A 57,671-nucleotide genomic window follows, 5' to 3' on the forward strand; every position below is an offset into this window, starting at 1 on the left:
GCGGCAATGCAGTTACCAATCCGCTGCCGGAGACCTTCCGTGCCGGCTATCCGCAGTACCTCAGGTCGGCCAAGCTCGCCGAGGTCGCAGGGCTTGCGCTTCCCGGGCTAGCAGGCATAGTTGCCCTTACAGCTGTCGGGGGGCTGCTGGGATACCGCCAGGCGAAAGCCGGCCATGCGGTTCGCGCGGCGGGAACAGCGCGCTTCCTGCAGTGAGTGTTGAGGTAGTCGGGGAGGGGGCGACATGGCGGCAGGCCGACGCGTGACCAAAGCGGTCAACGACGTGTTGGAACTCGCACCGCGACGCGGGGAGGTCTCGTTGGCGCGGCTCGTCACGGCCGTCAGCGCCAGCCGGGGGCGGCCGATCGAGATCGAACTCGCCGACCTCCCGATGGGGGTGTGCGGCCAATGGCGCCAATACGCCGAACACGATGTGTTCCTGATCCAGCACGGGCTGCCCACCTGGCAGCGGACCCTCGCCCATGAGCTCGGTCATCTGGTGCTCGGGCACCAGGGCATGCCGGTGGTGGAGGCGGCTCGGCAGGTCACCGAGGTCGCCAGCGATGACCTGATCGGGTACATGCTCAACCAGCGCACGGGCTGTATGGGACCCAGCGGTGAAGACGCCGAGCAGGAAGCCGAAGATTTCGCCGCGCTGCTCATCTACCGGCTGGGACGGAGGCCGTCGGATCGGTCGTCGATAGTCCAGGTCCGGCTCGGAGAGGCGTTTGGTTGACAGTCTGGGTGATCGCCGGTCTCCTCGCGTTGGCGACCGGCGTACGCATCGGGTGGGCGTTGGTCAACAAGCAGTCTCTGGTCAGTACGGCGATGATCGTCGCGCTCGGCAGCCTGTCGCTGGTGGCCGCGCTCAACTGGGAGCCGCTGGCGCTGCTGGTCGACAGCCTGCTGCACTGGCCGAACATCTCCGTGGGTTTGAGCCAGGTCGCGCTGATCGCTTGTGCCGCAGGAAGTTGCGTGATGATCACCACCGCCGCCTCGGGCCGTCGGCCGAAGGTGGTCAGGCGGATCGCGATGATCCAGTACGGGGTGGCGGCGGTGACCGCGGTGGTTTCCCTCGCGCTGTTCCTGGCCGCCGGCCAGCAGCCGGAGATGTCGCCGCAGGAGTACCTGGTGCGCAACCTGGGCACACCGCACCTGTCGACGACTTGGCTGCTGCCGCTGTTGTACGTCCTGTTGGCGCTGACGTTGGTGTCCTGGGCGGGGCTGCGGCATTCCAGCCGCAGCCGGCGCGGCCGCGCGCTGTTCGTCTTCACCGTCGGGATCGTGCTGCTGCTGCTGGCCAGCGCGTTCTTCCTGATGCAGGCGTTCGGTACCACCCACCTGGTGGGCATCGGCACCGCGGTGACGTTGCTCGGTACGGCGATGGCCGTGGTGGCGGCGGGTTCCCTGCTGCCCACTGTGGAGGACTGGTTCACCGGTCGGCGCGAACTACGGATGGTGGAACCGCTGCTGGCCGAACTCGAGCGCCGCCAACCCGATATCGGCATCGGCGTCCGTCCGCGCGGGCCCCTGGTGTTCCGGGTCGCCGAGCGGTTGTCGTTGATCTCGGACGCGCTGTTCCTGGAGGCGACGGCGGCGCAGACAGGTCACCACCGCCCAGGCGCGGCCACCGCGCCGCTCCAGTTGGATGGCCCCAAAGAGCAGGCACGCGCGGTCGCCGAGTGGATCCACGCCGGTACCGACGCCCGTGAGAAGTTCCCGGGTTTGGGCATGCTGCGTCAGCCGGAGAACTACTCCGACCGTGAATGGATCATCGAAATCGCGCGCCAGTACCGCGATCTGACGCGTAGCGGTCGAAACGCCTAGTCGTCCAGGTGCTCTTTGCGCCGCAGTTCCTCGGCCTTGAGCACGAGATCCTGCTGGGCCTCGGGGGACAGACCGACGGTGCGAGCGGCGATCCGGCGGACCCCCTCGTCACGCATGTTGGCCAGCCACGTCAGTTCCTTGTCGAGCTTCTCGTAGTACTCATCGTCGGTGAAATACGCCGGCTTGATGCGGAAGAAGTTCGCAAGAGCCGCCATCGTTGCGGCGGACGGGTTGGTGCGGTTGCCGGAGCGCAGCTGAGACAGGTAGGGCGCCGACATGGTGACCCCCTCCGCCTTGAGCGCGCCGATCACTTCCGCAGACGTATGCGGGCCGCGACCCGGCGGGTAGACCGTGTCGAAAAGGCGGTTCAATCGCGCAGCGAACGTCGTGCTCATTGTAAAGACCTCCACAGGTGGACATCGCTTCATATCCGTGGCCGTATTTGCTAGTCATCGTAGCGAGAGTTGTGGCAACAACCAAGTGCAAACGCCTGGCAAATTGACGCCCATACTCTCAGGTTTCTCGGCCCGCGCCGCCGCCGAGGCCCTGATCAGGGCATCCTGGTCTATTGCAAGCGCAGGACAATAGTGCATCGGACCGAAAAAGCCGGGTCCGCTGGCGTACCGCCGAAACGCTGCCATCCGGGGGTGGCAGCCGAAACGCGAGCGTTACCCGGCAACCGTTCCTGAGCGTCTCCTGTGCTCAGCCTATATTTGCTGCCGCAAAATCCGCCTACGCGATCCGAATCATCATGACAGCCGCGGCGGGGCTCGGGGGGTCTACCGACGCGGCTACCGGCGCAGATGGTGCCGTCCCCGCCCATCGGAATCCGTCACGGGTCCACGACCGCGCCGGAGGCGGTGCTGGTCAGAGCCGTGCGGGCGCGTCAGGGGTTGCGATGAATTCAGGCGGTGATTGCCACAGCTCTCGTGGCGACCGGATCAGGGTGTTTGTGATGGTCAACACACGAACGCGGTAGGGCGTGTCCTGTCCTGAGAACGAAAAAACGAACAGCCGCGTTTCCTGAGAAACACCTAGGGGCCCGGGCGTTCAGGCCGCCAGGAGCATCGCCAGGATCGCAGTGTCCGGATGGCTGATCGGGTCGACACCGACGCGGCTCACCATCGACGTCACCGTGCCGTCGGATTCCGCTTCCACCCATGCGGCCCGATGTTCGAGACCCAGGTGCGGCAGCCCGGGCAGCAGTACGCAGCCCGAGGCCGCGCCGCTGCACTCGGGCAGCGACGGGGTGGTCTCCGACGGCGGATGCAACATCATCAGCGCCGGCGGGTTCTGATCGGCGAAATGGCCTGGCGCAATGGCGGCGTCGCCCACGACGGTGCCTTCAGCGAGCACCAGTCCGACGGTGCCGGGCGCGGGAGTCTCCGGCAGTTCCTCGCGCACGCCGAAAATGGTTGTCGTGGAAAGCAACCCCGGCCACGAGGCAACGCGGACGGCGACCATGAGCAGTTGCGCCCACTCCTTGGTGGAATCAGGCCAGCGGCCGGACACCACGAAACCCTTGAGGGCGCCCCCGGAATGAAACGGAGCGAGTTCGATTGCCCGCCCTGACCCTGACTCCATCTGCCCTCCGCGACTACTCGGTTCGGACTCGTTGCAAACGACACAGCTGCGGGTCGGTTCAGACAGGATGAGCTACAACCCCATTGGCACGCAAGAGCATCCGAGTGCTAACGCGCAGGTGAACAGGCTCCGACGAAGTCGGGGCGCCACGCGTGTGCGCGACGCCCCGGCGGGTGGCTCATGTCAGGTGAGCATCAGGCAGGCGGGTACACGCCCATCTGCTTGCCCTTGTCGGTCTGCCAGAAGATGTCGGAGATCTCGTCGATGGTGGCGAGCAGCTTCTCGGCGACCGCGGCGTCGAGCGACTTCTTCACGTCACCGGCACCGTGGACACCTTCCCAGAAGAGCTGGTGCAGGTTCGGGAACTGCTCGAAGTGGTCCTTGGTGAAGAAGTCGGCCCACAGCACCATCAGGTGATGCTTGACCTCTTCGGCCTGACGCTCCTTGATGATGATGGCGCGTGCCTTGAAGTGCTCGTCATCGGTGTCGTGGTACTTCTGGATGGTCTTCAGGCAGGAAAGCGCCTCGATCTTGGCCTGCGCGGGGTCGTAGACGCCGCAGTACAGGTCGCAGTGCGCGTGGGCGGGAGTGGCGTTGGCAAAAAGTCGATGCAGCATGGCCTTAACCTACCCTTAGCGGCGCGACGCGAAAACCTACACTCCCCTTGTGATCCGGCGGAAATCTCGGCTGCACTGGCCGCTGCGGCGGTTCCTCGTCGTCGAGGACTCGATGCTGCCCACACTGGCCCCCGGCGACGGTGTCCTCGCAGTGCGAGGGGGAGCGGTGCGCGGCGATCAATTGCGGGTGTTCCCGGATCCGCGGTTGCCGTCGCGTTGGTTGATCAAGCGTGTCGGAGCGGTACAGGGCTCTGGACGTGAGGCGACCTTCGAAGCGCGTTCGGACAATGCCGCCGCACCCGGGGTGGTCGATTCCCGACGGTTCGGGGTGGTGCCGGCGGCGGGTTCGTATCGCGTCGTGTGGACGGTCCGGGGCAGCCGGAGCCGCTAGGTCAAGACGATCAGAACCAGAACCGCGAGCAGAATGAGTGCGATGACGCCCGCGCGCAACGCGGCCAGCAGATACGAGCGGTTGTACACCGACGACGGCGAGTACCAGTGCGGCGGTTGGCCGGCAGACTGCGGTCCGATCGGATGTGCCGCCATCACAGACACCTGACCTGCACCGTCATGATCGTCCCCCCAGTGAGATGAATCACAGCAAAAGACCTGTGAGCGCGATCATAACCCCGTTTCGTACCACGACAAAAATCGAGCCGACCGGCCCTTTCCGGCGGGCGTTCGCCAAGGCTGTTGATCACGGCCAGATCACGATCACTTCTATCCACAATCGCCGCCGCTACCGGAGTCGTATCCCGTGCACACACCCTGTGCGCCTCCTGAAGGGGCTGTGGATAAAGCTGTGGAAACTGTGGATAGCGTGCGATAGCTGCCCTGCACTGACGATCGGGGATGGCTGAGCGCGGCCCCGGCGTGACAGGATTGTCGGTATGGACGACTCGGCGATCCCCCAGGCAGACGTCCCCGGGCTTCCCACCGAATTCGGGGCGGACGCGGTTCTGCTCGATGTACGCGAAGACGACGAATGGCAGCGTGGGCACGCCCCCGGCGCCCAACACATCCCGATGGGTGACGTCCCGGCACGGATCCACGAGATCGACGTCGACAAGACGCTGTATGTGATCTGCCACGCCGGCGGCCGGTCGCAACGGGTGGCGCAATACCTGCAGCGCAACGGCTACGAGCCGATCAACGTCGACGGAGGCATGCTGGCGTGGAACGGTGCGGGCCGCCCAGTCGTCACCGACGACGGCAGCCCCGGCACCGTTTGACCCCGAACCCCGACACCGAACCCCCCGTTAGGCTGGTCCGGTGATCCAGGTGTGTTCGGTGTGCGGCACCCGCTGGAACGTGCGCGACAAACAACGCCAGTGGTGCCCGCGCTGCCAAGGTGCGCTGCTGCCGCCCTCGGCGCCCGCGCAGGCCGGCGCCCATCCGTCACCGGCCGACCCGGGCTGGCACCGGCCGCCCGGCGATGCACCGGGTCCGCACCGGCTGCCCACCGGCTACCGGTGGATCGCGGTTCGACCCGGTGCCGCACCGTCACCGCACCGGCAGCGTCGACCGCTCGGCCCGACGCCGCGCTACGCGGCGATCCCGCGATGGGGATTGTTCGATCAGATCGCCCCGTCGACGACGACGACCGAACCGGAGCGTCGGGGACTGTCCGCCACCGCGGTCCGGCTGACGCTCTACACGGCCGGGGGTGTGATGCTCGCGGCCGCGCTGATCCACGCCATCCGCTACCTGCTGCTGGTGATCAACCGCACCACCCTGCTGCCACCCGTGGTGGCATGGACGGCGGTGTGGCTGGGCGTGCTGCTCAGTGTCGCGGTGCTGTTCGCCGTCATCGGCGCCGCGGTGGTGATGACGGGGTGGCTGATCCGGCGGCGTGCGGCCGTCTACGCCCACCGGGGCCACGAGGACCCACGATCCTCCAGAGCGTTGTGGGCAGGCTGCCTGATACCGCTGGTGAACTTGGTGTGGGCGCCGGTGTTCGTGATCGAGACGGCCACGGCCGAGGACTCCTACACCCGGATGCGGAAACCGATCCTGGTGTGGTGGGTGCTGTGGGTGCTGTGCACCGGGGTGTCGATCTTCGCGATCGCCACCAGTTTCACCACCGACGCCCAGGGCATCGCCGACAACACCGTCACCGTGACATTCGCCTACCTGTTGGGGGCGGCCACGGTCGCCGCGCTGGCGCGGGTGTACTTCGGGTTCGAGCGCAAACCGGTGGAACGTCCGGCGCATCGCTGGGTGATGGTCGCCGCTGAACCCGCTGACCTGGGGCGTCGCAAGAAATCCGAGGCTGCGGTTGAGCCGAACGGCCAGGAGCCTGCAGCATAGCCCTATGAGGTCGGGCGACGAGGCGTACCCGGAAGTCCACGGGGAAGTGCAGGATCGCCACCCCTTCGTCGTCGCACATCGAGGCGCGTCCGCAGACCGGCCCGAGCACACGCTGGCGGCTTACGACCTGGCACTGCAAGAAGGTGCCGACGGGGTGGAATGCGATGTCCGGCTGACTCAGGACGGGCACCTGGTCTGTGTGCACGACCGGCGGATCGACCGGACCTCCAGCGGCACCGGCCTGGTCAGCGAGATGACCCTGGCGCAGCTGCGCAAGCTCGAATACGGGTCGTGGCACGGGAGTTGGCGCCCTGACGGCAGCCTGGGCGACACCGGGCTGCTGACTCTCGAGGACCTGGTCAGCCTGGTGCTGGACTGGAACCGCCCGGTGAAGCTGTTCATCGAGACCAAGCACCCGGTGCGCTACGGCGCGCTGGTGGAGAGCAAGGTGCTGGCGCTGCTGCACCGATACGGCATCGCGGCCCCGGCATCGGCGGACCGGTCCCGTGCGGTGGTGATGTCGTTCTCGGCGGCGGCGGTCTGGCGGATCCGGCGCGCGGCACCGCTGCTGCCCACCGTGCTGCTGGGCGAGACATCTCGGTACCTGGGCGGGAGTGCGGCCACGACGGTCGGCGCCACCGCGGTAGGACCGTCCATCACCACCTTGCGGGAGCATCCCGAACTGGTGGACCGGGCGGCGGCGCAGGGTCGCGCGTTGTACTGCTGGACCGTCGACCACTACGAGGACGTCGGTTTCTGCCGCGACGTCGGCGTGGCCTGGATCGCGACCAACCACCCCGGTCGCACCAAGTCCTGGTTGCAGGACGGGCTGACCGGGGCGGGCCGGGACTAGCTACAGGGTGCCGCCGGCGGCAGCGGGCGCGGTGGCGTCGGCGCCGCCGTGGGTCATCTCACGGGCGACGAAATCCTCGAGGTGGAACAGGTTGTCGCCGGCGCGGTCGGCGATGCGCAGCAGGGTGGTCATCGAGGCGACCTCTTCGACCTGCTCCTTGAGGAACCACTGCATGAACTGCTCGCCCAGGTAGTCGCCTTCGTCGCGGGCCACCGCGGCCAGCGTGGTGATCTGCTCGGTGACGGTCCGTTCCTGGTCCAGAGCCAGCTCCAGCGCGGCACGCGGTGAGGTGAACTCGTTGCGCACGGCGTCGACGCCGGGGATCTCGGCATGAATGCCGCGGTCCAGCAGGTAGCGCACCAGCATCATGGCGTGATTGCGTTCCTCGACCGCCTGCCGGTAGAAGTGCTTGGCCAGTTGAGGCAGGTCGGCGTCATCGAAGTACACCGCGACCGCGATGTATTGCTGCGAAGCGGTGAACTCGTTACGGATCTGGTCGGAGAGCAGGCCGTTGAATTTCGTGTGCTGCGCGTCGGTACGAGTCATGCCCGTGAAGATATCGCAGGTCAGAGACATTTTCATCCAAGGTGGACCTTACCGATGAAAGGCTTTCCTAAGTTATCCGGACCTAAGTCGGTGATCTGCTTCACACTCTCGGGTGTGTTTGCCAGCGGCCGCGTGTCACGGCTGGGCGTCCAGAGCCGACTGTGGTACCGGCGCATCCGTGGCCAGCGCGTCGAACAGTTCCGTCGCCGCCGTCTCATCCCAGATCACCACGTCACCGGAGCCGTTGGAGGTGTACTCACCGATCGGGACGGTCAGTGTGGTGGTGTCACCGCGCAGCGCCCAGCCGAGCCGGGCCAGGCTCCAGAGGTTGTCCTCCTCGCCGACGGTCAGGGCATCGACCGCTGCATGCGGCACGCTGTACCACCGCCACGGGTTCAGCCAGACCGCCGGACTGGCGGCGCGTTGCAGCAACGCAGACATGAACTGGCGCTGGTTGGCCATCCGGTCCAGGTCCGCGCGGGCGGTGGCGCGACTGCGGACGAAGCCCAGCGCCTGCGCGCCGCCGAGCTGCTGGCAGCCCGCGGGCAGCTCGATACCGGCCAGCGGATCGCTGATCGGTTCGGTGGGGCAGACCGTCACCTCACCGAGGGCGTCGACCACCGCGGCGAACCCGTCGAATCCGACTTCGGCGTAGTGGTCCAGATGCAGTCCGGTGGCCTGCTCCACGGTCTGCGCCAGCAGCTGCGGCCCGCCGAGTGAGAACGCCGCGTTGATCTTGTCGCTGCCGTAACCCGGTATCGGCACGTAGGAGTCGCGGGGTAGCGAGACCATGGTGGTCGGTGCGCTGGAGCCCAGCCCCGGCACGTGCACCACCATGATGGTGTCCGTTCGGCCGTTGCCCAGGTCGCCCCCGGTGGCCAGCTCGGCCTGCTGTTCGGGGGACAGATCGGCCCGGCTGTCCGAGCCCACCAGCAGCCAGTTGGTGCCCCGTGCCGCGTCGGGCCGGTCGGCGTAGTCGGTCAGCGCCGGGATCCGGTGCAGCGACGTGTCGACCCAGAATCCGATGCCGATGACCGTGATGACGGCCACCAGCACCAGCGCCAGGAGCAGCCGCAGGATCGGCACCCGCCGGCGCCGGGTGGGTTTGGGCGCGGGGGCCGGTGGTCGAGGGGGAGCCGGCGGCGCCTGTCGCGGGGGAGCCGGGGGCCGCGGCCGCGGAGGTGGCGGCGGGCGCCGCTGCGGGGGCATCTGAGGCGGTGGCGGCGGAGGCATCTGGGGTGGTGGCCGGTAGGTGGGATCGCGGCGGATCACCTGGGACGGCTCGCGTGGCGGCGTCGGGAGCTGCTGGGGATGCGGCCGACGCGGCATCCGCGGGTCGGCGTTCGGCTGAGGCGCGGGCCTTCGCCGGTCGTCGTTCACCAGGTCAATTTACGCGGTCCGGTTGCAGCCACCCCAGATGCTGGGCCAGCAGCGCATACCCGACGAATGCGACGGTGTCGATCACCCCGTGGGCGATGATCAGCGGCCACAGCCGGCCCCAGCGCCGGTAGGCGTAGCCGAACACCAGGCCCATCACGAAGTTGCCCGCGCCGGCGCCGAAGCCTTGGTAGAGGTGGTAGGCGCCGCGCAACACGCTGGACCACACCACCGCCTTGACCGGGTTGATGCCGAGCTGGTCGAAACGGGTCAGCAGATAGCCCACCACGATCACTTCTTCGGCCCAGCCGTTGGCGAAGGCCGCGGCCACCAGCACCGGGACGCGCCACCAGGTGTCGCTGAGTTCGGTGGGCACCACCTCGGCGCTGACGCCGATGGCCCGCGCGATCAGGTACAGCCCCAGGCCCGGTATCCCGATCAAGGCGGCCAGGCCCAGCCCGCCCAGCAGGTCGGGACGCAGCCGGAAGCGGCCGATTCCGATGCGCGGCAAGCTGAAACCGTTGCGCCACAACAGGTATACGGCCAGTGCGCCCCAGGCGACCAGCTGGGCCACCCCCGCGAGATTGAGCGCGAGGTCGATCAGGTCGAAGTACGAGCGGCGCGGGTTGAGCGCGACGGACTGATCGGCCAGGCCGCGCAGGACGAAGTCGGTCAGCCGCAGGGTGGCGGTGACGGCGCTGAGCCCGAATGTCACCGCCAACACGACGGCGATCTCGATCTTGAGCGCCCGGCGCTCGGGCGGCGTCAGCGGTGTGGCGCCGGCGGCCGTCAGCTCATCGGGTTCGGTCACTCCGCAACGGTAACCGCGGTGGCTCAGGGCTGGCGCGCGCGCAATCCGTTGACGAACGGGCAGCCCATCAGCACGCGGATCGCCTGGCTCAGACCGTTGACGTCGTCGACCGGTTTGGGAAACGGCAGGCGCACGTCGTGGTCACCGTCGTCGCCCTCGACGCGCAGCCGGACCCCGTACCGATCCAGCCCCAGTGGGCGCACCCGGCCGCGCCGCAGCGTGCCGGGAAGTCTGGAGGCCAGCCGCGCGACCACGTCCCGGTGGTCGTTGTCGATGTGACGCAGCCAGCATGTCTCCATCACGCAGAACGGGTCCGGGTCGGCCTCGAGCAGGGCTCCGACACCCACGGACTCGGCGCCGGTGGAGTCGGCCACCACCACCGACTCGACCTCGAGGCGTAGCAGGGTGAACTCCGAACCGACCTGCAGCAGAACGGGATTCGGGTCCTCGGCGGCGATCAGATCCAGGGTCTCGCGAACGGCGGATTCCGGTACGCGCCGCAGGCGGCCGCGGATCCACACCAGCGAACGGACCGGTTCGCGCAACGGCAGCGGCGCGTAGTCCGTCAACTCGAGTACCGCCTGCACACCGGTCATCCCCGCGTGCAGCACAGTGGCTGCGGCGGCGCTGTGGATGGGCACGATGGTGGCGAAGGAGCCGTCGGCCAGTAGGTGGTGCACCGGGGTGGACTCCGGTTCGACGCCTTCGAGTGCCAGTAGCGCGCTGCCTGCGCGCACGCAGGCGCTCCTGATGCGTTCGGCGGTCGATGGGCCGGTGGACCCGGGAATCGAAGCCACTGTCATCGGATAACCTTCCGCAAGCCGCTGAGAATCAAACTGAGGTAAGCCTAACTTAACTAGCGTTGCGGAGGTCGCGCAAGAGCTACCCGATAGGGTCTGGGTGTGACCGGCATCGCGTATCTGGGTCCGCGCGGGACCTTTTCGCAAGCGGCGTTGCACCAGATGACGGAGGCCGGCCTGGTCCCGGGCCACCCTGCGGTGGAGGCGTTGCCCACCGACAGCACCCCGGCCGCGCTGGAAGCGGTGCGCCGCGGGGACGCGGTCTACGCGTGTGTGCCCATCGAGAACTCCATCGAGGGCTCGGTGCTGCCTACCCTGGATTCCCTGGCCATCGGCTCACCGCTTCAGGTCTACGCCGAACTCACCCTCGACGTCGCGTTCAGCATCGTCGTGGCACCGGGTACCGCAGCGGCCGGGGTGAGCACTGTCGCCGCGTTCCCCGTCGCGGCCGCGCAGGTGCGGCGCTGGCTGTCCGAGAACCTGCCACAGGCCACCGTCGTACCCGCGATCTCCAACGCCGGTGCCGCCGAGGACGTCGTGGCAGGCCGCGCCCAGGCGGGCGTCAGCACGGCGCTGGCCGCGCAGTTGTACGAGTTGCCCACCCTGGCCGACGGGGTGGTCGACGAGCCGAACGCGCGCACCCGTTTTGTTCTGGTGGGCCGGCCCGGCCGCCCGCCCGCACGCACCGGCGCCGACCGCACCTCGGTGGTACTTCGCCTCGAGAACGTGCCAGGGGCGCTGGTCAGCGCGCTGATGGAGTTCGGTATCCGCGACATCGATCTGACCCGGATCGAGTCCCGGCCCACCCGCGTCGAACTCGGCACGTACGTGTTCTTCCTCGATTGTGTCGGACACATCGAAGATTCCGCGGTCGCCGAGGCACTCACCGCGCTGCACCGACGTTGTGCCGATGTGCGATATCTCGGATCTTGGCCGACGGACTCGGCCGCAGGTGCGCTGCCCCCTGAACTCGATGAGGCGACTCACTGGCTCGAACAGCTCCGGCAGGGGCAGCGGTCATGAGTGGACGACTGATACTGCTTCGGCACGGACAGACCTACGGCAACGTCGAAAAACGCCTCGACACCCGGCCGCCGGGAGCCGAGCTCACGCCCCTGGGCCGTGATCAGGCGAGGGCGTTCGCCCGGGGCCGCCAGCGCAAGCCGGGACTGCTCGCCCATTCGATCGCCACCCGGGCCCGGCAGACCGCCGGTGAAGCGGGGGAATTGCTGCGCGTGGCACCACACGAGTTCGAAGGTCTGCACGAGGTCCAGGTCGGTGACCTGGAGAACCGCAACGACGACGCCGCCATCGAAGAGTTCGGCCGGGTGTACCAGCAGTGGCACGAAGGTGACCTCGACGCCGCCATGCCCGGCGGCGAGAGCGCCAACGATGTACTGGCCAGATACGTGCCGGTGTTGACCGACCTACGGATGCGGTATCTGGACGATCACGAGTGGACCGATGACATCGTCGTCGTCAGCCATGGCGCCGCCATCCGATTGGTGGGCGCGGTACTGGCCGGAGTGGACGGCACATTCGCCCTCGACCATCACCTGGCCAACACGGAATCGGTGGTGCTGGCGCCGATCACCGATGGCCGGTGGAGCTGCCTGCAGTGGGGTGCGCTGACGCCGCCGTTCTATCCCGAGCCGGAGGCCGACGCCGTCGAGGAAGCGAAGACGTCCGCCGACCCCATGGGCTGAGCGCACTCGCAGCCCACGGTGTCGCAGTCGATCACGAACCCGTGGGTGATCAATTCCGGGGCCGTGCAACCGTCCTCGGTGCATTCCGTGCGCCACAACGCGTGCCGGATGAGCGTGCCGTGGCAGTGCTCATGATCTGCCCGGCAGTCCCGACATGCTTCGTTCATGTGTTCGTTCCTACCACCATCGTCCGACAAACCGGTCGTCCCACGCCTTGCGGTGGGTGTCAGGCCCAGCCGAGCTCGTGCAGACGCTCGTCGTCGATGCCGAAATGGTGCGCGACCTCGTGGATCACCGTGATCGCCACCTCGTCGACCACCTGCTCCTCGGAGTCGCACATCTGCAGCAGCGCGCCCCGGTAGATGGTGATCGTGTCCGGCAGGGAGCCGGCGTAGAACGTGTCGCGGTCGGTCAGTGCGATGCCTTCGTAGAGCCCGAGCAGATCCGGTTCCTCGAGATTGCGGTCCTCGACCAGCACCACCACGTTGTCCAGGGCTGCGGACAGCTGCGGCGGAATCAGATCGAGGGCATCGGAGACCAACTCGTCGAACCGTTGTCGGCTCATCCGTACGCTCATGCGGCTCAGGCGGGGGGTGGCGGCAACGGCTCCACGGGACCCGGCACCGGACCCACCGCCGGCGCGGCCGGAACCGGTTCGACCGGTGGCGGAACCGGGGCGGGTGGCGGCGGCAGCGGCGCAGGTGGCGGCGGCAACGGAGCCGGTGGCGGCACCACATCGGCCGGGGGCGGGACCGGCGCCTCGGGCGGCGGGGGGTTGAACGTGTTGCCGTCGGCGGGCGTCGGGGCAGGGGTCTCGGTGGACTGCCCGGGCAGGTGCTGGTTGGGGTCGCTGCGTTCGGTCGACGAATCCGACTGCGAGCCCGAGTACGAACCCGACGAGGAACCCGAGGACGACTCGTCCGGGTAGTACTCCTGGGTGGGTTCGGCGTACTCGATCGGCGGCAGGTTCAGCCGCTCGGCCGGGATGTCCGGCGGCGGCACCGGCGGCTGGCCGTTGATCAGCAGCGGACCCTTGGCGCTGTTGAGCAAGGTGGCCCAGCCACCGTTACCCAGTGTCGCGCCCACACTGCACGACACCTGGTGGCTGCCCGCGGTCCAGCTCGGCAACGAGATGGTGCTGTAGATGAGTGTCAGGGTGGTGGTGCGCAGTTCGATCGGAGCCAGGTAGGAGTCGGTCATCCGGGTGCAGGCGTCCTTGATGAAGGCGTCCTGATCGTCCTCGGACGGCAGGCCCGGGCCGGGGAACTTCTCGGCCAGGTTCAGCGAGCCGGTGACCTCCATGGCGTGGGGCGTGGCGCAGTCCACGGGGATGTCGGTGGGCTGGTTGCTGGCCGGATCGATACCCAGGCAGGTCCCCACGGGCCACACCTTGGACTGATCGATCTCGGCGACCTTGCCCTTGAACGGCAACTGCTGGTTGTCGGGCCCGGGCAGTTGCAGGCCGCACAGCATGCGGCGTTCACCGGCCTGGCGCCAGGCCTTGTCGCCGGACCACAGCATGCCGATGGTGAAGCGGCTGTTCGGGTCGAAGCGCGGACCCAGGTACCGGCGCACCGCGACCTGGCACTGTTCCTGGCTGATCTGCTGGATCCGCGCCGGTGACGGCGGGGCGGCGTCCGGTCCGTACTCCGTGCCCGGGAAGGTGCTCATGTCCACCGACTCGGCCACCTCGAAGCGGTGCTCCTCGGCGCAGTCGACCACTTCGGCGTCGTCCGGCGTGGCATTCGGCCAGTTCAGGCAGTTGCCCGGGGTGGCCTCGTTGAAGGTCTGGGTCCCGCGCGATCCCGCTATCGGGATGATGTCGGATTCCAGGTAGCCGACGAGGCCGTTGTTCGAACCGGTCAGCGGCAGCACCGTGATGATGCCGGCGATCAGGAGCCCACCGAGCGCGGTCAGCAGCAGAGCGCGACGGGTGGCGGTGGCCTGCAGTGTGCGCCGCCAGTCGAACCGCCGGGATTTGGGCTGGTCAGACGTCGCTTCCTGCGAGTCGGATAATTCGGGCATCGGATCCATTGTGACAGGCGTGTCGGGTGCTGTGACAAGTGATACGAATGTAAAGTTATGTGGTTGTGTCGCAGTGCCGGCGCGGCTACCGCCCCCTCGGCGAAGACCCCCTGGCATGGCAAAAGTAGGGTTGGCGGGCGTGATCGACCTGAAGCTGCTGCGCGACGACCCCGAGCTCGTCCGCCGTTCCCAGGCCAGTCGCGGGGAAGACCCGTCGCTGGTCGATGCGTTGCTCGACGCCGACGCGGCCCGTCGGGCCGCCATTTCCTCCGCCGACAACCTGCGCGCCGAGCAGAAGGCCGTGAGCAAGCAGGTGGGCGCCGCCTCCCCGGAGGACCGGCCCGCGGTGCTGGCCCAGGCCAAGGAGCTCGCGGCCCAGGTCAAAGCCGCCGAGGCCCAGCAGTCCGAGGCCGAGCGCGCCTTCACCGCCGCGCACATGGCGATCTCCAACGTCGTCATCGACGGTGTCCCCGCCGGCGGTGAGGACGATTTTGTCGTGCTCGACACGGTGGGCACGCCGCCGGCCATCGACAACCCCAAGGATCACCTCGAACTCGGGGAATCACTCGGCCTGCTCGACATGGAGCGCGGCGCCAAGGTGTCCGGCTCCCGCTTCTACTTCCTGACCGGCCGCGGCGCGCTGCTCCAGCTGGGCCTGTTGCAGTTGGCCGTGCGGCTGGCCACGGAAGCCGGTTTCACCCTGATGATCCCGCCGGTGCTGGTGCGCCCGGAGATCATGCGCGGCACGGGGTTTTTGGGCGCACACGCCGACGAGATCTACCGCGTGGAGGCCGACGACCTCTACCTCGTCGGTACCTCCGAGGTGCCGCTGGCGGGATATCACTCCGACGAGATCCTCGATCTGTCCGGCGGGCCCCTGCGCTACGCCGGTTGGTCGTCGTGCTTTCGCCGGGAGGCGGGCAGCTACGGCAAGGACACCCGCGGCATCATCCGGGTGCACCAGTTCGACAAGGTGGAAGCCTTCGTCTACTGCGAGCCGGGTGACGCCGAAGCCGAGCACCAGCGGCTGCTGGGCTGGCAGCGCGAGATGCTGGCCAAGATCGAGGTGCCCTACCGCGTCATCGACGTCGCCGCGGGCGATCTGGGTTCCTCGGCGGCCCGCAAGTTCGACTGCGAGGCGTGGGTGCCCACCCAGCAGACCTATCGCGAGCTGACTTCGACATCGAACTGCTCCACGTTCCAGGCCCGGCGGCTCTCGACGCGGTATCGGGACGCCAATGGCAAGCCGCAGATCGCCGCCACCCTGAACGGCACCCTGGGTACCACCCGTTGGCTGGTGGCGATCCTGGAGAACCATCAACAGCCCGACGGCAGCGTGCGTGTGCCGCCGGCCCTGGTCCCCTACGTCGGCACGGAGGTACTGGCACCATGATCGATCTCGCCTTGGACGACCTGCGCTCCTGGTTCGGTTTCGGGGTGGCGGGTAACTTCGCGGGTCATCTCGAACAGGCCGGGGAGGCGGCGGATTTCGTGAACGTTGAGCCCGGGACGGGCGAAAAAGGTGAAGCGCCGAAGGGCATCTTCCCCTGGTACGCACCCGGCACCGACAGCTTCTTGTCAGAGTTCCCGCTCTCCAACGATGCCATCGTGCTGCCGGTCAGCGACGAGCCGCTGAACCTGCAGATCGAGCCCGAGGTGGGGTTGGCCTGCCGGGTGGTCTGGGAGGGCGACACCGTGGTGACCCTGCAGCCTTTCGCCCTGGGCGCGTTCAACGATTGCTCGATCCGCCGCCCCGGCGCCCCGAAGATCAGCCACAAGAAGAACTGGGGCCCGGCATCCAAAGGTGTTGCGGCGCAGTTCTTCGACATCAGTGACTTGACTCCGGACGGGCCGACGGCCACGTTGCGCCTGGTCTGCCATCTGCGCGACGGCAACGGCGAAGAGCACGCCTACGGTGTCGACAGCCCGCTGCTGGGTTACTCGTACTACGGCGAAGTGCTGCTGGACTGGATCGTCGAGCGCCTGGCGAATCAGAAGGGCTCTCCGGAAACGCCGCTGGAAGATGTCGGCGCACTGATGGTGGCTGCCGGTCATCCCGAGAACGTGCTGATCGGTATCGGCGCCACCCGTTACACCGAATTGGGCGAATCGACGTTCCTCACACCCGGTGATCAGGCGATCGTGCGGGTCTACGACACCGAATCGGACTCGTATTCCGAACTGCGGCAGACGGTTTCGGCGGCCAGCTCCTGAAGGATATCGAGCACGGAGGCGATCGCCGGGCGCGCCGAGGCGCCTGCCCTGGTGACGGCCTCGATACGACGCGCGACGCGTACTCCGGCCAGGGGTGTGCGCGTCACCGGCCGCACCGTGGGCACATAGCGGGGTAGCAGCGCGACACCGACACCGGCGTGGACCAGCTCTTCGACCACCCGGAAGTCGTTGACCCGCTGGATGATTCGTGGAGTGACTCCGGAGATCGCGGCCAGTGAGCGCAGCACGTCGTCGACCATCAGGCCGCCTTCGACGCCGATCCAGGTCTGATCGGCCAACTGGTCCAGCGTGATCCGCTTCTCGCCGCGCAGCGGGTGCCCCGGTGGCAGCACCACGTCGAGCGGCTCCCGCAGGAGGACTCTCGCCTCGAAGCGGGGGTTCCACGGCGCGGTGTCCCGGTCGTCGCGGTGCACCACCACGACATCGTGGTCGGCCAGCTGCGCCGGGGCGTCGACGGCCGGGCGGTCGATGTCGCGGCCGGACACCTCCACCCCGATGTCGGCGGCGCGGGTGATCAGCCCGGCCAGCAGCATCGCCGCGCCGGACGGGAACATGGCGACGCGCACCAGGCCGCGCGGGGTGCTGCGGTAGGCGTCCATCTCGGCGCGCGCCCGGTCGAGTGCGGCCAGCACCTCGTCGGCGCGGTTCACCAGCACCCGGCCCGCTTCCGTGAGGCGCACCTTGCGCCCGGCCGGTTCCAGCAGTGTCACCCCCGCCTCCCGCTGCAGCGTTTTGAGCTGCTGGGACACCGCCGAGGGCGTCAGTGACATCGCCGCCGCCGCGGCGGCGACAGTGCCGCGGTCGGCGAGCTCACGCAGTAGCCGTAACCGCTCGACATCCATGTAGAAATTCTAAACATCGGCGTCAGAAACAATCGCTTGTCTGATGAATCGCCCGCTGTCCACGATGAGGCATGCCCACCCGCACCGACCTGGTCCTGCTGGCCGTCGCCGTTGTCTGGGGGTCCAGCTATCTCGCGGCCCATGAGGTTGTCGCCCCGGATGCCGTGTTCGCCTTCCTGGTACTGCGCTTCGGTGTCGCCGCGGCGGTGCTGGCCGTGGTGCTGGCGCCCCGACTCGCGCAGTTTCGCCGCGAGGAGGTGCTGCTGGGGGTGGTGTTCGGGGTGGTCCTGAGCCTGATCCTCACTCTCGAGACGCTCGGGCTGACGCTGACCTCACCGTCCAATGCGGGCCTGCTGATCTCGCTGTCCATCGTGCTGACCCCGCTGCTGAGTGGCCGGCGGCTGCCTGCGCCGTTCTATCCCGTCGCCGGGGTGGCCGTCGCCGGGGTGGCCGTCCTGAGCGGGGGCGCCTTCCACACACCCGGTGGCGGTGACGTGCTGATCCTGCTGGCCGCCGCGGCGCGGGCGGTGCACCTCAACGTGATCGACCGGCTGTCGGTGGGCCGGAGCCTGGACTCCGCGCGGTTGACGTTGGTGCAGCTGGTCGTGGCGCTGGGCGTGTTCGCGATGCTGGCTCCCGTCGGACGTGGTGTCGGCGCCGTCGCCGTCGAGTTGGACACCCGCGGATGGCTGCTGACGGTGTATCTCGCCCTCGGGTGCACGGTGTTCGCCTTCCTGGCGCAGATGTGGGCGGTGCGGCAGACGTCGTCCTCGCGGGTGGGTCTGCTGCTGGGCACCGAGCCGTTGTGGGCCGCCGCGATCGGGGTGCTGGTGGGCGGGGATCCCGTGACGGTGGCCGGGATTGTCGGGGCCGCGCTCATCCTGGCCGGCATCAATTGGGCGCGAATCGTCGAATCGCGCCCGGCTGCTCCTACACTGCAGCCATGGCAGGCGTGACGACCGTGGCTCAGCTGTGGCGGTTCCCGGTGAAGTCGATGGGCGGCAGCCAGGTCCAGCAGTTGCGCATCGATCGGCGCGGTGGCCATGCCGACCGGCTCTGGGCGGTGCGCGATCTGGAGAACGACATCACCGCCTCGGCGCGACGGATCCCGGCGCTGCTCGGGTGCACCGCGCGCTATGCCACCGAGCCCGGCCCCGACGCCGGTCCCGGCAACGTGCCGGAGGTGCTGATCACCTTCCCCGGCGGCGACGACGTGTCCAGCAGTGACCCGCAGGTGCATGCCCGGTTGTCCGAGCTGGTGAGCCGCGACGTGCGGTTGACGGCGCTGGCACCCCTGGACGACACCAGCGCGCACCGGCTCTCGGTGCGCCAGAGCAAGGCCAATTTCGCCGCCGAGGAGGTGCGTCGCGATTTCGGCCTGGACGCCACCGAGGCGCTGCCGGACACCTCCGTCTTCACCACCAAACAGATCTTGACCTTGGCGCGGTTCTCCACTCCGCCAGGCACATTCGTGGATCTGAGTGCCATTCACCTGATGAGCACCACCAGCCTGGCGTCGCTGTCACCGGACGGCTACGACGTGCGCCGGTTCCGGCCCAATGTGGTGGTCACGGTGGACGACCCCGAGGCCGACTTCCCCGAAACCGCGTGGGTGGGGGCGACGGTCGAGATCGGCACGGCGCGTTTGCGTATCACCGTTCCCACCATCCGCTGTGTGGTGCCCACCCGGCCGCAGCCCGGCCTGGAACTGGACCGCACCCTCACCCGCAGGCTGGCCGAGCGCACCGACCGTTTCCTGGGCGTGTACGCCGACGTGACCGGAGCCGGCCTGCTGCGTGTCGGCGACGACGTTGCCGTCCGGATGCCCGCGCCACCCGGAGCGGTGCGCAGCGCAGCGGCTGCTACGGGCAAACTCCTTGTGCGCCAGGTGCAGAAGGTGATCGAGAAGACTCTGCTCCGCGAGGGCGGTTAGCGCTCTAACGCTGCAGCAGCTCATCGAGCACGGTCAGAAACTCCTGCGGCCGCGCCGGGGTGAAGGCGGGACGCAATTTGAGGCCCGGCACATCGAGAGTCACCAGGGTGTTCTTCAACGGGCGTTGCAGGTCCAGCGGCAACCAGCGCCGGAGATCGGAGCTACCCCAGATCCGGAACCGCTGCACGAACATGCCGAGATCCTCGGCTTCGTAGCCGCGCACCGATCGCAACGGAATCACTTTCGAGGTGCCGGAGGGAAAGTGGTAACGGCGCAACGTGATGGCCGAGCGGTCCAGCTGGACCATGCCGTCGTCGTAGTACTGCTGGGGCGGTGCGGTCACAGCTTCCGGCTCCGCAACTCGTGGCCCCTGGTGGTCAGGCACCGGCCGCTGTCGAGGTTCCACTGCCACCCGTGGAGGTTGCAGGTCAGTGTATTGCCTTCCACCACACCGAACTTCGAGAGGTCGGCCTTCAGGTGCGGGCACCGGCGCTGCACTTCATAGCCGTCGACGGTGATGGACGCCGAATCGTCGTGGGCCTCGGCGAACCAGCCGTCGGCATAGGCGATCCGCTCGTCGGTGAGGCATTTGAAGAAGGTGTAGAGGTATTCGTTGTAGCCGCCCACCCGCCAGGCGCGGAACCGGGTGGACAAGAAGATGGTGTTCACCCAGTCGGGCTCGCGATCGCGCAACACGGTGCGCACCAGCTCCGGGGCGATCTCGAAACCGTAGCGGAACTTCTCATCCGGAATGGCTTCGCGTACCGCACGTTTGGGAAAGTCCAGCACCACAGTCTCCGCGCCGAGACGCAATTCCACCGGGTAGCCGATCCCGTCGCAGATCTGATCGGTCTGGATCATGATCGGCTCGAAGACCTCACGCAGCGGCTCGAGCAGCGACTCGCCGGAGGCCGGCGCCCAGCGGGCCTTCTCCGCGGCCAGCACGGGCGCCATCCGTTCGGCGTAGTCGGCGATATAGGCCGCCTTGCCGGTGGTGAAGATGGCCTCGACGTCGTCGACCGGCAGCGGGTGCGTGAGCGAGACAAGCTCCGAGCCGGCGAAATCCGCCCGCGTGCCCGGGATCATCAGCAACCCACGATCGTGGCCGTGGGTGCGCATCTGCTCCAGGAAGACCATCTGGTCGGGGAAGATGTTGGCCGGGTCGCCGTGGTCGTCGTTGAGGAAACGCAGGTCGTCATCGAGGAAGCACGGCGGCCCCGCCGACGGGACCACCCAGGTGGCACCCACCTGCGCGATGTACTGGCGGCAGCGGTCCATCTGGCGTTGGCGTTTCTGGGTGCCGAAGGCGGCTTTGGCGCGCTCGGGCATGTCGTAGACCATCGGGTACCAGATGGCGCCGGAGAACTGCAGCATGTGCACGTCGATGTGACCGAATTGCACGTCGAGAGCCTCGAGATCTACGGGGCGGGCGTCGTTCATGTTGAACGCCACTGTCTCGCCGTCGGAGACCACCAGCCCGGAGTCGCCGATCGGTCCGTCGGCGGGGGCACGCAAGGCGATGATCATCACGTCGAGGTCGCCCTTGGGTCCGCTGACGCGGTGCTTCGTCGAGTCGGTGGTTTCGAAGAAGCGGTGGAACCCGAGCGCTTCCAACTCCCGGCGCAGATCCGGCACCGGGTAATCGGGCAGCAGCACCGTGGCGTCCTTGTTGACGTGGCGGCGGAGGTTCTCCGGATCGAAGTGATCCTTGTGCAGGTGGGAGACGTAGAGGTAGTCGCAGTCCCCGAGGGAGTCCCAGTCCAGCCGGCTGTTGTCGGGGAACGGGAACCACGACCCGAAGTAGGCGGGGTTGACCCACGGGTCACACAAGATGGTGCCCGCGTGCGTCTCAATCAGAAAGCCGGCGTGACCGACGCTGGTGACCTGCACAAAAACCTCTCTGGTAAGAACCGGAGCCCCGCCGAAAAGCGCTGCGAAGGCAACGAGGCACCGTCCCGAGCTTAGCTGTCGCCGGGGTTGCGAGCCGCACGCCGGAGGGCCCCGGTATCGGGGACCAAAGACCGTCGAATTCGCGGCGTCGCCGCAGGGCGATAGGCTCGACAGTTGTGGAACCGGTATATGGCACCGTCATCCAGCTTGCGCGGCTCACCTGGAAGCTGCAGGGGCTGAAGTTCACGGTGACCGGGGTCGAGAACCTGCCCCGCACCGGGGGCGCGGTCATTGCGATCAACCACACCAGTTACTTCGACTTCACCTTCGCCGGCCTGCCCGCCTACCGGCAGGGGCTGGGCCGCAAGGTGCGGTTCATGGCGAAGCGGGAAGTCTTCGACCACAAGATCACCGGACCCATCATGCGCAGCCTGCGGCACATCGAGGTGGACCGCGCCGCGGGCGCCGAATCGTTCGACGAGGCCTGCAAGCGGCTCAAGGACGGGGAGTTCGTCGGCGTCTATCCCGAGGCGACCATCAGCCGCAGCTTCGAGATCAAAGAGTTCAAATCCGGCGCCGCACGCATGGCCATCGCGGCCGACGTCCCGATCGTGCCGCACATCGTGTGGGGCGCTCAGCGCATCTGGACCAAGGACCACCCGAAGAAGATGTGGCGGCCCAAGGTGCCCATCACCATCGCCGTCGGCGAACCGATCCAGCCCACCCTGCCGGCTGCCGAGCTCACCGAACTGCTGCATCACCGGATGCAGCACCTGCTCGAGCACGTGCAGGAGAGTTACGGTCCGCACCCGCCCGGTGAGTTCTGGGTGCCGCACCGGCTCGGTGGCGGCGCCCCCTCGCTGGCCGAGGCGGCGCGGTTGGACGCGGAGGAGGCCGCCCGGCGTGCGCAGGCCAGAGTCGAACGGCCCGGTGCGGGGTAGGCGTGCATGGAGCCGGTTTTCCGAACACTCGAGATCACGGCTGAAACCCTCGTCAGAGTCACCGGCACCGCGATCACCTACGAACGACTGGACAACATCCCGACGGTGGGTGGGGCAGTGGTGGCAATCAACCACACCAGCTACCTCGACTGGCTGCCCGCCGCGCTGGCGGCCAAGCGCCGCGGTCGGCGGATGCGTTTCATGATCAAGGCCGAGATGCAGCGGGTGAGGCTGGTCAACTACCTGATCAAGCACACCAGAACCATCCCGGTGGACCGCCGCGCCGGGGCCGAGGCCTATGCCGTCGCCGTGCAGCGGCTGCGGGAAGGCGAACTGGTGGGCGTGTATCCCGAGGCCACCATCAGCCGCAGTTTCGAGCTCAAGGGCTTCAAGACCGGCGCGGCGCGGATGGCGCTGGAGGCGCAGGTGCCCGTCGTCCCCCTGATCGTGTGGGGGGCGCAGCGCATCTGGACGAAGGATCATCCGAAGCACCTGGGCCGCAACAAGATTCCCATCACGGTCAACGTCGGCCCGGCGATCCCGCCGGCCGGCAGCCCGGCAGAGTTGGATACGGCCATCCGTGCGGGGATGTCCGCAGTGTTGGATCAGGTGCAACAGCACTACCCACGGTCGCGCGGCGCCTACTGGCAGCCGAAGCGGCTCGGCGGGACAGCCCCGACCCTCGAGGAGGCGACATTGCTCGACCAGGCCGAGCTCGCCGAGCGCGCCCGCAGGCAGGCGGAACGAGGTTGACCGACACGAAACCGCCCGCGCTGATCGCCACCGACGTCGACGGAACCCTGCTCGACGACGACGAGAACGTCACCCCGCGCACCCGGGACGCGGTGCGCGCCGCGGTGGACGCGGGGACGACGTTCATCCTCGCCACCGGCAGACCGCCGCGCTGGATCCATCCCGTGGTGGACGCGCTGGGCTTCGCGCCGATGTCGGTGTGCGCCAACGGCGCCGTGCTCTACGACCCGGCCACCGACCGGATCCTATCCGCACGAACGTTGTCGGCGGACATTCTCACGGTGCTGGCGGAGATCGCGATGCGCGTCATCCCGGGAGCGGGGCTGGCCGTGGAGCGGGTGGGTAACAGCGCACACGACGCCGCCACCCCGCAGTTCGTCAGCTCGCCGGGTTACGAGCACGCCTGGCTGAACCCGGACAACACCGAGGTGTCGATCGAGGACCTGTTGTCCGCGCCGGCGGTCAAGCTGCTGATTCGCAAAGCGGGCGCGCGCAGTGCGGACATGGCTGCCGAGCTGGAGAAGCACATCGGCATCGAAGGCGATATCACCTACAGCACCAACAACGGACTCATCGAGATCGTGCCGCTGGGCATCAGCAAGGCCACCGGTGTGGAGGAAGTGGCCAAGCCGCTCGGCATCGGCGCCGAAGAGATCGTCACCTTCGGCGACATGCCCAACGACGTCCCGATGCTGCGGTGGGCCGGCCACGGGGTGGCGATGGGCAACGCGCACCCCGAGGCGGTGGAAGCCGCCGACGAGGTGACGGCGCGTAATTCCGAGGACGGGCTGGCGCAGGTGCTCGAACGTTTCTGGAACTGACGCCCGGGGCAGCTAGTCCAGGGTGATCGGGGTGAAGCGCTCGAGCTGCACGGGCGGGCCGTCGGGCCCCAGCGGGGGTAGTTCCTGGGCCACCCCGTCGACCACGCGGGTCACCAGCCCGGTTTCCCGGTCGAAGTTCAGGGTGCCGTGCTGGAAGTTCTGCTTGATCCACTGCGGTTCGTGGATCTCGCCGCTGGTGGGCAGTCCGAGCAGGCCACGTTCGTAGCCGAGGGCGGCCCAGGCGTCGTAGATGGCGCCGCCCACGGGTTGCGCGCCGCTGTCCGGTGACCAGTAGATGGCGCCCCGTGCGAAGGTGACGTAGCGGGCATTGCCGGTGGCGGTGGCTTCGGGACCGCGGGGTGCGCCCAGCAGGCTGGTGTCGCCGCCCATCCGCTTCCACTTGGTGTGGATGGCGCCGCCGCGTAGCCGGTCCTCGAGGGTGATGGGGCCGACGGGTTCGTTGAACCGGGCGGCGATGTCGCGGATCTGGTCCATCGCGGCGTAGGCGGCGTCGCCGGGGCACTCGGTGTTGCCGACGTCACGGTGGGTGAAGATGGTCGGCAGCGTGGGCGTGGTGCCGCGGGGGAAGTGGGTGTAGGCCCCGCCGGCGGACGTCAGTTGCAGGAAGCCCTTGGGGTCGACGTTGTCGAGCCCGAGCCGCCAGCCGAGCAGGCGCCCGGTGGTGCGGATCTGGATGTCGGTGGGCGGGGTCACCTGGAAGTCGCCGATCATCGCCACACCCCAGGTGTCGGTGTTGAAGCCGCCCGTGTGGCCGCCCTCGACGGGCCGGTCCATCCCGCCTGCGCGGCCCTCGAACACCTGCCCGTACTTGTCCACCAGCGCGTTGTAGGCGATGTCGCACCAGCCCAGGGTGCGGGTGTGGTAGGCGTAGGCCGCCCGCACGATCGCCGCGGAGTCCTGCGGGGCGTAGTCGTTGCTGCCCGCCGTGTGGTGCACGACGGCCGCGCGGACACCTTTGTCGTAGCGCGGGCCGCCGCATTTCATCGACTCGTCGGCACCCCACTGTGCGCGGCTGATGACGCTGGGCGGCTGTCCCGGCGCCAGCACGCCCGTGGGTGCGGTGAACTGCAGATCGGCCGGTGCCTGCGGCGGGGTGATCAGGATCGCCGACATGTTCTGGGCCAGCGACCGTTCGGTGCTGGCGGGGCGGTAACCCAACTCGGGGCCGTCGTCCGCGGGGGGTGCGGTGGTCACGGGTGCGCCGGGCGGGCGGGTCACCGAGATCTGCACGGCGTTGGTGAGGCCGACGAACACCGGGTCGGTACCGCGCAGACCGGTGTCGTCCGGATTGGTCTGCAAGGCCTCGGCGTCGTACCAGGGGCCCCACTTGCCGTCACCGTGTTTGGCGCGCACCTTGACTTCGGTTCCGGTCAGGTCGTCGCCGGTGAGCGCCACCATCGAGAACGGGGCGTCTTGGGTGATCTCCCGGACGGTCTCGCCACCGCCGAGGCCGGCCAGGGGTTCTTCGACCAGCCGGGTGTCGGCGGCCTGCGGTACATCCACGCCGGGCGGAACACCGTCGATGGCCCACGGCACCAGGACCACCGACGCCGCGATGGCGGTGAGTAGCAGCAGTGGTGCGGGACGACGACGCGGCACGGCCCGATGTTACGTATGCGCTAGTTGTTACTGATGTTTCGACACGGCATTAATGGGAAGCGTGTGAAATTTGTGGCGACCTGCCACCTGCAACGGCACCGCAGGGTTTCGTGGGCTCGTGGAGGGGGTTGGGGTGAGCCCACCCCTGCGGTGCCGTTTGGTTACAGGCTTTGTCAGATCAGGCGGGCGGGGGTGGCACCGGCAGCGGCGCGGCGGCCGCGGCCGGCTGGGCCGACTTGATGGCGCCCATGATGCCCGGCATCACCACACCCTTGAGCAGGTCGATCGCCTGTCCCGCGCCCAGTGACTGCGCGGCGCTGCTCAGGTCGCTGATCAGGCCGCCGCCGCCGGTCGCCGCCGCGGGCACGCCCAGGCCCAGCGACGGATCGCCCAGGATCGGGTAGGTGCCCGCCATCGGATCCAGTCCGATCGGAGCGCTGATCGGAACCTCACCGGGCACCCCGAGGCCCAGGCCCGGAGACGAGACCGGCAGGGCGCCGGGCACCGTCAACGCGGGGTCGGGCACACCCAGGCCGGGCGTGGTGAGCCCGGGGCTGGTGAGCGCCGGGTTGGTCAGGCTGGCGTCGGTGAGCGACGCGCCCGGCACGGTGACCGGCGGAACGGTGGCACTGGGCGCCGTCAGGCCGGGTGTCGTCAGGCCAGGCGTTGTCAGGCCAGGCGTTGTCAATCCAGGGGTGGACAGGCCAGGCGTCGTCAACCCAGGCGTCGTCAAGGCGGGGGTGGTGAGACCCGGCGTCGTCAGCGCCGGTGTGGTCAGGCCCGGGGTGGTCAGCGCCGGCGTGGTGAGGCCGGGGCTGGTCAGCCCGGCGCCTGCGGTCGGCATGGCCCCGGCCGGGCTCAGACCGGTCGGCAGCGGCGGCAGGGTGATGCCGAACTGCGACAGGCCCTGCGACAGCGCAGAGATCAGCTCGTTCGGAAGATCGGTCACATACGCGGCCTGCGTGAACTCACGCTGCTGCGGAATGTCGGCACTGGTGACAGCAACAACTGCAAAAGGACTCGCGACTGCCAGGGCGGCGACTGCGCTCATGGCTGTCGAGAGCTTGCGTCGACGTCGGTTCGGCACGGAAGTCTCCTCAATATCTGGACTACGTGTGTTCTGGATAAGCAACGTGTTCGATGGTAGGGGCGTGACTGGTGTGACTAGAGTGGCGAGACCGAATCGTGAACGAATCGCGATGTTGGTCTGTCATGCCGTTGCCGGCGCGCAATCGGAGCCCCTGCCTGGTCGCAGCGCCGCCACGGCCGCGGCAGGCGAACCCGGACGCAACAGCTGGGTAACGACGAGTTGCGCCGCGCGGCCCGATCGGTCACAGGGCGGCGGTCGGATACCCTGACTGCCGATGACTTACGACCTGTTTGTTGTCGGGTCCGGATTCTTCGGCCTGACCATTGCCGAGCGCGTAGCGACCCAGCTGGACAAGCGGGTCCTCGTCCTCGATCGGCGTCCCCACATCGGCGGTAACGCCTACTCCGAACCCGAGCCGCAGACCGGCATCGAGGTCCACAAGTACGGCGCGCACCTGTTCCACACCTCCAACAAGCGGGTGTGGGATTACGTGCGGCAGTTCACCGAGTTCACCTCCTACCAGCACCGCGTCTTCGCCATGTACAACGGGCAGGCCTACCAGTTCCCGATGGGCCTGGGTCTGGTGTCGCAGTTCTTCGGTCGCTACTTCACCCCCGACGAGGCCAGGGCCCTGATCAAGGAGCAGGCCAGCGAAATTTCGGCGATCGACGCCGCTAATTTCGAAGAGAAGGCCATCTCACTGATCGGGCGCCCGCTCTACGAGGCTTTCGTCAAGCACTACACGGCCAAGCAGTGGCAGACCGATCCCAAGGATCTGCCCGCGGCCAACATCACCCGGCTACCGGTGCGCTACACCTTCGATAACCGCTACTTCAACGACACCTACGAGGGCCTGCCGGTCGACGGCTACACCGCGTGGCTGGAGAACATGGCCGCCGACGAGCGTATCGACGTCCGGCTGGACACCGACTGGTTCGACGTGCGCGAGTCGCTGCGCGAAGCGTCCCCGTCGGCTCCGGTTGTCTACACCGGCCCGCTGGACCGCTACTTCGACTACGCCGAGGGCCGACTCGGCTGGCGCACACTGGATTTCGAGGTCGACGTACTCGAAACCGGGGATTTTCAGGGCACTCCGGTGATGAACTACAACGATCCCGACGTGCCCTACACCCGGATCCACGAGTTCCGGCACTTCCACCCCGAGCGGGCCTACCCGGAAGACAAGACGGTCATCATGCGGGAGTTCTCGCGATTCGCCGCCGACGATGACGAGCCCTACTACCCGATCAACACCGAGGCCGACCGCTCGCTGCTGACCGCCTACCGCACCAGGGCGAAGAAGGAGACCGCAGAAGCCAAGGTGCTCTTCGGTGGCCGGCTGGGCACCTACCAGTACCTCGACATGCACATGGCGATCGCCAGTGCGCTCAACATGTACGACAACACCCTGGCGCCGCACCTTGTCGATGGTGCGCCGCTGGGTGAGACAGGCACAGAAAGCTCATGAGCGAGATTCCCTCCGGCGCACTGGCCGCCGACGAGTCACGGGCGGTCAGCCTGCTGGCCCGCGTCATCCTGCCCCGCCCCGGCGAACCACTGGACGTCCGCAAGCTCTACATCGAGGAATCGGACACCAACGCCAAGCGCGCGCACGCCCCGACCCGCACCGAACTCGAGATCGGCGCCGAATCCGAGGTGTCGTTCGCGACGTACTTCAACGCGTTCCCGGCCAGCTACTGGCGTCGGTGGTCGACGCTGGAGTCGGTGGTGCTGCGGGTGGAGTTGAGCGGCAGCGCGCGCGTGGATGTCTACCGGTCCAAGGCCACCGGGGCCCGCATCACCGTCGGCGGTGCACCGATCGCCAGCGGCGACGACGGCAAGCCCGCCGTCGTGGAGTTCGAGATCGAGCTCACCCCGTTCGAGGACGGCGGCTGGATCTGGTTCGACATCACCACCAACGCCCAATGCACGCTGCACAACGCAGGCTGGTACGCACCGGTCGCGGCGCCGGGCCGCGCAAACGTCGCCGTCGGTATCCCCACCTTCAACCGGCCCTCGGACTGCGTCAACGCGCTGGCCGCACTGACCTCGGATCCCTTGGTGGACAAGGTGATCACCGCGGTCATCGTGTCGGACCAGGGCACCAAGAAGGCCAAGGACCACCCCGACTTCGCCGCGGCGGCCGCCGCCCTGGGTGACCGGCTCACGATTCACAACCAGCCCAACCTGGGCGGGTCCGGCGGCTACAGCCGCGTGATGTACGAGGCGCTGAAGAACACCGACTGCGAACAGATCCTGTTCATGGACGACGACATTCGCGTCGAACCCGATTCGATCCTGCGGGCGCTGGCGCTCAACCGGTTCGCCAAGACCCCGACCCTGGTGGGCGGCCAGATGCTCAACCTGCAGGAACCGTCGCATCTGCACGTCATGGGTGAGATGGTCGACGCCACCAACTTCATGTGGACCAACGCCGTCAACACCGAATACGACCACAACTTCGCCAAGTACCCCCTCAACGACGAAGAGGAGTACCGCAGCAGGCTGCTGCACCGGCGCGTCGACGTCGACTACAACGGCTGGTGGATGTGCATGATCCCGCGGCAGGTCGCCGAGGAACTCGGCCAGCCGCTGCCGCTGTTCATCAAATGGGACGACGCCGACTACGGTCTGCGCGCCGGTGAACACGGCTATCCCACCGTCACCTTGCCCGGCGCCGCGATCTGGCACATGGCGTGGAGCGACAAGGACGACGCGATCGACTGGCAGGCGTACTTCCACCTACGCAACCGGTTGGTGGTGGCCGCCCTGCACTGGGACGGCAACATCAAGGGACTGCTCGCGAGCCATCTCAAGGCCACCATCAAACACCTTCTGTGCCTTGAGTATTCGACCGTCGCGATCCAGAACAAGGCGATGGACGACTTCCTGGCCGGGCCGGAGCACATCTTCTCGATCCTGGAGTCCGCGCTGCCCGACATCCGCAAGATGCGCGAACAGTTCCCCGACGCGGTGGTGCTGCCCAGCGCCACCACCTTGCCCACCCCGTCGGACAAGCGGTGGCGCAAGAAGGTCAGCATTCCCGTTGGGCCGGTGGCGATCTCGTGGCGGTTGGCCCGCGGCGTGCTGCACCAGCTCACCACGCACGACCCCGAGCACCACCGGCGCCCGCAGATTAACGTCGCCACCCAGGATGCCCGCTGGTTCTCGCTGAGCAAGGTCGACGGCGTCACCGTCACCACCGCCGACGGCCGCGGCGTCGTCTTCCGGCAGCGCGACCGCGCGAAGATGTTCGCACTGCTGCGCGAATCGCTGAAACGCCAGGCGCTTCTGGGCCGCAGGTTCAACCGCATGCGCCGGGAGTACCGCGCCGCGCTGCCGACGCTGACCAGCACGCAGAAGTGGGAGACCGTTCTGTTGGACTCTGACGCGAAAGCCATCGATGTCTGACACTCCGCGCGGCGAGGACGCCGTGTTGGTGGCGGTGCAGTCCGCGCTTGCCGACAAACCGGGCGTGCTGCCCGCCGCCACGGCGCTGTCCCATTTCGGTGAGCATGCCCAAGGCTGGCTGGGTCTGGCCGTGCTCGGTGCCCTGGTCCAGCCCCGCAAGCGCCGGGCCTGGCTGGCGGCCGGGTTGGGTGCACTGCTGGCCCACGCCGCGGCCATCGCCATCAAATTCGCCGTGGGCCGGCAGCGGCCCAGCCATCCCGATATCGCGGTCAACGTCGGCACGCCGAGCAAGCTCAGCTTCCCGTCGGCGCATGCCACCTCCAGCACCGCGGCGGCGATCCTGCTCGGCAAGGCCAGCGGTCTGCCGCTGCCCGCGATCGTCATCCCGCCGATGGTGTTGTCCCGCTTGGTACTCGGGGTGCACTACCCCAGCGATGTGGCCACCGGCGTGGCGGTGGGCGCGGCGGTCGCCAAGGGTGTGGATCTCGTTCTCAAGGAGTCGCGGTCGTGAGTGAAGAAGCTGCGCCGGTCGCCGGACCGCCGAAGAACCTCGCCTCGGGCATCGTCAAGGCGCTGCGTCCTCGGCAGTGGGTGAAGAACCTGCTGGTGCTGGCGGCCCCGCTGGCCGCACTCGGCGGCGACGTCCGCTACGACTACGTCGACGTGCTGACCAAGGTCGGGATCGCCTTCGTGGTCTTCTGTCTGGCCGCATCGTGTGTGTACCTGGTCAACGACGCCCGCGATGTCGAGGCCGACCGGGCCCATCCCACCAAGCGGTTCCGCCCCATCGCCGCCGGCGTGGTGCCCGAAGGCCTGGCCTACGGCCTGGCCATCGTGCTGGGGGTGGCCTCGTTGGTGATCTCCTGGCTCACCACACCGGATCTCGCGGTGGTGATGGCCCTCTACATCGTGATCCAGCTGGCGTACTGTTTCGGCCTCAAACACCAAGCAGTGCTGGACATCTGCATCGTCTCCTCGGGCTTCCTGATCCGGGCCATCGCCGGCGGCGTGGCCGCCGACATCCCGCTGTCGCAGTGGTTCCTCCTGGTGATGGCGTTCGGCTCGTTGTTCATGGCGGCCGGAAAGCGCTACGCCGAACTGCAGCTCGCCGAACGCACCGGCGCCAAGATCCGGAAGTCGTTGGAGGCCTACACCAGTAGCTACCTGCGCTTCGTGTGGACGCTGTCGGCCACCGCCGTGGTGCTCTGCTACGGCCTGTGGGCGTTCGAGCGTGACGGCGGCGGAGGCGGGTCCTGGTTCGCGGTCTCGATGGTGCCGTTCACGGTTGCGATCCTGCGCTATGCCGTCGACATCGACGGTGGGCTGGCCGGTGAGCCGGAGGATATCGCGCTGCGGGACCGCGTGCTGCAGTTCCTGGCGGTGGCCTGGATCGGAACGGTCGGTGCCGCGGCCGTCCTCAGCTGAGGCCGTGCTGGTGCCCAGGCTCGGTTGGTCGGTACGGATCAGCCTGTGGCTCAGCGTGGTCGTCGCGGCGGGACTGTTCGCATGGGGCGCCTGGCAGCGACGCTGGATCGCCGATGACGGCCTCATCGTGCTGCGGACCGTGCGTAATCTGTTGGCCGGCAACGGCCCGGTGTTCAACGCCGGTGAGCGCGTCGAATCCAACACCTCCACCGTGTGGACGTATCTGACCTACTTCGGCAGCGTCATCGGCGGCCCCATCCGACTCGAGTACATCGCGCTGGCGCTGGCGTTGGGGCTCAGCGTCATCGGTGTGATCCTGGTGATGCTCGGCACCGCGCGGTTGTACACCCCCGGCCTGCGGGGCCGCCGGGCGCTGCTGCTGCCGGCCGGCGTCCTGGTCTACATCGCGATCCCCCCGGCGCGTGATTTCGCCACCTCCGGCCTGGAGAACGGGCTGGTGATCAGCTATCTCGGGCTGTTGTGGTGGATGCTGGTCTGCTGGTCGCAGGCACCTCGCACGGCCGCCGCGCGCGGACAGGCCGGCGGAGATGCGGCCGGGCCCTGGTTCACCGGCGCACTCGCGTTCGTCGCCGGTCTGTCGGTGCTGGTGCGCCCCGAGCTCGCACTCATCGGCGGGCTGGCGTTGGTGATGATGCTCATCGCGGCCCGCCGCTGGAGCACCCGGGCTCTCATCGTGGTGGCGGGCGGGCTGCTGCCGGTGGGCTACCAGATCTTCCGCATGGGGTACTACGTGCTGATCGTTCCCGGCACCGCCGTCGCCAAGGACGCGTCCGGGGCGAAGTGGGCCCAGGGCTGGATCTATCTGACCAACTTCAATCAGCCGTATCTGTTGTGGATCCCGGCGGTTCTGCTGGTCGGCCTCGGCGTGCTGTTGGCGCTGTCGCGGGCCCGGTCCCCGCGGCCCCGCAGCAGCGCGCCGGCCGACTACGGGCGGATTGCCCGCACCGTGCAGAGCCCGGCGGCGATCGTCGTCTTCTTCGTGCTGAGCGGGCTGCTCCAGGGTGTTTACTGGGTGCGCCAAGGCGGCGATTTCATGCACGGCCGGGTGTTGCTGACGCCGGTGTTCTGCATGCTCGCCCCGATCGCGGTGATCCCGGTCGTGAGCCCGGCCGGGGCCCGCTTCTCCCGCGAGGCGGGTCTGGTGGTGGCAGGCGCCACCACGGTGCTGTGGGCCGCGGTGATCGGATGGACGGTGTGGGCGGCCAACTCACCGGGAATGGGCAAGGACGCCACCAGGGTGACCTACAGCGGCATCGTCGACGAGCGCCGTTTCTACGCCCAGGCCACCGGCAACGCCCACCCGCTGACGGCCGCCGACTACCTGGACTATCCACGGATGCGCGCCATGGTGGTGGCCATCAACAACACTCCCGACGGCGCGCTGCTGTTGCCGGCTGGCAACTACGACATGTGGGATGTGGTGCCGGCCGTGCCGCCCCCTGCGGGGCTCACCCCGGCGGAGCGGCGGAACTACAAGGGCCCGCACACAGTGTATTTCACCAACATGGGCATGACGGCCATGAACGTCGGCCTCGACGTGCGGGTCATCGACCAGATCGGCTTGGCAAACCCGCTGGCCGCGCACACCCAGCGGCTGGAGGACGGCCGGATCGGCCACGACAAGAATCTGTACCCGGATTGGGCGATCGCGGAGGGGCCGTTCCTCAAGACCAAGGAGTGGATTCCCTCCTATATCGACGAGAACTGGATCATCCAGGCCGAGGCCGCGCTGAAATGCCCTGCCACGGAATCGGTGCTGTCGTCGATCCGGGGTCCGCTCGGGCCACGCAGGTTCCTGTCGAACGTGCTGCATGCGTACCAGTACACCCAGTACCGGATCGATCGGGTGCCCCAGTACGAGCTGCTCCGCTGCGGGCTGGATGAGCCCGTTCTGAACGTGACCCCTTACACTGGCTTACCGGCATCGGGTCCTTGAGTGTTGGTTGACTATTGGCCGACAGGGATCCCAATCGGTAACGCTGAGTAGTTCTTGCAGCGATACCCAGTCATGTGTGGACACCACCGCGAGCTGTGCCACGGAACCGTTGCGTTTGACGACAACGCCGCGACATTGACGAACGAACGGACGGTGTAGACCACGTGAGCAAGTGGGCCGCTGCGCGCGCGAAGAGCAAAAGCCGGTTCGTGGCGCGGCTTGCCGCCGCCATCACTGCGGTGTCGATGCTGCCCGCCGTCCTGGTCGACGCCACCGGCGGCACTCCCGCGGCCGAGGCCTTCTCCCGGCCCGGGCTCCCGGTGGAGTACCTGGACGTCTACTCCGGTGCCATGGGCCGCAACGTCCGGGTCCAGTTCCAAGGGGCCGGGGGCCCGGAGGCACAGAGCAAGGCCGTCTACCTGCTCGACGGGCTGCGCGCGCAGGACGACTACAACGGCTGGGACATCAACACCGCCGCGTTCGAGTGGTTCCACGACTCCGGTATCGCCACGGTCATGCCCGTCGGCGGGCAGTCGAGTTTCTACTCGGACTGGTACTCGCCGTCGAACTTCAACAACCAGCCCTACACGTACAAGTGGGAGACCTTCCTCACCCGCGAGCTGCCGGCCTATCTGGCCGAGAGCAAGGGCGTCTCGCGCACCGGTAACGCCGTCGTGGGGCTGTCCATGTCAGGCGGTGCCGCGCTGATCCTGGCGGCCTATCACCCCGACCAGTTCCGCTACGCCGCCTCGCTGTCCGGTTTCCTCAACCCGTCGACACCGTTCATGAAACAGGCGATCCGGATCGCCATGCTCGACGCCGGTGGCTACAACGTCGACAACATGTGGGGAGCGCCGTGGGATCCGGCGTGGAAACGCAACGATCCCACCGAACAGGTGCAGTTGCTGGTGAACAACAACACCCGGCTGTGGATCTACTGCGCACCCGGCGGCCAGACGCCGATCGACGAGAACACCGACCCCGGTATCGCGCTCAGCGCGTCGAGTCTGGAGTCCCTGGCCGTGGCGAGCAATCTGCGCTTCCGGGACCGCTACACCGAGGCGGGCGGGCGCAACGCCACCTTCGACTTCCCACCCGCGGGCAACCACTCGTGGGGCTATTGGGGCGGTCAGCTGCAGGCCATGAAACCGGACCTGCTGGCCACTCTGAACAGCTGAAATGCGCTGTCGGAACGAGACCTGACCACAACTGGAAACAGAACGATCACACGAGGTGTGGTTGACTGACCGGGCAATGTCGCCCAGTCGTGAAGCCACCGATGGCGTGCGGCAGAACGGAAGATGGAAATGCAATGGGACGGAACGAGTTTATGAAGTTGGTCGAAAAGGTGCGCGGCACCTGGGGCCGGAAGCTGATGGCGGCAGTGGCCGCCGCGGCCGTGTTGCCCGGGCTGGTCAGTGCCGTCGGAGGCTCGGCAACCGCCGGGGCGTTCTCCCGGCCGGGTCTGCCCGTGGAGTACCTGATGGTGCCGTCGGCCGGAATGGGCCGCGACATCAAGGTCCAGTTCCAGAGCGGCGGACCGAACTCGCCGGCGGTCTACCTGCTCGACGGCCTGCGCGCCCAGGACGACTTCAACGGCTGGGACATCAACACCCAGGCGTTCGAGTGGTACTACGGCTCGGGCCTGTCGGTCGTCATGCCGGTCGGCGGACAGTCCAGCTTCTACAGCGACTGGTACTCCCCGGCCTGCGGCAAGACCGGCTGCCAGACCTACAAGTGGGAGACCTTCCTGACCCAGGAACTGCCCGCTTACCTGGCCTCGCAGAAGGGTGTGGATTCCAGCCGCACCGCGGCCGTGGGTCTGTCGATGGCCGGTTCGTCCGCCCTGACGCTGGCCATCTACCACCCGCAGCAGTTCCAGTACGCCGCGTCGCTGTCCGGTTACCTCAACCCGTCTGAGGGCTGGTGGCCCATGCTGATCAACATCTCCATGGGTGACGCCGGCGGTTACGACGCCAACGACATGTGGGGCCGCACCGAGGACCCCAACAGCGCCTGGAAGCGCAACGATCCGATGGTCAACATCGGCCAGCTGGTCGCCAACGGCACCCGCATCTGGGTCTACTGCGGCGACGGCAACCCTGCCGAGGTCAACGGAAACATCGCGGGTAACAACCTGCCCGCCAAGTTCCTGGAGGGCCTGACCATCCGCACGAACAGGACCTTCAAGGACGAGTACGCCGCCGCCGGCGGCACCAACGGCGTCTTCAACTTCCCCGACGGCGGCACGCACGACTGGCCGTACTGGGGACAGCAGTTGCAGATGATGAAGCCCGACATCCAGCGTGTGCTGGGCGCGGTGCCGAACGATCCGGCGGCCTTGGCGGCGCCGGCCGACCCGGCAGCCGAGGTGGCTCCCGCGAGCGCCGGCGGCTAGTCCACAGAAGTACGTACGACGGCGGCGACCCTGACGGGTCGCCGCCGTTCGTCTTTTCGAGTGTCACGGTGTGGCGGGATCCGGGCGGATTTCCCGCCGTGGAGTGACACTCGAACCCCGAGGACTCGGCCTCCGCGGCTACCGTGATGTGGTTCACTACCTTTCGTGAACTGGCTGTCGAACGTGCTGCGGTTGCTGGGCGTGCTGATCCTGACGGGCGCCATGTGGAGCGCGGCCGCCCCGGCCGCACAGGCGGACACCGTGGAGTACCTCCAGGTTCCGTCGGCCGCGATGGGACGTTCGATTCCCGTCGCGTTCCAGGGCGGCGGTCCGCACGCGGTGATCCTGCTCGACGCCTTCAACGGCGCCCCCGAGGTGAGTAACTGGGTCACCGCGGGCAACGCGATGAACACCTTCGCCGGCAAGGGCGTGTCGGTGGTGGCACCGGCAGGCGGGGCCTACAGCCTGTACACCAACTGGGAGCAGGACGGCGGCAAACAGTGGGAGACGTTCCTGGCCACCGAGCTACCCAACTGGCTGGCGGCCAACAAGGGCCTGGCACCGGACGGGCACGCGATCGTCGGCGCCGCCCAGGGTGGCACCGCCGCGATCACGCTGGCCGAGTTCTACCCCAACCGGTTCCGTTACGCCGGCTCGCTGTCGGGATTCCTCACCCCGTCCAACACCTTCCTCAACGGCGCGCTGCACGACGGCATGATGCGCTTCGGCGGCGTCGACACCAACCTGATGTGGGGTCCGGCACAGTTCGGCCGGTGGAAGTGGCATGACCCGGATGTGCACGCACAGCTGTTGGTGGACAACAACACTCGCATCTGGGTGTACAGCCCGCAGACACTCACGGCCAGTGACCCGGCCGCGATGATCGGCTACGCCGACCAGGCGCAGGGCAGCAATCGCACGTTCTACGCGCATTACCGCAGCATCGGCGGGGCGAACGGGCATTTCGATTTCCCCACCAGCGGTGATCACGGCTGGGGGTCGTGGGCCCCGCAGCTCGGCGCCATGTCCGGTGACATCGTCGCTGCCATCGCCTGATTCGCCCGGCGGTGCCCACGCGCGCCGCGCCTGGTGGCACGTGTCGCCACATCGGCGAGTTGCCAGGGAGCGAGCCGGTACCTTGGAAGGATGCAACCGACAATCGGATCGCCTGGGCGGGGACGTTTCCCCACGGCGATCGTGTCGGCGGCTCTGATATCCGCGGCCGTGGTCCTGCTGCTCAGCGGCTGCTCCGGTGACGACGTGATGACCAGCGTCGCACCTCCGCGGTCGAATGCGGCCGCCGTTCCTGGCCCCGGCGGATCCGACGGCACGCTACCCAGCGCCCCCAATGCCAGCGAACTGTCGATGACCCCCCAGCAGCACGCCTATCTCGATGCCCTCGGTACGTCCGGTGTGCGCCGTTCCAGTGACCTGATGGCGCTGTCGATCGGCAGCTATGTGTGCCAGGCCCGCAACGCCGGCCAGAGTGACCAGGGAGTGTGGGACTTCGTGTTCCCCCTGGTGCGCGGCGAGATCCATGACATGAACCCGAACACCGCGGTCACCGCGATCGCCGCGCAGGTCGACGAGACCACCGCGCAGTACATCCGGATCGCCACCGAACACCTCTGCTAACGGAAGAATCCCACTTTTCACATGGCCAAGAAGTCCCGTAGTACACAGCGCCCTAAACAAGCTGCGAAACGCAAGCGGCATCGGGTTCTCGGTGTGGTGGCCGCCGCCGCGGTGGCGATCGTGGTGGCGCTCGTCGCCGTCATCGTGGTGATCGTGGTGCGGCAGCCGGAGTCGTCGCAGACCGCGGTGCCGCCCACGGCGGTTCCGCCGACGGAGACCACTCCCGGCAAGAAACCGCGCCCGGAGTTCCAGGACGCCAGCTGCCCGGATGTGCAGATGATCTCCATCCCGGGCACGTGGGAGTCGTCACCGACCGATGACCCGCTGAATCCGACGCAGTTCCCGCGTTCCCTGATGCTGGGCGTCAGCCGGCCGATCATCGAGTCGTTCGCGCCCGAGCGGGTGCAGGTGTTCACCGTTCCGTACACCGCGCAGTTCCACAATCCGTTCTCCGCCGACGGGCAGATGTCGTACAACGACAGCCGCGCCGAGGGCACCCGCGCCGCCGTCAAGGCGATCACCGACATGAACACCCGCTGCCCGCTGACCAGTTATGTGCTGGCCGGCTTCTCGCAGGGTGCGGTGATCGCCGGGGACATCGCCAGCGACATCGGCAACGGGCGCGGTCCGGTCGACGAGGACCTGGTGCTGGGTGTGACGTTGATCGCCGACGGCCGCCGGCAGTCCGGGGTGGGTATCGACATCGGCCCCACCCCGCCGGGGCAGGGCGCGGAGATCACCTTGCACGAGGTGCCGACGTTGTCGACGCTCGGGCTGTCGATGACGGGCCCGCGGCCGGGCGGGTTCGGGATGCTCAACGACCGGGCCAACCAGATCTGCGCCGCGGGTGACCTGATCTGCGCGGCTCCGGAGCAGGCGTTCAACATCGTCAACCTGCCGGCCACGCTCGAGGTGCTGGCCGGGGGTGCCGGGCAGCCGGTGCACGCGCTGTACGCCACACCGCAGTTCTGGAATCTCGATGGTCAGCCCGCGACGGTCTGGACGCAGAACTGGGCCCGTGGACTGATCGAGAACGCGCCGCAACCGAAACACGGCTGACCGGCCGGTCTAGGAGTCCGAGGTACGAGGACGACGCAGGGCCGGGCGCATAACGGTCCGGCCGGTCTAGGAGTCCGAGGTACGAGGACGACGCAGGGCCGGGCGCATCACGGTCCGGCCGGACACCTGGATTTGGTGACGGCCTGACCGGACCGTAACATTAAGAAAAAAATAAGACCTATGTGGCTGTCGGTCCGACAAGCTGCTGGTTTGGATCTGTACGATCTGTGAGGTTTGGGGTGGGCCCGAGATCGGCCCACTAGGCAGCCGCCGTCCACCCCGGCCTGAATGTTCTAAAAGGAGAGTTGCATGCCGTTCCACAACCCATTCATCAAGAACGGGCGCATCACCTTTCCCGACAACGGCAACCTGGTCCGCCACATCGAGCGCTGGGCCAAGGTCCGCGGCGACAAGCTGGCCTACCGCTTCCTGGACTACTCCACCGAACGCGACGGCATCGCCCGCGACCTGAACTGGGCCGAGTTCGGCGCCCGCAACCGCGCGCTGGGCGCCCGGCTGCAGCAGGTCACCCAGCCCGGCGACCGGGTCGCGATCCTCTGCCCGCAGAACCTCGACTATCTCGTCGCGTTCTTCGGCACGCTGTACTCCGGCCGCATCGCCGTGCCGCTGTTCGACCCGTCCGAGCCCGGGCACGTGGGCCGCCTGCACGCGGTGCTCGACAACTGCACCCCGTCGGCGATCCTGACCACCACCGAGTCCGCCGAGGGCGTGCGCAAGTTCTTCCGCAGCCGCCCGGCCAAGGACCGTCCGCGTGTCATCGCCGTCGACGCGGTGCCCGACGAGGTGGGCGCCACCTGGGAGCCGGTCGAGATCGACCGCGAGACCATCGCCTACCTGCAGTACACCTCCGGCTCCACCCGGATCCCCACCGGTGTGCAGATCACCCATCTCAACCTGGCCACCAACGTCGTCCAGGTGATCGAGGCGCTCGAGGGTGAAGAGGGCGACCGCGGTGTCTCGTGGCTGCCGTTCTTCCACGACATGGGCCTCATCACGGCGATGATCTCGCCGATGATCGGGCACTACTTCACCTTCATGACACCGGCTGCCTTCGTGCGCAGGCCGCAGCGCTGGATCAACGAGATGGCCCGTAAGCCCGATGACACCGGCGGCATCATCTCCGTGGCACCCAACTTCGCCTTCGACCACGCCGCGGCCCGCGGGGTGCCCAAAGAGGGCGACCCGCAGATCGACCTGTCGAACTGCAAGGCTGTCCTCAACGGCAGCGAGCCCATTTCGGCCGCCACCGTCCGCCGCTTCAACGAGGCCTTCGGCCCGTACGGTTTCCCGCCGCAGGCCATCAAACCGTCCTACGGTCTGGCCGAGGCCACGCTGTTCGTCTCGACCACCCCGTCCGGGGAACACCCGAAGATCGTCAACGTCGACCGCGACGAGCTGAACAACCACCGCTTCGTCGAGGTGTCCGAGGATTCGCCCAAGGCCGTCGCGCAGGCATCCGCCGGTAAGGTCGGCGTCGCCGAATGGGCCGTCATCGTCGATGCGGACACCGCCACCGAGCTGCCCGACGGCCAGATCGGCGAGATCTGGATCAGCGGGCAGAACATGGGCACCGGTTACTGGGGCAAGGAAGCCGAGACCCAGGAGACGTTCCGGAACATCCTGAAATCGCGCACCAGCCCGTCGCACGCCGAGGGCGCCGACGACGACAGCTTCTGGGTCCGCACCGGCGACTACGGCGCCTTCTACGAGGGCGACCTGTACATCACCGGACGCGTCAAGGACCTGGTGATCGTCGACGGCCGCAACCACTACCCGCAGGACCTGGAGTACTCGGCGCAGGAATCCAGCCGGGCGCTGCGCACCGGATACGTCGCGGCGTTCTCGGTGCCGGCCAATCAGCTGCCCGACGAGGTGTTCGACAACGCCCACGCCGGTCTCAAGCGCGACCCCGACGACACCTCCGAGCAGCTGGTGATCGTCGCCGAGCGGGCCCCCGGCGCGCACAAGCTCGACGTCGGCCCCATCCACGACGACATCCGGGCCGCCATCGCGGTCCGGCACGGCGTGACCGTGCGCGACGTGCTGCTGACGCCGGCGGGTGCCATTCCGCGCACCTCGAGCGGCAAGATCGGCCGCCGCGCCTGCCGGGCGGCCTACCTGGACGGCACCCTGCGCAGCGGAAAGGTCGCCAACGCCTTCCCCGACGAGACGGATTGACACCGATCTTCACCACAGCCAAGCGCGATTTGAGTGAGGCCTAGCAAGAATGTCTGAAAACACTCCCGAGAACACGCCGCGCAACGAGCTGAGCGTCCCGGAGATGCGCACGTGGCTGCGCAACTGGGTGGCCAATGCCACCGGGCAGTCACCCGAGTCGGTCAACGAGACCGCCCCCATGGTCGAGCTCGGCCTGTCGTCGCGCGACGCCGTGGCCATGGCCTCGGACATCGAGGACTTCACCGGCGTCACCGTCAGCGCCACCACCGCCTTCCGGCACCCGACCATCGAGGCGCTGGCCACGGTGATCGTCGAGGGCGAGCCGGAGGAAGAGGCGGTCGACGACGACGAGGACTGGTCGCGGTCGCCGGCGACGGTCGACGGCGAATACGACATCGCGATCGTCGGTCTGGGCACCCGGTTCCCGGGGGACATGAACACCCCGGCGCAGACCTGGCAGGCGCTGCTGGAAGGCCGCGACGCCATCACGGATCTGCCGGAGGGCCGCTGGGAGGAGTTCCTGGCCGAGCCGCGGATCGCCGAGCGGGTCGCCAAGGCCCGCACCCGCGGCGGCTACCTGTCTGACATCAAGGGTTTCGACGCCGAGTTCTTCGCGCTGTCGAAGATGGAAGCCGACAACATCGACCCGCAGCAGCGGTTGGCGCTGGAGCTGACGTGGGAGGCGCTCGAGCACGCGCGCATCCCCGCGTCGTCGCTGCGCGGCAGCAAGGTGGGTGTGTTCGTCGGCGCGTCCAACAACGACTACAGCTTCATGGCGGTCGCCGACCCCGCCACCGCTCACCCGTACGCCATCACCGGCACCACCAGTTCGATCATCGCCAACCGGGTGTCGTACTTCTACGACTTCCGCGGCCCGTCGATGGCCATCGACACGGCGTGCTCGTCGTCGCTGGTCGCCGTGCACGAGGGGGTGCAGGCGCTGCGCACCGGCGAGGCCGACGTGGTGGTGGCCGGCGGTGTGAACGCGATGATCACCCCCTTGGTCACCATCGGTTTCGACGAGGTCGGCGGGGTGCTGGCCCCCGACGGCCGGATCAAGTCGTTCTCCTCCGACGCCGACGGCTACTCCCGCGCCGAGGGTGCGGGCATGCTGGTGCTCAAGCGGGTGGCCGACGCGCGCCGCGACGGCGACGAGATCCTCGCCGTGATCGCCGGCAGTGCGGTGAACCACGACGGCCGGTCCAACGGCATGCTGGCGCCCAACCCGGACGCGCAGGCCGAGGTGCTGCGCACCGCGTACAAGAACGCCGGTATCAACCCGCGCACCGTCGACTACATCGAGGCGCACGGCACCGGCACCATCCTCGGTGACCCCATCGAGGCCGACGCCCTGGGCCGCGTGGTCGGCAAGGGCCGGCCGGCCGAGCAGCCCGCACTGCTGGGTGCGGTGAAATCCAATGTGGGACACCTGGAATCGGCCGCCGGCGCGGCCAGCCTGGCCAAGGTGGCGCTGTCGCTGCACAACGACAAGATCCCGCCGTCGATCAACTACGCCGGCCCCAACCCGTACATCGACTTCGACCGCGAACACCTCAAGGTCAACGACACCGTTTCCGACTGGCCCCGCTACAGCGGTCACGCCGTCGCGGGCGTCTCCGGGTTCGGCTTCGGTGGCGCCAACGCCCACATCGTGGTGCGCGAGGTACTGCCCTCGGATCTGGTGGAGCCCGAGCCGGCGCCGGAACCCGATGTCGCCGAAGCGAAGTCCGAGGCCAACGCCGTGTACGTCGGCGGCGTGCGGATGGACGAGTACGGCGAGTTCATCACCGACGAGCCCGAGGAGACCCTCGACTTCTACGGCAACGAGTCCCACGGCGAATCCGGTGAGCACCAGCTGCCCGGCCTCACCGACGAGGCCCTGCGCCTGCTGGCCGTCGCCCGCGAGGAGCTGGAGGCCGCGGAGGCGGAGAATCCGACGAAGCCGATTGTGCCGCTGGCTCTCTCGGCGTTCCTGACCTCGCGTAAGAAGCTGGCCGCGGCCGAGCTGGCCGACTGGATCGACAGCGAAGAAGGCCGCGCCACCTCTCTGGAGGCGATCGGCCGCTCGCTGTCGCGGCGCAACCACGGCCGCTCCCGGGCGGTCATCCTGGCTCACGACCACGACGAGGCCGTCAAGGGTCTGCGCGCGGTCGCCGACGGTAAGCAGAGCCCGCTGGTGCTCTCGACCGACGGGCCCGTCACCAACGGCCCGGTGTGGGTGCTGGCGGGATTCGGTGCGCAGCACCGCAAGATGGGCAAGAGTCTGTACCTGCGCAACGAGGTGTTCGCCGAGTGGATCAACAAGGTCGACGCCCTGATCCAGGACGAGCTCGGCTATTCGATCGTCGAGCTGATCCTTGATGACTCACAGGACTACGGCATCGAGACCACCCAGGTGGTGATCTTCGCCATCCAGGTCGCGCTCGGTGAGCTGCTCAAACACCACGGTGCGAAACCCGGTGCGGTGGTGGGACAGTCGCTCGGCGAGGCCGCCGCGGCGTACTTCTCCGGCGGGTTGTCGCTCGAGGATGCCACTCGCACCATCTGCTCGCGCTCGCACCTGATGGGTGAGGGTGAGGCGATGCTGTTCGGTGAGTACATCCGGCTGATGGCGCTGGTGGAGTACTCGGTCGACGAGATCAAGACGGTGTTCTCCGATTTCCCGGATCTCGAGGTGTGCGTGTACGCCGCCCCGACGCAGACGGTCATCGGCGGCCCGCCCGAGCAGGTCGACGCGATCATCGCCCGCGCGGAGTCAGAGGGCCGCTTCGCCCGCAAGTTCCAGACCAAGGGCGCCAGTCACACCCAGCAGATGGACCCGCTGCTCGGTGAGCTGGCCGCTGAAATCCAGGGGATCGAAGCCAAACCGCTTCAGACGGCGTACTTCTCGACCGTGCACGAAGGGCAGTTGATCCGCGCCGGCGCGGAACCGATCCACAACGTCGACTACTGGAAGAAGGGGCTGCGGCACAGCGTCTACTTCACCCAGGGCATCCGCAACGCCGTCGACAACGGTCACACCACCTTCCTGGAGCTGGCGCCGAATCCCGTGGCGCTCATGCAGGTCGGGTTGACCACGGCCAGCGCGGGCCTGCACGACGGGCAACTGATCCCGACCCTGGCGCGCAAGCAGGACGAGGTCGACTCCATGACCACGGCCATGGCGAACCTGTTCGTCTACGGCCATGACCTCGACATCCGGACCCTCTTTTCCAGAGAACCGGAGTACGCCGACATCCCGCCCACCCGTTTCCGCCGGAAGCCGCACTGGCTCGATGTGCACTTCTCCGGCGACAACTCCGGTGTGCTGCCGGGTGCCCACGTGTCACTGCCGGACGGCAAGCACGTCTGGGAGTTCGCACCCCGTGGTGCTACGGATCTGGCCGCCCTGGTGAAAGCCGCTGCGGTACAGGTGCTTCCCGATGCACAGCTCACCGCATTCGAGCAACGCGCCATTCCCGGTGACGGTGCCCGGCTGGTCACCACTCTGACCCGCCACCCCGGTGGGGCGTCGGTGCAGGTGCACGCCCGCATCGAGGAATCCTTCACCCTGGTGTACGACGCGGTGGTCGCCCGCGGCGGGCAGGGCGGGGCGTTGCCCGTGGCGTCTGCGGTGGGAGTGGCCACCACGGAGCTCACCGCTGCACCTGAGCAGGTCCAGGACTCCGTGGACGATGCCGCCGAGATCCTGTCGGACAACCTGACGGCGGGCGCGGGTCTGGCTGCCGGCTTCGCCAAGTGGTCGCCGGATTCCGGTGAGAGCATCGCGGACCGCCTCGGTGCCATCGTCGGCGGAGCCATGGGCTACGAGCCGGAGGACCTGCCGTGGGAGGTCCCGCTGATCGAGCTGGGCCTGGACTCGCTGATGGCGGTGCGGATCAAGAACCGCGTCGAGTACGACTTCGACCTGCCGCCCATCCAGTTGACCGCGGTGCGCGACGCGAACCTGTACAACGTCGAGAAGCTCATCGCGTATGCGGTCGAGCACCGCGACGAGGTGGCGCAGCTGCACGAATTCCAGAGCACGGCAAGCGAAGAAGAGGTCGCGGCCGCGCAGGCCGAGCTGCTGGGCGGGGCTTCGACGGCCGCCGAGATCGAACAGCGCCTCACCGAGCTGGCCGAGCCCGAGGTCGAACCGGGAACCGCGGCCGAAGCTGCCGAACTCAACGAGAAGGCGGTCGAGAGCGCGGACACCACACCGGCCGACGTCCCGTCGACGGTGCCGCCCCCGCTCACCAACCCTGTGGGTGACAAGCCCCTGCCGCCCCCGCCCACCGATCCCAGCGGGCAGTCGAGGCAGCAGCAGCCGAATCTGGCGGCAGCCGCCGCGGCGCTGAACCAGCAGGCCATCGCCGAGGCGCTCAATTCCGATGTGCCGCCGCGGGATGCCGCGGAGCGGTTGACGTTCGCCACCTGGGCGATCGTCACCGGTAAGAGCCCGGGTGGCATCTTCAACACGCTGCCGGCGCTCGACGACGACACCGCAGCCAAACTCGCGCAGCGGCTTTCGGAACGCTCCGAGGGCACCATCACCGCCGACGATGTGACGGCCGCCGCCAACATCGAGGCGCTCTCGACGACGGTGCGTGAGTTCCTCGAGGCCGGTGAGCTCGACGGGTTCGTGCGGACCATCCGCAAGGCCGAGTCCGAAGACCAGGTTCCGGTGTACGTGTTCCACGCCGCCGGCGGTTCCACGGTGGTGTACGAGCCGCTGCTGAACCGGTTGCCGGCGCACACGCCGATGATCGGCCTCGAGCGGGTCGAGGGCACCATCGAGGAGCGTGCTGCGGTCTACGTGCCGAAGCTGCTCGAACTCAACGGGGACAAGCCGTTCATCCTGGCCGGCTGGTCACTGGGTGGGGCGCTGTCCTACGCGTGTGCCATCGGGCTCAAGGAGGCCGGCGCCGATGTCCGCTTCGTCGGGCTGATCGACTGCGTGCGCCCCGGCGTGCCGATCGACACGTCCAAGGAAGGCACCCGCGCCCGCTGGGACCGGTACGCCAAGTTCGCCGAGAAGACGTTCAACGTGCAGATCCCGGCGATCCCGTACGAGGAGCTGGAGAACCTCGACGACGCGGGCCAGGTCGAGTTCGTGCTCAATGCGGTCAAGGATTCCGGGGTGCAGATCCCGGGCGGCATCATCGAGCACCAGCGCACGTCGTACCTGGATCAGCGCGCGCTCGATGTCGCCGACATCAAGCCCTACGACGGGCACGTCACGCTGTACATGGCCGACCGCTACCACGATGACGCCATCACCTTCGAGCCCGCGTACGCCACCCGCCAGCCCGACGGCGGCTGGGGTGAGTTCGTGTCCGACCTCGAGGTGGTCAACATCGGCGGTGAGCACATCCAGGCCATCGACGAGCCCTACATCGCCAAGGTCGGGGCGCATCTGAGCCAGGCGATTAACGAGATCCAAGCCAACCAGGGAAAGTGAGCGTGGCGTGAGCGAGAACCCGGTGAAATCAGCAGCTGCGACGACAGCCGAAAAGCTCGCCGAGCTGCGCGAGAAACTGGAGCTCGCCAAGGAGCCCGGCGGCGAAAAGGCTGTGGCCAAACGGGAGAAGAAGGGCATCCCCAGTGCCCGCGCCCGCATCCACGCGCTGGTGGACCCGGGCAGCTTCTTCGAGATCGGCGCGCTGGCCAAGACCCCGGGTGATCCGAACGCGCTGTTCGGCGACGGTGTGGTGACCGGTCACGCCACCATCAACGGCCGCCCGGTCGGGGTGTTCAGCCACGACCAGACGGTGTTCCAGGGCACGGTGGGGGAGATGTTCGGCCGCAAGGTCGCCCGGTTGATGGAGTGGGTGGCCATGGTGGGCTGCCCGATCATCGGCATCAACGACTCCGGCGGCGCCCGCATCCAGGACGCCGCGACGTCGCTGGCGTGGTACGCCGAGCTGGGCCGCCGGCACGAACTGCTCAGTGGCCTGGTGCCGCAGATCTCCATCATCCTCGGCAAATGTGCTGGCGGAGCGGTGTATTCGCCCATCCAGACCGACCTCATCGTCGCCGTGCGCGACCAGGGCTACATGTTCGTCACCGGTCCCGACGTCATCAAGGACGTCACCGGTGAGGACGTCTCACTCGACGAACTCGGCGGCGCCGACAACCAGGCGCGCTACGGCAACATCCACCAGGTGGTCGAGGACGAGAAGGCCGCGTTCCAGTACGTCCGCGACTACCTGAGTTTCCTGCCCGGCAACACTTTCGACGACGAACCGATCGTCAACCCGGGTCTGGAACCCGAGGTCACGCCGCACGACCTCGAGCTCGACACCATCGTGCCGGACGCCGACAACATGGGCTACGACATGCACGAGATCCTGATCCGGATCTTCGACGACGGCGAATTCCTCGATGTGGCAGCACAAGCCGGCCAGGCGATCATCACCGGCTACGCCCGCGTCGACGGCCGCACCGTCGGTGTGATCGCCAACCAGCCGATGTACAACGCCGGTGCCATCGACAACGAGGAATCCGACAAGGCCGCCCGGTTCGTCCGGTTCTGCGATTCGTTCAACATCCCGCTGGTGTTCGTGGTCGACACCCCGGGCTTCATGCCCGGTGTGCAGCAGGAGAAGAACGGGATCATCAAGCGCGGTGGGCGATTCCTGTACGCGGTCGTGGAGGCCGACGTGCCGAAGGTGACGATCACCATTCGCAAGTCCTACGGCGGCGCGTATGCGGTGATGGGCAGCAAGCAGCTCACCGCCGACATGAACTTCGTGTGGCCCACGGCGCGGATCGCGGTGATCGGTGCCGAGGGTGCGGCGCAGTTGCTGGTGAAGCGGTTCCCCGATCCGAACGCCCCCGAGGTGCAGAAGATCAAGGCCGACTTCATCGAGGGCTACAACCTGAATCTGGCGACGCCCTACATCGCGGCCGAGCGTGGCTACGTCGACGCGGTGATCGAGCCGCACGAAACTCGGCTCAAGCTGCGCAGTGCCATGCGGTTGTTGCGCGACAAGCAGATCCAGCGTGTGCAGCGCAAGCACGGCCTGATCCCGATCTAATCCCCGGGCCCCCCACCCATCAAGCGCGAGCGCGCGTGTCTGTACAGGACACGCCGCGCTCGCCCGTACAAGAGCGTGCGCTCGTCAGCACGGGTTTGAATTCAACTCGGTGCGGACGCTGTGCCGTCCATGGCGGTGCACGCAGTTGCCCGCCAGGTCTGCTGCCATAACCGAGCAATCCAACTATGATTTGCTTCGCAGTCGACGCCGCCGTGTTGCGTCAGCGGCTCGAAACGTGGCGGGTCGGATGGCTCGCACCAGACCAAGGCGGGTGAAGTCGGCTTGCGTGTCCCCGAGATGGTGTCGGAAGGTGCGACGGCGCCCCTGTCGGCCGACCACCAACAGGTGATTCTCGTAGTCGACGACGACGCACGCCTCCGCGACCTGCTGTGCACCGTGCTCGCTCCGCTCAATTGTGAGATCGCCCAGGCGGGTTCCGGTGAAGAAGCGCTGACCGTGCTGCTCCAGCGCCAGGTGGCGGTGATCGTCTTGGACATCAACATGCCGGGCATGGACGGGTTCGAGACGGCCGCGCTGATCAGGGATGCCGAGGAGCTGGCCTCCACGCCCATCATCTTCCTCACCGGAATGGCCGAGGACGGCGACCTGCACCGGGGCTATGACCTCGGCGCGGTCGACTTCCTGGTCAAGCCGGTCTCCCGGCAGGTGCTCTTCGCGAAGGTCAAGGCTTTGCTGGAGCTGGACCAGTCCTTCGCCCGGCTGCGTCGTGCGGCAGCGGCGCTGCACGAAGACCAGCTGAAGGCAGCCCGCTCCGCCGAGATCCGGCAACGGGAGGAACTGGCCGTCACTCGCCGTCGTGAACGGCTGACCAACATCTTCGCCGAAGCCAGCATCGACCTGCCTTCGCTGGAACGCACCATCGTCACCGAGCTGAGCCAGATGTTCGACGCCGAGTGCGTGTTGCGCCTGCCGACCCCGGATCACGGGTGGCATGAATCGGTTTCGCACACCGAATCGGGCCGGACCTCGGAACTGCTGCACGCTCTGATGGTGGACCCGACGCCCGGCCAGGTGCAGTCTGCGGCGTCCTACGGAGCTGTCATGGTCGAGGAATTGACCGCCCGCAGCCAGCGCTTCGGCGTGGTCTGTGTCGGCAGACCCGACGGCCCTGCCTTCACCGAGACCGAAGCCGCGTTGTTCCGTGGCGCGTCCGCGGCGGCGGCCCTGGCGATCTCCAATGCCACCCTGTACCGGGTGCAGGCCGAATACGCCGCCGTCATGCAGGCCACCGGCGACGCGATTCTGGCCGTGGACGTCTCGGGTGTCATCCGCAGCTGCAACAAGGCCGCCATCGCCTTGTTCAGCACGGATACCGATGCGCTGCTGGGCCGCGCCATCGTGGAGCTCGCGGTGGACTCGGACCGGCAGAAGCTGGAGGAGCACCTGGACGCCACCTTGGCGACGCGCCAGGAGGTCTCACTGGAGATGGCGCTGGCCGCCCAGGACGGGCGCGACGTCGACGTCATGATCACCTTGTCGCCGATCGGCGACTCCGTCGACCTGCTGGTGGCCGTCGTGGTCCACGACCTGACCGAGATCAAGCACGCACAGACCGAGATCAGGCATCTCGCCAGCCATGATCCCCTGACCGATCTCGCGAACCGCCGCCAGCTCAATGAGCGACTGGCGGTGCTGACCCGGCAGCACGAGGCCGACAAGGATCTGGTCGCGCTGCTGTATGTCGACGTCAACCGCTTCAAGTTCGTCAACGACACCTACGGCCATGACACCGGCGACGAACTGCTCCTGGAAGTCGCCACCCGGCTCCGCTCGGCGGTCGGCACCGACACCCTGGTCTGCCGGGTCGGCGGCGACGAGTTCATCCTCGTCGTGGAAGGAGTCTCCTCGACCGAGGCGGCCGTCATGTCGGGCAACCGGATCCTGGAACAGGTTCAGTCGCAACCGGTTTTCTGCAAGAACGCCACCCTGCGTCCGTCGCTCAGCATGGGCATCGCATGCCTGGGCATCAGCGCCCACACCGCCGAGGAGTTGCTGACCCAGGCCGATATGGCCATGTTCGAAGCGAAGAAGAACCGGTCAGCGGAGTGTGTCCTCTACACCGACGCGATCGGCTCGCGGCAGCAGGGCAAGGCGTACCTGCGGGCCGAGGTGTCCGATGCCATTGCGCGATCGGACTTCCGGATGGTCTACCAACCGATCGTGAACTACGCCACGGGCGCGCTGTTCGGACTCGAGGCGCTGGTCCGGTGGCAGGTCAGAGGCGAAGAGATCCCCGCCGGCGAGATCATCGCGCTGGCAGAGGCCACCGGGCAGGTGGGGCCGCTCGGCCGGTGGATCGTCTCGCGCAGTTTCGGCGATTTCGCGTCCCTCGGGCAACGTGGGTTGAAGTTGCACGTGAATCTGTCTCCGGACCAATTGCTCGAGAGCTCGTTCCTCGACCATCTGGTGGATGCGCAGCAACAGAGCGGCATAGCGCCGGACAGTGTGTGCCTGGAACTGACCGAGCGGGCGTTCAACGGCGATCCGGCTCCCGCTCACGCCGCCTTGCGCCACGCCCGCGACATCGGATTCAGTCTGGCCATCGACGATTTCGGTGTCGAGCATGCCAGCATGACGAATCTGATGTACGTGCCCGCGGATTGGCTGAAGATCGATCGCTCGTTCATCGCCGAAGTCCACCACAACGATCGCGCACAGCGGTTGGTGCGCAGTCAGATCGCCGTGGCGGCATGTATGGAAGTCGACCTGATCGCCGAGGGAGTCGAGATGCAGGAACAGGCCGACTGGCTGTTGAACGCGGGATGCGTTCTGCACCAAGGCTTTCTCTACTCGCACCCCATCGAGTCGGGGGATCTGGCCGCGTACGCCGAGAGCCGGACGGTGACGCCGGCATGACGCTTGCGAAACGTCTGGCGATTCTGTGCGGGTCCGCCGTCGCGGCGGTCATCCTGGCCAACATCCTGTTCACCATCCAGACCAACCGGATTTCCGGGCTCTACGAGCAACGGGCTGCGGCCAGGAGCGAGCAGATCACCGCGATCGATGTGGGCCGTGATGTGCAGACCTTCCTGGCCACCTACAACCGGTTGCTCGTCACCAAAGACCCGGCCCAACAAACCGAGCTCACCAACGCTCTCGACGAGCTCGACAACACCATCGAGACCGAACTCCAGCGGAATGCCGACGAGGAGGGTGACGGCGACAGCCGCCTGCAGTACCAGCAGGCGCTGGCGACATGGGACGCGTTCCAAGAGGATTACCGGGCCGAGCTGGAACTCTTCACGCGGACGGGCGACGCCGCCGTGGCGTTGGGCCAGTCCGATGATCAGACCGATCTGCTGGCGAGCCAGCTCCGCCAGATCGAGGACCAGAAGGTGAGGGCCGCCGACCAGGCCAGCGAGGCGGCCGGACAGGCGATAAGGACCGGCCGGACCATCCTGTGGACCTTCGCCAGCGTCATCGTCGCCGTGCTCGGGGCGCTGATGTTCGTGACCAGCCGAAACATCCACCGCACGGTCACGGATTCGGCGAACGTGAGCGAAAAGGCGCGGCGCTCCAAGGAAATTCAGGCCGAACTGATGACGGAGGTGCAGGGCGTACAGGACCAGGCCGCCGCCGGCACCATCATCGTGTCACGCACCGCGCAGGCGCTCGACGCCAAACACGGTGCCCTCTATCTGCGTCAGGCCGACGACCCCGGCCGGTTCGCGCTCACGGCGTCGTACGCCTTCCACCGCCGCAAGGGGCTGCCGACCTCCTACGGACTGGGGGAGGGACTGGTCGGACAATGCGCGTTGGAGGGAACCAGGATCGAGGTGACCGGTGCGCCCGGTGACTACGTCGAGATCGTCTCAGGCCTGGGCAAGACCGCGCCGATATCGCTGATCCTGATCCCCATCAAGTTCGAGACCGAGGTGCTCGGTGTCCTGGAACTGGCTGGGCTGCGGTTGTTCTCCGAGGACGACGTCGAGTTGTTGGAGAGCATCGCCCTGGGGACCGGCGTGGCACTGGCCGCCATCGAGTCGGCGCGCAGCACCCGGGAGTTGTTGCGGATCTCCCAGGCGCAGACCGAGGAGTTGCAGACCCAGGAAGAAGAGCTCCGCGCCGCCAACGAGCAACTGACGCAACGGGAAGACCTGCTCTCCTCGCAGAACGCCGAGCTGGAGGAGACCACCGAGGAACTGCGCTCACAGCAGGAGGAGCTGCGGGCCAGCTCGGAACGGCTCGAGTCGCAGGCGCATGCACTGGAGCAGAAGAACGAGGAGTTGCAGCGCCTCAGCGTGTCGTTGGAGGCCAAGGCGGAGGAGCTGGCGGTCTCCTCGCGCTACAAGTCCGAGTTCCTGGCGAACATGTCGCACGAGTTGCGAACACCGTTGAACAGCATCCTGATCCTGGCCGGCCTGCTGACCGAATCGGACGAGCCGTTGTCGGACAAGCAACACGAATTCGCCGAGACCATCCAGCAATCGGGCAAGGACCTGCTCAATCTCATCGACGAGGTGCTGGACCTGGCCAAGGTCGAGTCCGGGTCGTTGTACCTGGAGAGCGAATCGATCGACGTCGCCGAGCTGGTCAGCTTCCTGGACCGCACGTTCCGTCCCATCGCCGAGTCGAAGGGGGTGGCCTTCCGCGTGGCGGCCGACGACTCGGCGCCGCGGCAGTTCACCAGTGACTACACCCGGGTGAAACAGATCGCGAAGAACCTGGTGGCGAACGCGATCAAGTTCACCGAGGCGGGTTCGGTGACCGTGGAGCTCACCGGCGTCATGGATGCGATCGGTGATCAGGGCGGCCGGTATCTCTCACTTGCGGTCACCGACACCGGAATCGGTATCGACGAGAAGGACCACAATCTGATCTTCGAGTCCTTCCAGCAGGCCGGGCGGGGTTCAACGCGGCAGTACGGCGGCACCGGTCTGGGATTGGCCATCAGCCGTGAGCTGGCCCGCCATCTCGGCGGCGACATCTCGCTGCGCAGCGCCCTCGGACAGGGGTCGACGTTCACCTGCCACCTGCCTGTCGGGGCCGCGCCGGTCGGCCCGGTGGAGCGCGCAGTGCCCCCGCCGGCGCCGCAGGCACCGGTCGCCGAGCCGGCCGCCGACGACGAATCCACAACGCGCTTCGGCGATGTCGACACCTCGGCCGTCGCGTGGCCACAGGGGACCAAGCCCGTCCTGCTGATCGTCGAGGACGACCCGACCTTCGCGCGCATGCTGGCGGAACTGGCGACGGAGGCCGGGTTCGATTCGGTGATCACGCCCAGCGGACGAATGGCGTTGGGACTGGCCAAGGAGAAACAGCCCGCGGCGATCACGTTGGACATCGGCCTGCCGGACATGGCGGGGTGGGTGGTGCTCGACGTCCTCAAACACGATCTCGCCACCCGTCACATACCGGTCAACGTCGTGTCTGGATCCGAGGACGACGGTCGCGGACGCCGGATGGGTGCCATCCAGACCTTGCACAAACCGGCCGAGGTCGCCGATCTGCGTTCGATGTTCAGCTCCACCGCCGATTTCCTGAAGCCGGGGCCGCGGCATGTCCTGGTCGCCGAGGACGACGCGAATCAGCGCCAGGTCGTCAGGCACATGATCGAAAGTGATGACATCGCCATCACCTGCGTCGGCACCGGCCAGCAGGTGCTCGACGAACTGGCCGGCGCGACCTCGTATGACTGCCTGGTGCTCGATCTCGGGCTGCCGGATATCGACGGCATCGACCTCATCGAGCGGATCAAAGATCAGCTCAAGCAGAAGAGTCTGCCCGTCATCGTGCACACGGGCCGGGAGCTGACCTCGGCCGAAACCGAGCGGCTGGAGAACCTGGCTGCTGCCATCGTGTTGAAGAACGCGAAATCGCCGGAGCGGCTGCTGGACGAAACCGCACTGTTCCTGCACCGCGTCGCCAATGACATGCCGGTTTCGGCCCGCGAGATCCTGTCGAACCCGCGGCGTATCGACGAATCCCTCGAGGGCAACACCGTTCTGCTCGTCGACGACGATGTCCGCAATGTCTTCTCCCTGGGCAGCGCATTGAAGCGCTACGGCATCACGGTGCTGCCGGCGCGCAACGGGCAAGCGGGGTTGGACACCCTGGCCGCCCACCCGGAGATCGGGCTGGTTCTGATGGACATCATGATGCCCGTGATGGACGGTTACGAAGCGATGCGCCGGATCCGGGCCGATTCGCGCTGGCGTAACCTTCCCATCGTGGCGCTCACCGCGAAGGCCATGAAGGGTGACCGGCAGAAGTGTCTGGATGCGGGCGCATCGGATTACGTCACCAAACCCGTTGACATGGACCAGCTGACCTCGGTGTTACGGGTGTGGCTGGCCAGTCGGCCGAAGGGGCGGCGGACATCGCCGGAGAACTGACGGGCGGGCCCGCGGGCAGGTCTGCGAAGTCCGAGTCGGCTCCGTCCCGGGAGCTGACCCGGATCGAAGCAGAAGCGTTCTTCTACACGGTGTTCGAACACTTCGGGTACGACTTCCGCCATTACAGTGACGCCTCCCGCAACAGGAGGCTGCGGGCGTTCGTGGACCGGTATTCGCTGGGCACCATCTCCGAGGCCCAGGGGCGGGTGCTGCGCGACCCCGATCTGCTGGGCGCGCTGTTGGCGACCATGACGGTGAACGTCACCGAGATGTTCCGCGACCCTTCGGTGTTCGCCGCGCTGCGCTCGGAGGTGCTGCCCAGGCTGGCCACCTATCCGCGGATCCGGATCTGGATCGCAGGTTGCGCCACCGGGGAAGAGGCGTATTCCGTCGCGATCCTGCTCGACGAAGCGGGTTTGTTGAACCGGGCCACCATCTACGCCACCGACATCGACACCGAATCCCTGCGGGTCGCGACGTCGGCCATCTACCCGGCCGACGCCATGGTGCGGGCCACCCGTAATTATCAGGCCAGCGGCGGGCAGCGGCCATTCTCGGATTGGTATGTCGCCAAATATGATCGGTGCATCCTCAGCCCGGATCTGCGGGCGCGGCTGGAGTTCTTCTCCCACAATCTCGCGACCGACAGCACCTTCGGTGAGTTCAATCTGATCATGTGCCGCAACGTCTTCATCTACTTCGAGGAGACGCTGCAGCACCGGGCCGAGGTCGTCTTCCGCGAAAGCCTGGCTCCTTTCGGCAATCTCGTCATCGGGCCGCGCGAGAGTCTGACCGCCGACGGCAGGAAACTGTTCACCGCGCTGGATCGGCGTCAGGGCATCTACGTCACCGATCAGGGCCGGCATGTCCGGCCCTGACCTGATCGTCATCGGGGGCAGCGCGGGCGGTATGAAGGCGCTGCAGGGGGTGTTCCAGACGCTGGTGGACATCGGTGACCGGGTGCTGTGTGTGGTGCTGCATCGTTCGCCGGAGCCGTCCCCGCTGGCGCAGGTCCTGCAGAGTTACACCTCAATCCCGACACACGAACCCGACAACAGCCCGTGGCAGTGTCCCCCGGGCACGGTGACCGTGGCACCGGCCGGTTATCACCTGCTCCTGGGCCGCAATCGGACCCTGGCACACCAACCGCAGACACCGGTGACGCACTATGACACCGCGCCTGGTGTGCGGGCTCATCTGACGTTGGATCCGCCGGTGGCCCACTCACGGCCGTCGTTGGACGTGACGTTCTCCAGTGCGGCCGGGCTGTCCGATTCGGTGACCGCTGTGCTGCTGTCCTGTGCCAACGAGGACGGGGCCGCCGGGTGTGCGGCGGTGCAGGCGGCCGGGGGACGGGTGGTACTGCAGGACCCGGCCAGCTGTGAAGCCCCCGTCGCGGTGAACTCTGCGTTGCGCCGGGTGACGCCCGACCACATCGCCGACCCGGTGGGGATCGGCCGCTGGCTCTCCCGCTGACCCCGGTCGCCACCCCCCAAAACTGGCGCGAGCGCGCGTGTCTGCACACAACACGCCGGGACATCCGCGCAGTTTTCGCACGTTCGCTGCCCCACGATTCACCGGCAGTGCCTCAGTCGGAGGTCGACACTACGGTGCGGCCACCGCGACCCCGGCCGTCGACAGCATGTCGCGTACGGCCGACAGCATGGCCACCGCACCCGGGGTGTCGGTGTGGACACACACCGTGCCGATTTCGGTGTCGTCGAGCACCGCACGTACGCGGGCCGCGGCATCATCCGGCGAACCGATCTGCTCAAGGGTCCAGCCGAACATCACCACCTGCCCGTCGGTGTAGGGCCGATCGGCGAAGAACTCGCCCACCACCGGAAGCCCGTAGCTGCCGGCCGCTTTCGCCAGAGCGGACCCGGGCAGGGCATACATCGCCACCCCGGGGGTGTGTTCGGACGCGGCCCGGGCGATCCCGTCGGCGATCTCCGGATCGCGCGAGGCCATCATGTACAGCGCGCCATGCGGTTTGATGTGATGCAGCGCCGCACCGCTGCGGCGCACGAATGCGTTCAACGCGCCGATCTGGTGCAGGGAGTAGTCGTAGGCGTCGGCGCCGGAGATCTCGATTTCCCTGCGCCCGAAACCCAATCGGTCGGGCAGCCCCATGTGGGCACCGATGCGCACACCGTGGGAGACCGCCAGATCGACCGTCACGCGCATGGTCTTGGAGTCCCCGGCGTGGAACCCGCAGGCGACGTTGGCCGACGTGATCAGTCCCATCAGCTCGGTGTCCACCCCGAAGCGGTACCAGCCGTAGCTCTCACCCAGATCGGCATTGAGGTCCAGACGCCGCTCAGGCATGCGCGACTTCCGGTGCGCGACGGGGACTGGCGGCTTTCTCCCAGGTCGCGGCCAACAGCAGCAGCACCTCCTCCGAGAACGGCGTGCCCAGGACCTCGAGTCCGACCGGCAGCCCGTCGGGGGTGAAGCCCACCGGGATGCTGATGGCCGGCAGACCGGCTTGTGAGGCGATCACGGTGTTGGTCGGGAAGGTCAGCGCGGTGTACAGGCCGGCGGCCAGTTCGTCATGGGTGGGCGGGACCACCTGGACGGTCGGGTACACGATGACATCCAGGTCGCCGTCGGCGAACATGGTCAGGACGCGGCGCTGAAAGTGCTGCTGGTTGAGCCGAAGTCGCAGATTCTCGGGGTCGGAGTCGGGGTCGTCCGGGCCGGTGATGATGCCGTGGAACAGGTCGTTCTCCGGGTGGAAGGCGCCTTGGGAGTAGATCTGCTCGTACGACTGCACCGGGCCGTCGCGGCCGGCCAGAAACGCGGTGACGTCGGCCTTGGACTGTTTGACGTACACCGACGTCTCGGCGATGGCCTCGTCGAGGTCGGCGATCTCCAGCCCGGGCACCAGCTGGGCACCCAGGCCGGCGAGCTGGTCGATCGCCGCCCGCACCACGGCGTTGACGGGGGCGCTGCGCGGGTCGTCGTCGGCGCCGAAGCCGGATTCGAGGATGCCGACGCGCATCGGCAATGTCGCCTCCGATGCGGCCACCGCCTCGGCATAGGGCCGACGTGGCGCCGTGGCGGCCACGGCGGTGAACGGATCCTTGGCGTCGTACCCCACCATGGCTTCCAGCAGCGAGGCCAGATCGGCGACGGTGCGTGCCATGGGCCCCGGGGTGTCCTGGAAGTGCACCAGCGGAGAGAAGCCGGCGCGGCTGATCAGGCCGGTGGTGACCCGCAACCCGAACAGGTTGTTGAACGACGCCGGGATGCGGATCGAACCGCCGGTGTCCTCACCGACGCCCACCAATCCGAGGTTGGCGGCCACTCCGGATCCGGTTCCGGCGCTGGAGCCACCCGAATCACGGTCCAGTGCATAGGCATTGGAGGTGTGCCCGGTGCGCGACGAGGACGAGAACCAGCCGGCGGCGAAATCACACATGGTGGTCTTGGCCAGGATCACCGCGCCGGCGGCACGCAGTCGTTGCACCACGGTGGCGTCCTGCTCGGGCAGGTAACCGGCGAACAGCTGGGAGCCGAAACTGGTGGGGATGCCTGCAGTTTCGGCCTGGTCCTTGACGAGCACGGGCACGCCGTGCAGCGGACCGGTGACGCCGTTGGCGGCGAAACGTTCGTCGGCCGCGGTGGCC

The 57,671-nt window shown here is 67.6% G+C and carries 50 protein-coding genes (2 of these 50 running past the window's edge); 33 read left to right on the forward strand and 17 right to left on the reverse strand.

Features of this window, described 5'->3' with window-relative positions; all coding sequences use genetic code 11:
- The 3 genes in view from AC3A6P_RS14035 to AC3A6P_RS14045 are tightly spaced (at most 28 nt apart) and all read left to right on the forward strand, a layout consistent with a single transcriptional unit that may run on beyond the window.
- On the forward strand, positions 1-215 hold the end of the coding sequence (locus AC3A6P_RS14035; RefSeq protein ID WP_487692181.1) for a hypothetical protein. It extends 460 nt beyond the left edge of the window; the window shows 215 of its 675 coding nt (coding positions 461-675); the start codon falls outside the window, past its left edge; its stop codon occupies positions 213-215.
- Between the two features lie 28 nt (positions 216-243).
- On the forward strand, positions 244-735 hold the full coding sequence (locus tag AC3A6P_RS14040) for an ImmA/IrrE family metallo-endopeptidase (protein ID WP_487692183.1): 492 nt from the start codon (positions 244-246) through the stop codon (positions 733-735).
- A complete protein-coding gene (locus tag AC3A6P_RS14045) occupies positions 732-1,826 on the forward strand; it encodes a hypothetical protein (protein WP_487692184.1) in 1,095 nt (364 codons plus the stop codon). Before AC3A6P_RS14040 ends, AC3A6P_RS14045 begins: the two co-directional genes overlap by 4 nt.
- Here the strand turns inward: AC3A6P_RS14045 and AC3A6P_RS14050 are convergent.
- From AC3A6P_RS14050 to sodN, 3 genes are all read right to left on the reverse strand, one after another.
- A complete protein-coding gene (locus AC3A6P_RS14050; RefSeq protein ID WP_487692185.1) occupies positions 1,823-2,221 on the reverse strand; it encodes a transcriptional regulator in 399 nt (132 codons plus the stop codon). The two genes, AC3A6P_RS14045 and AC3A6P_RS14050, sit on opposite strands and share 4 nt — an antisense overlap.
- Before the next feature lie 655 nt (positions 2,222-2,876).
- A complete protein-coding gene (locus AC3A6P_RS14055; RefSeq protein ID WP_487692186.1) occupies positions 2,877-3,410 on the reverse strand; it encodes a peptidase in 534 nt (177 codons plus the stop codon).
- A gap of 194 nt (positions 3,411-3,604) precedes the next feature.
- Positions 3,605-4,027 carry a superoxide dismutase, Ni gene (sodN, locus tag AC3A6P_RS14060; RefSeq protein ID WP_487692188.1) on the reverse strand — a complete coding sequence of 141 codons (423 nt, stop codon included), beginning with the start codon at positions 4,025-4,027 and terminating at the stop codon, positions 3,605-3,607.
- 112 nt (positions 4,028-4,139) lie between these two features.
- Here sodN and AC3A6P_RS14065 point away from each other — a divergent pair, with 112 nt between their 5' ends.
- On the forward strand, positions 4,140-4,418 hold the full coding sequence (locus tag AC3A6P_RS14065; RefSeq protein ID WP_487692344.1) for a S26 family signal peptidase: 279 nt from the start codon (positions 4,140-4,142) through the stop codon (positions 4,416-4,418).
- Here AC3A6P_RS14065 and AC3A6P_RS14070 read toward each other — a convergent pair.
- Positions 4,415-4,573, reverse strand: a complete 159-nt coding sequence (locus AC3A6P_RS14070; RefSeq protein WP_487692189.1) for a hypothetical protein — start codon at positions 4,571-4,573, stop codon at positions 4,415-4,417. The genes AC3A6P_RS14065 and AC3A6P_RS14070 overlap by 4 nt on opposite strands.
- Before the next feature lie 344 nt (positions 4,574-4,917).
- Here AC3A6P_RS14070 and AC3A6P_RS14075 point away from each other — a divergent pair, with 344 nt between their 5' ends.
- Genes AC3A6P_RS14075 through AC3A6P_RS14085 form a run of 3 tightly spaced genes read left to right on the forward strand, consistent with a single transcriptional unit; the run spans position 4,918 to position 7,190 of the window.
- Positions 4,918-5,259, forward strand: coding sequence for a rhodanese-like domain-containing protein (locus tag AC3A6P_RS14075; RefSeq protein ID WP_487692190.1), 342 nt, complete (start codon positions 4,918-4,920; stop codon positions 5,257-5,259).
- A gap of 40 nt (positions 5,260-5,299) precedes the next feature.
- Positions 5,300-6,337, forward strand: a complete 1,038-nt coding sequence (locus AC3A6P_RS14080) for a DUF4328 domain-containing protein (RefSeq protein ID WP_487692192.1) — start codon at positions 5,300-5,302, stop codon at positions 6,335-6,337.
- Between the two features lie 4 nt (positions 6,338-6,341).
- A complete protein-coding gene (locus AC3A6P_RS14085) occupies positions 6,342-7,190 on the forward strand; it encodes a glycerophosphodiester phosphodiesterase (protein ID WP_487692193.1) in 849 nt (282 codons plus the stop codon).
- Here AC3A6P_RS14085 and AC3A6P_RS14090 read toward each other — a convergent pair whose 3' ends face one another.
- The 4 genes from AC3A6P_RS14090 to AC3A6P_RS14105 all read right to left on the reverse strand — a co-directional run bounded on the left by AC3A6P_RS14090 (position 7,191) and on the right by AC3A6P_RS14105 (position 10,727).
- Entirely contained in the window at positions 7,191-7,736 is a 546-nt protein-coding gene (locus tag AC3A6P_RS14090) for a ferritin (RefSeq protein WP_487692194.1), read from the reverse strand.
- Positions 7,737-7,871: 135 nt separating this feature from the next.
- Positions 7,872-9,065 carry an LCP family protein gene (locus tag AC3A6P_RS14095; protein ID WP_487692346.1) on the reverse strand — a complete coding sequence of 398 codons (1,194 nt, stop codon included), beginning with the start codon at positions 9,063-9,065 and terminating at the stop codon, positions 7,872-7,874.
- Positions 9,066-9,120: 55 nt separating this feature from the next.
- A complete protein-coding gene (locus AC3A6P_RS14100) occupies positions 9,121-9,924 on the reverse strand; it encodes a CPBP family intramembrane glutamic endopeptidase (protein ID WP_487692195.1) in 804 nt (267 codons plus the stop codon).
- 23 nt (positions 9,925-9,947) lie between these two features.
- Positions 9,948-10,727 (reverse strand): DUF2470 domain-containing protein, encoded by a 780-nt coding sequence (locus AC3A6P_RS14105; protein WP_487692196.1) that lies wholly within the window; start codon positions 10,725-10,727, stop codon positions 9,948-9,950.
- Positions 10,728-10,826: 99 nt separating this feature from the next.
- On the opposite strand from AC3A6P_RS14105, the gene pheA reads away from it, so the two are divergent.
- Positions 10,827-11,747, forward strand: coding sequence for a prephenate dehydratase (pheA, locus tag AC3A6P_RS14110; protein WP_487692197.1), 921 nt, complete (start codon positions 10,827-10,829; stop codon positions 11,745-11,747).
- The gene (locus AC3A6P_RS14115; RefSeq protein ID WP_487692198.1) at positions 11,744-12,430 is read left to right on the forward strand and encodes a histidine phosphatase family protein; all 687 of its coding nucleotides are present in this window, start codon (positions 11,744-11,746) and stop codon (positions 12,428-12,430) included. Before pheA ends, AC3A6P_RS14115 begins: the two co-directional genes overlap by 4 nt.
- A 226-nt stretch (positions 12,431-12,656) precedes the next feature.
- Here AC3A6P_RS14115 and AC3A6P_RS14120 read toward each other — a convergent pair whose 3' ends face one another.
- Positions 12,657-13,007, reverse strand: a complete 351-nt coding sequence (locus tag AC3A6P_RS14120; protein ID WP_487692199.1) for a metallopeptidase family protein — start codon at positions 13,005-13,007, stop codon at positions 12,657-12,659.
- Between the two features lie 5 nt (positions 13,008-13,012).
- Positions 13,013-14,464, reverse strand: coding sequence for a septum formation family protein (locus AC3A6P_RS14125; RefSeq protein WP_487692200.1), 1,452 nt, complete (start codon positions 14,462-14,464; stop codon positions 13,013-13,015).
- Positions 14,465-14,594: 130 nt separating this feature from the next.
- On the opposite strand from AC3A6P_RS14125, the gene serS reads away from it, so the two are divergent.
- Positions 14,595-15,848, forward strand: coding sequence for a serine--tRNA ligase (gene serS, locus AC3A6P_RS14130; RefSeq protein WP_487692201.1), 1,254 nt, complete (start codon positions 14,595-14,597; stop codon positions 15,846-15,848).
- Positions 15,845-16,669, forward strand: a complete 825-nt coding sequence (locus tag AC3A6P_RS14135; protein ID WP_487692202.1) for a DUF5718 family protein — start codon at positions 15,845-15,847, stop codon at positions 16,667-16,669. The genes serS and AC3A6P_RS14135 overlap by 4 nt, the downstream gene beginning before the upstream one ends.
- Here AC3A6P_RS14135 and AC3A6P_RS14140 read toward each other — a convergent pair.
- Positions 16,606-17,532: a LysR family transcriptional regulator gene (locus AC3A6P_RS14140; RefSeq protein ID WP_487692203.1), complete on the reverse strand. Its 927-nt coding sequence runs from the start codon at positions 17,530-17,532 to the stop codon at positions 16,606-16,608. The two genes, AC3A6P_RS14135 and AC3A6P_RS14140, sit on opposite strands and share 64 nt — an antisense overlap.
- A gap of 71 nt (positions 17,533-17,603) precedes the next feature.
- Here AC3A6P_RS14140 and AC3A6P_RS14145 point away from each other — a divergent pair, with 71 nt between their 5' ends.
- Complete coding sequence (locus tag AC3A6P_RS14145) at positions 17,604-18,488, forward strand: DMT family transporter (RefSeq protein ID WP_487692204.1); 885 nt, start codon at positions 17,604-17,606, stop codon at positions 18,486-18,488.
- Positions 18,476-19,465, forward strand: coding sequence for an MOSC domain-containing protein (locus AC3A6P_RS14150; RefSeq protein WP_487692205.1), 990 nt, complete (start codon positions 18,476-18,478; stop codon positions 19,463-19,465). Before AC3A6P_RS14145 ends, AC3A6P_RS14150 begins: the two co-directional genes overlap by 13 nt.
- Before the next feature lie 4 nt (positions 19,466-19,469).
- On the opposite strand, the gene AC3A6P_RS14155 is transcribed toward AC3A6P_RS14150, so the two are convergent.
- Positions 19,470-19,772, reverse strand: coding sequence for a hypothetical protein (locus AC3A6P_RS14155; protein ID WP_487692347.1), 303 nt, complete (start codon positions 19,770-19,772; stop codon positions 19,470-19,472).
- Positions 19,773-19,804: 32 nt separating this feature from the next.
- A complete protein-coding gene (locus AC3A6P_RS14160) occupies positions 19,805-21,355 on the reverse strand; it encodes a Rieske 2Fe-2S domain-containing protein (protein ID WP_487692207.1) in 1,551 nt (516 codons plus the stop codon).
- A gap of 176 nt (positions 21,356-21,531) precedes the next feature.
- Here AC3A6P_RS14160 and AC3A6P_RS14165 point away from each other — a divergent pair, with 176 nt between their 5' ends.
- From AC3A6P_RS14165 to AC3A6P_RS14175, 3 genes are read left to right on the forward strand one after another with little or no spacing between them, the layout of a single operon-like run.
- Positions 21,532-22,296 (forward strand): lysophospholipid acyltransferase family protein, encoded by a 765-nt coding sequence (locus tag AC3A6P_RS14165; RefSeq protein ID WP_487692208.1) that lies wholly within the window; start codon positions 21,532-21,534, stop codon positions 22,294-22,296.
- Between the two features lie 6 nt (positions 22,297-22,302).
- Positions 22,303-23,049, forward strand: coding sequence for a lysophospholipid acyltransferase family protein (locus AC3A6P_RS14170; RefSeq protein WP_487692209.1), 747 nt, complete (start codon positions 22,303-22,305; stop codon positions 23,047-23,049).
- Positions 23,046-23,870, forward strand: coding sequence for an HAD family hydrolase (locus tag AC3A6P_RS14175; RefSeq protein ID WP_487692210.1), 825 nt, complete (start codon positions 23,046-23,048; stop codon positions 23,868-23,870). Before AC3A6P_RS14170 ends, AC3A6P_RS14175 begins: the two co-directional genes overlap by 4 nt.
- Positions 23,871-23,882: 12 nt before the next feature.
- Here the strand turns inward: AC3A6P_RS14175 and AC3A6P_RS14180 are convergent, their stop codons facing one another.
- A complete protein-coding gene (locus AC3A6P_RS14180) occupies positions 23,883-25,490 on the reverse strand; it encodes an N-acetylmuramoyl-L-alanine amidase (RefSeq protein WP_487692211.1) in 1,608 nt (535 codons plus the stop codon).
- A gap of 178 nt (positions 25,491-25,668) precedes the next feature.
- Complete coding sequence (locus AC3A6P_RS14185; RefSeq protein WP_487692212.1) at positions 25,669-26,577, reverse strand: hypothetical protein; 909 nt, start codon at positions 26,575-26,577, stop codon at positions 25,669-25,671.
- Between the two features lie 277 nt (positions 26,578-26,854).
- On the opposite strand from AC3A6P_RS14185, the gene glf reads away from it, so the two are divergent.
- The 17 genes from glf to AC3A6P_RS14270 all read left to right on the forward strand — a co-directional run bounded on the left by glf (position 26,855) and on the right by AC3A6P_RS14270 (position 55,515).
- A complete protein-coding gene (glf, locus tag AC3A6P_RS14190; RefSeq protein ID WP_487692213.1) occupies positions 26,855-28,048 on the forward strand; it encodes a UDP-galactopyranose mutase in 1,194 nt (397 codons plus the stop codon).
- Complete coding sequence (locus AC3A6P_RS14195) at positions 28,045-29,991, forward strand: glycosyltransferase (protein WP_487692214.1); 1,947 nt, start codon at positions 28,045-28,047, stop codon at positions 29,989-29,991. The genes glf and AC3A6P_RS14195 overlap by 4 nt, the downstream gene beginning before the upstream one ends.
- Complete coding sequence (locus AC3A6P_RS14200; protein ID WP_487692215.1) at positions 29,984-30,502, forward strand: phosphatase PAP2 family protein; 519 nt, start codon at positions 29,984-29,986, stop codon at positions 30,500-30,502. The genes AC3A6P_RS14195 and AC3A6P_RS14200 overlap by 8 nt, the downstream gene beginning before the upstream one ends.
- On the forward strand, positions 30,499-31,416 hold the full coding sequence (locus AC3A6P_RS14205; protein WP_487692216.1) for a decaprenyl-phosphate phosphoribosyltransferase: 918 nt from the start codon (positions 30,499-30,501) through the stop codon (positions 31,414-31,416). The genes AC3A6P_RS14200 and AC3A6P_RS14205 overlap by 4 nt, the downstream gene beginning before the upstream one ends.
- Before the next feature lie 4 nt (positions 31,417-31,420).
- Positions 31,421-33,373, forward strand: coding sequence for a terminal beta-(1->2)-arabinofuranosyltransferase (gene aftB, locus AC3A6P_RS14210; protein WP_487692217.1), 1,953 nt, complete (start codon positions 31,421-31,423; stop codon positions 33,371-33,373).
- Between the two features lie 245 nt (positions 33,374-33,618).
- Positions 33,619-34,551, forward strand: a complete 933-nt coding sequence (locus tag AC3A6P_RS14215) for an alpha/beta hydrolase (RefSeq protein ID WP_487692349.1) — start codon at positions 33,619-33,621, stop codon at positions 34,549-34,551.
- A 152-nt stretch (positions 34,552-34,703) separates the two neighbouring features.
- The gene (locus tag AC3A6P_RS14220) at positions 34,704-35,771 is read left to right on the forward strand and encodes an esterase family protein (RefSeq protein WP_487692218.1); all 1,068 of its coding nucleotides are present in this window, start codon (positions 34,704-34,706) and stop codon (positions 35,769-35,771) included.
- Positions 35,772-35,993: 222 nt separating this feature from the next.
- Positions 35,994-36,827 carry an alpha/beta hydrolase-fold protein gene (locus AC3A6P_RS14225; RefSeq protein WP_487692350.1) on the forward strand — a complete coding sequence of 278 codons (834 nt, stop codon included), beginning with the start codon at positions 35,994-35,996 and terminating at the stop codon, positions 36,825-36,827.
- 90 nt (positions 36,828-36,917) lie between these two features.
- The gene (locus AC3A6P_RS14230) at positions 36,918-37,406 is read left to right on the forward strand and encodes a DUF732 domain-containing protein (RefSeq protein ID WP_487692219.1); all 489 of its coding nucleotides are present in this window, start codon (positions 36,918-36,920) and stop codon (positions 37,404-37,406) included.
- 21 nt (positions 37,407-37,427) lie between these two features.
- The gene (gene culp6, locus AC3A6P_RS14235; protein ID WP_487692220.1) at positions 37,428-38,465 is read left to right on the forward strand and encodes a carboxylesterase Culp6; all 1,038 of its coding nucleotides are present in this window, start codon (positions 37,428-37,430) and stop codon (positions 38,463-38,465) included.
- Between the two features lie 309 nt (positions 38,466-38,774).
- Positions 38,775-40,664: a long-chain-fatty-acid--AMP ligase FadD32 gene (gene fadD32 / locus AC3A6P_RS14240; RefSeq protein WP_487692221.1), complete on the forward strand. Its 1,890-nt coding sequence runs from the start codon at positions 38,775-38,777 to the stop codon at positions 40,662-40,664.
- Positions 40,665-40,713: 49 nt separating this feature from the next.
- Positions 40,714-46,104, forward strand: coding sequence for a polyketide synthase Pks13 (gene pks13 / locus AC3A6P_RS14245; RefSeq protein WP_487692222.1), 5,391 nt, complete (start codon positions 40,714-40,716; stop codon positions 46,102-46,104).
- 22 nt (positions 46,105-46,126) lie between these two features.
- Complete coding sequence (locus AC3A6P_RS14250; protein ID WP_487692352.1) at positions 46,127-47,683, forward strand: acyl-CoA carboxylase subunit beta; 1,557 nt, start codon at positions 46,127-46,129, stop codon at positions 47,681-47,683.
- A 282-nt stretch (positions 47,684-47,965) separates the two neighbouring features.
- On the forward strand, positions 47,966-50,560 hold the full coding sequence (locus AC3A6P_RS14255) for a two-component system response regulator (RefSeq protein WP_487692223.1): 2,595 nt from the start codon (positions 47,966-47,968) through the stop codon (positions 50,558-50,560).
- Positions 50,557-54,039 (forward strand): response regulator, encoded by a 3,483-nt coding sequence (locus AC3A6P_RS14260; RefSeq protein WP_487692224.1) that lies wholly within the window; start codon positions 50,557-50,559, stop codon positions 54,037-54,039. The genes AC3A6P_RS14255 and AC3A6P_RS14260 overlap by 4 nt, the downstream gene beginning before the upstream one ends.
- On the forward strand, positions 53,991-54,917 hold the full coding sequence (locus AC3A6P_RS14265; protein ID WP_487692225.1) for a CheR family methyltransferase: 927 nt from the start codon (positions 53,991-53,993) through the stop codon (positions 54,915-54,917). Before AC3A6P_RS14260 ends, AC3A6P_RS14265 begins: the two co-directional genes overlap by 49 nt.
- On the forward strand, positions 54,904-55,515 hold the full coding sequence (locus tag AC3A6P_RS14270; RefSeq protein ID WP_487692227.1) for a chemotaxis protein CheB: 612 nt from the start codon (positions 54,904-54,906) through the stop codon (positions 55,513-55,515). The genes AC3A6P_RS14265 and AC3A6P_RS14270 overlap by 14 nt, the downstream gene beginning before the upstream one ends.
- A 129-nt stretch (positions 55,516-55,644) precedes the next feature.
- Here AC3A6P_RS14270 and AC3A6P_RS14275 read toward each other — a convergent pair whose 3' ends face one another.
- Both AC3A6P_RS14275 and AC3A6P_RS14280 read right to left on the reverse strand, forming a co-directional pair.
- Entirely contained in the window at positions 55,645-56,367 is a 723-nt protein-coding gene (locus tag AC3A6P_RS14275) for a 5-oxoprolinase subunit PxpA (RefSeq protein WP_487692228.1), read from the reverse strand.
- On the reverse strand, positions 56,360-57,671 hold the 3' portion of the coding sequence (locus AC3A6P_RS14280) for an amidase (protein ID WP_487692229.1). It continues 152 nt past the right edge of the window; the window shows 1,312 of its 1,464 coding nt (coding positions 153-1,464); its start codon lies beyond the right edge, outside the window — the gene reads right to left on this strand; it ends in the stop codon at positions 56,360-56,362. Before AC3A6P_RS14280 ends, AC3A6P_RS14275 begins: the two co-directional genes overlap by 8 nt.

The sequence above is a fragment of the Mycobacterium sp. Soil_C_30 genome (genome assembly GCF_057656995.1).

Excerpts from the sequence above, each read along its gene's own strand:
- AC3A6P_RS14275 (WP_487692228.1), bottom strand. The coding sequence starts at position 56,367 with ATGCCTGAGCGGCGTCTGGACCTCAATGCCGATCTGGGTGAGAGCTAC.
- AC3A6P_RS14135 (WP_487692202.1), top strand. The coding sequence starts at position 15,845 with ATGATCGATCTCGCCTTGGACGACCTGCGCTCCTGGTTCGGTTTCGGG.
- AC3A6P_RS14125 (WP_487692200.1), bottom strand. The coding sequence starts at position 14,464 with ATGGATCCGATGCCCGAATTATCCGACTCGCAGGAAGCGACGTCTGAC.
- culp6 (WP_487692220.1), top strand. The coding sequence starts at position 37,428 with ATGGCCAAGAAGTCCCGTAGTACACAGCGCCCTAAACAAGCTGCGAAA.
- AC3A6P_RS14195 (WP_487692214.1), top strand. The coding sequence starts at position 28,045 with ATGAGCGAGATTCCCTCCGGCGCACTGGCCGCCGACGAGTCACGGGCG.
- AC3A6P_RS14115 (WP_487692198.1), top strand. The coding sequence starts at position 11,744 with ATGAGTGGACGACTGATACTGCTTCGGCACGGACAGACCTACGGCAAC.
- AC3A6P_RS14040 (WP_487692183.1), top strand. The coding sequence starts at position 244 with ATGGCGGCAGGCCGACGCGTGACCAAAGCGGTCAACGACGTGTTGGAA.
- glf (WP_487692213.1), top strand. The coding sequence starts at position 26,855 with ATGACTTACGACCTGTTTGTTGTCGGGTCCGGATTCTTCGGCCTGACC.
- AC3A6P_RS14065 (WP_487692344.1), top strand. The coding sequence starts at position 4,140 with ATGCTGCCCACACTGGCCCCCGGCGACGGTGTCCTCGCAGTGCGAGGG.
- AC3A6P_RS14230 (WP_487692219.1), top strand. The coding sequence starts at position 36,918 with ATGCAACCGACAATCGGATCGCCTGGGCGGGGACGTTTCCCCACGGCG.
- AC3A6P_RS14225 (WP_487692350.1), top strand. The coding sequence starts at position 35,994 with ATGTGGAGCGCGGCCGCCCCGGCCGCACAGGCGGACACCGTGGAGTAC.
- AC3A6P_RS14220 (WP_487692218.1), top strand. The coding sequence starts at position 34,704 with ATGAAGTTGGTCGAAAAGGTGCGCGGCACCTGGGGCCGGAAGCTGATG.
- AC3A6P_RS14170 (WP_487692209.1), top strand. The coding sequence starts at position 22,303 with ATGGAGCCGGTTTTCCGAACACTCGAGATCACGGCTGAAACCCTCGTC.
- AC3A6P_RS14120 (WP_487692199.1), bottom strand. The coding sequence starts at position 13,007 with ATGAGCGTACGGATGAGCCGACAACGGTTCGACGAGTTGGTCTCCGAT.
- AC3A6P_RS14150 (WP_487692205.1), top strand. The coding sequence starts at position 18,476 with ATGGCAGGCGTGACGACCGTGGCTCAGCTGTGGCGGTTCCCGGTGAAG.
- AC3A6P_RS14200 (WP_487692215.1), top strand. The coding sequence starts at position 29,984 with ATGTCTGACACTCCGCGCGGCGAGGACGCCGTGTTGGTGGCGGTGCAG.
- AC3A6P_RS14050 (WP_487692185.1), bottom strand. The coding sequence starts at position 2,221 with ATGAGCACGACGTTCGCTGCGCGATTGAACCGCCTTTTCGACACGGTC.
- AC3A6P_RS14215 (WP_487692349.1), top strand. The coding sequence starts at position 33,619 with ATGCTGCCCGCCGTCCTGGTCGACGCCACCGGCGGCACTCCCGCGGCC.
- pks13 (WP_487692222.1), top strand. The coding sequence starts at position 40,714 with ATGTCTGAAAACACTCCCGAGAACACGCCGCGCAACGAGCTGAGCGTC.
- sodN (WP_487692188.1), bottom strand. The coding sequence starts at position 4,027 with ATGCTGCATCGACTTTTTGCCAACGCCACTCCCGCCCACGCGCACTGC.
- AC3A6P_RS14270 (WP_487692227.1), top strand. The coding sequence starts at position 54,904 with ATGTCCGGCCCTGACCTGATCGTCATCGGGGGCAGCGCGGGCGGTATG.
- AC3A6P_RS14140 (WP_487692203.1), bottom strand. The coding sequence starts at position 17,532 with ATGGATGTCGAGCGGTTACGGCTACTGCGTGAGCTCGCCGACCGCGGC.
- AC3A6P_RS14090 (WP_487692194.1), bottom strand. The coding sequence starts at position 7,736 with ATGACTCGTACCGACGCGCAGCACACGAAATTCAACGGCCTGCTCTCC.
- AC3A6P_RS14085 (WP_487692193.1), top strand. The coding sequence starts at position 6,342 with ATGAGGTCGGGCGACGAGGCGTACCCGGAAGTCCACGGGGAAGTGCAG.
- AC3A6P_RS14155 (WP_487692347.1), bottom strand. The coding sequence starts at position 19,772 with ATGGTCCAGCTGGACCGCTCGGCCATCACGTTGCGCCGTTACCACTTT.
- AC3A6P_RS14145 (WP_487692204.1), top strand. The coding sequence starts at position 17,604 with ATGCCCACCCGCACCGACCTGGTCCTGCTGGCCGTCGCCGTTGTCTGG.
- AC3A6P_RS14070 (WP_487692189.1), bottom strand. The coding sequence starts at position 4,573 with ATGGCGGCACATCCGATCGGACCGCAGTCTGCCGGCCAACCGCCGCAC.
- AC3A6P_RS14105 (WP_487692196.1), bottom strand. The coding sequence starts at position 10,727 with ATGACAGTGGCTTCGATTCCCGGGTCCACCGGCCCATCGACCGCCGAA.
- AC3A6P_RS14260 (WP_487692224.1), top strand. The coding sequence starts at position 50,557 with ATGACGCTTGCGAAACGTCTGGCGATTCTGTGCGGGTCCGCCGTCGCG.
- AC3A6P_RS14055 (WP_487692186.1), bottom strand. The coding sequence starts at position 3,410 with ATGGAGTCAGGGTCAGGGCGGGCAATCGAACTCGCTCCGTTTCATTCC.
- fadD32 (WP_487692221.1), top strand. The coding sequence starts at position 38,775 with ATGCCGTTCCACAACCCATTCATCAAGAACGGGCGCATCACCTTTCCC.
- AC3A6P_RS14075 (WP_487692190.1), top strand. The coding sequence starts at position 4,918 with ATGGACGACTCGGCGATCCCCCAGGCAGACGTCCCCGGGCTTCCCACC.
- AC3A6P_RS14095 (WP_487692346.1), bottom strand. The coding sequence starts at position 9,065 with ATGCCGCGTCGGCCGCATCCCCAGCAGCTCCCGACGCCGCCACGCGAG.